This window comes from Agrobacterium larrymoorei (genome assembly GCF_013322225.1).
Classification (GTDB): Bacteria; Pseudomonadota; Alphaproteobacteria; order Rhizobiales; family Rhizobiaceae; genus Agrobacterium; species Agrobacterium larrymoorei_A.
On record NZ_JAAMFB010000028.1, the window covers coordinates 1 to 57,671 of the forward strand.

At 57.2% G+C, this 57,671-nt stretch carries 45 protein-coding genes and 1 riboswitch (1 of these 46 running past the window's edge); of the genes, 18 read left to right on the top strand and 27 right to left on the bottom strand.

Going from position 1 to position 57,671, the window contains the following annotated elements; genetic code table 11:
* Nucleotides 1–69 precede the first annotated feature (69 nt).
* The 11 genes from G6L28_RS17955 to G6L28_RS18005 form a co-directional block, all read right to left on the bottom strand.
* Entirely contained in the window at nucleotides 70–774 is a 705-nt protein-coding gene (locus tag G6L28_RS17955) for an RNA-directed DNA polymerase (protein ID WP_174065197.1), read from the bottom strand.
* The gene (locus tag G6L28_RS17960) at nucleotides 761–1,594 is read right to left on the bottom strand and encodes an IS5 family transposase (RefSeq protein WP_174065198.1); all 834 of its coding nucleotides are present in this window, start codon (nucleotides 1,592–1,594) and stop codon (nucleotides 761–763) included. Before G6L28_RS17960 ends, G6L28_RS17955 begins: the two co-directional genes overlap by 14 nt.
* Complete coding sequence (locus tag G6L28_RS17965; protein WP_174065199.1) at nucleotides 1,521–1,898, bottom strand: hypothetical protein; 378 nt, start codon at nucleotides 1,896–1,898, stop codon at nucleotides 1,521–1,523. Before G6L28_RS17965 ends, G6L28_RS17960 begins: the two co-directional genes overlap by 74 nt.
* Before the next feature lie 519 nt (nucleotides 1,899–2,417).
* On the bottom strand, nucleotides 2,418–5,075 hold the full coding sequence (locus G6L28_RS17970) for a nitrate reductase (protein ID WP_174065200.1): 2,658 nt from the start codon (nucleotides 5,073–5,075) through the stop codon (nucleotides 2,418–2,420).
* Nucleotides 5,076–5,077: 2 nt separating this feature from the next.
* A complete protein-coding gene (nirD, locus tag G6L28_RS17975; protein ID WP_174065201.1) occupies nucleotides 5,078–5,407 on the bottom strand; it encodes a nitrite reductase small subunit NirD in 330 nt (109 codons plus the stop codon).
* 99 nt (nucleotides 5,408–5,506) lie between these two features.
* The gene (nirB, locus tag G6L28_RS17980; RefSeq protein WP_174065202.1) at nucleotides 5,507–7,957 is read right to left on the bottom strand and encodes a nitrite reductase large subunit NirB; all 2,451 of its coding nucleotides are present in this window, start codon (nucleotides 7,955–7,957) and stop codon (nucleotides 5,507–5,509) included.
* A gap of 4 nt (nucleotides 7,958–7,961) precedes the next feature.
* On the bottom strand, nucleotides 7,962–8,759 hold the full coding sequence (locus G6L28_RS17985; RefSeq protein WP_174065203.1) for an ABC transporter ATP-binding protein: 798 nt from the start codon (nucleotides 8,757–8,759) through the stop codon (nucleotides 7,962–7,964).
* Nucleotides 8,760–8,769: 10 nt separating this feature from the next.
* Nucleotides 8,770–9,669: a nitrate ABC transporter permease gene (ntrB, locus tag G6L28_RS17990; RefSeq protein WP_174065204.1), complete on the bottom strand. Its 900-nt coding sequence runs from the start codon at nucleotides 9,667–9,669 to the stop codon at nucleotides 8,770–8,772.
* Nucleotides 9,670–9,745: 76 nt separating this feature from the next.
* Nucleotides 9,746–11,044 (bottom strand): CmpA/NrtA family ABC transporter substrate-binding protein, encoded by a 1,299-nt coding sequence (locus tag G6L28_RS17995; RefSeq protein WP_174065205.1) that lies wholly within the window; start codon nucleotides 11,042–11,044, stop codon nucleotides 9,746–9,748.
* 364 nt (nucleotides 11,045–11,408) lie between these two features.
* Entirely contained in the window at nucleotides 11,409–12,671 is a 1,263-nt protein-coding gene (locus tag G6L28_RS18000; protein ID WP_174065206.1) for a CmpA/NrtA family ABC transporter substrate-binding protein, read from the bottom strand.
* Nucleotides 12,672–12,701: 30 nt separating this feature from the next.
* Entirely contained in the window at nucleotides 12,702–13,289 is a 588-nt protein-coding gene (locus G6L28_RS18005) for an ANTAR domain-containing response regulator (RefSeq protein WP_174065245.1), read from the bottom strand.
* 155 nt (nucleotides 13,290–13,444) lie between these two features.
* Here G6L28_RS18005 and G6L28_RS18010 point away from each other — a divergent pair, with 155 nt between their 5' ends.
* Nucleotides 13,445–14,158, top strand: coding sequence for a FadR/GntR family transcriptional regulator (locus G6L28_RS18010; protein WP_425292689.1), 714 nt, complete (start codon nucleotides 13,445–13,447; stop codon nucleotides 14,156–14,158).
* A 70-nt stretch (nucleotides 14,159–14,228) separates the two neighbouring features.
* On the opposite strand, the gene G6L28_RS18015 is transcribed toward G6L28_RS18010, so the two are convergent.
* Entirely contained in the window at nucleotides 14,229–15,674 is a 1,446-nt protein-coding gene (locus tag G6L28_RS18015) for an aspartate ammonia-lyase (protein WP_174065208.1), read from the bottom strand.
* A 283-nt stretch (nucleotides 15,675–15,957) separates the two neighbouring features.
* Between G6L28_RS18015 and G6L28_RS18020 the strand changes: the two genes are divergently transcribed.
* From G6L28_RS18020 to G6L28_RS18055, 8 genes are all read left to right on the top strand, one after another.
* Nucleotides 15,958–17,427 (top strand): amino acid permease, encoded by a 1,470-nt coding sequence (locus G6L28_RS18020; RefSeq protein ID WP_174065209.1) that lies wholly within the window; start codon nucleotides 15,958–15,960, stop codon nucleotides 17,425–17,427.
* A gap of 8 nt (nucleotides 17,428–17,435) precedes the next feature.
* Nucleotides 17,436–18,380, top strand: a complete 945-nt coding sequence (locus G6L28_RS18025; protein ID WP_337795776.1) for an asparaginase domain-containing protein — start codon at nucleotides 17,436–17,438, stop codon at nucleotides 18,378–18,380.
* 365 nt (nucleotides 18,381–18,745) lie between these two features.
* On the top strand, nucleotides 18,746–21,082 hold the full coding sequence (locus G6L28_RS18030) for a glucose/quinate/shikimate family membrane-bound PQQ-dependent dehydrogenase (protein ID WP_174065211.1): 2,337 nt from the start codon (nucleotides 18,746–18,748) through the stop codon (nucleotides 21,080–21,082).
* A 125-nt stretch (nucleotides 21,083–21,207) separates the two neighbouring features.
* Nucleotides 21,208–21,430, top strand: a riboswitch (cobalamin riboswitch).
* Nucleotides 21,431–21,665: 235 nt separating this feature from the next.
* Nucleotides 21,666–22,652 carry an ABC transporter substrate-binding protein gene (locus tag G6L28_RS18035; protein ID WP_425292690.1) on the top strand — a complete coding sequence of 329 codons (987 nt, stop codon included), beginning with the start codon at nucleotides 21,666–21,668 and terminating at the stop codon, nucleotides 22,650–22,652.
* Nucleotides 22,653–22,656: 4 nt separating this feature from the next.
* Entirely contained in the window at nucleotides 22,657–23,676 is a 1,020-nt protein-coding gene (locus G6L28_RS18040) for a FecCD family ABC transporter permease (protein WP_174065213.1), read from the top strand.
* Nucleotides 23,673–24,470: an ABC transporter ATP-binding protein gene (locus G6L28_RS18045; RefSeq protein ID WP_174065246.1), complete on the top strand. Its 798-nt coding sequence runs from the start codon at nucleotides 23,673–23,675 to the stop codon at nucleotides 24,468–24,470. Before G6L28_RS18040 ends, G6L28_RS18045 begins: the two co-directional genes overlap by 4 nt.
* An 8-nt stretch (nucleotides 24,471–24,478) precedes the next feature.
* Nucleotides 24,479–24,907 carry a pseudoazurin gene (locus G6L28_RS18050; protein WP_337795777.1) on the top strand — a complete coding sequence of 143 codons (429 nt, stop codon included), beginning with the start codon at nucleotides 24,479–24,481 and terminating at the stop codon, nucleotides 24,905–24,907.
* Between the two features lie 152 nt (nucleotides 24,908–25,059).
* Nucleotides 25,060–25,371, top strand: a complete 312-nt coding sequence (locus G6L28_RS18055; protein ID WP_174065215.1) for a hypothetical protein — start codon at nucleotides 25,060–25,062, stop codon at nucleotides 25,369–25,371.
* 12 nt (nucleotides 25,372–25,383) lie between these two features.
* On the opposite strand, the gene G6L28_RS18060 is transcribed toward G6L28_RS18055, so the two are convergent.
* Both G6L28_RS18060 and G6L28_RS18065 read right to left on the bottom strand, forming a co-directional pair.
* Nucleotides 25,384–26,397, bottom strand: a complete 1,014-nt coding sequence (locus G6L28_RS18060; RefSeq protein WP_174065216.1) for an NAD-dependent epimerase — start codon at nucleotides 26,395–26,397, stop codon at nucleotides 25,384–25,386.
* Between the two features lie 21 nt (nucleotides 26,398–26,418).
* Nucleotides 26,419–27,726 carry a UDP-glucose dehydrogenase family protein gene (locus G6L28_RS18065; protein ID WP_174065217.1) on the bottom strand — a complete coding sequence of 436 codons (1,308 nt, stop codon included), beginning with the start codon at nucleotides 27,724–27,726 and terminating at the stop codon, nucleotides 26,419–26,421.
* Between the two features lie 225 nt (nucleotides 27,727–27,951).
* Between G6L28_RS18065 and G6L28_RS18070 the strand changes: the two genes are divergently transcribed.
* From G6L28_RS18070 to G6L28_RS18080, 3 genes are all read left to right on the top strand, one after another.
* Nucleotides 27,952–29,166, top strand: coding sequence for an adenylate/guanylate cyclase domain-containing protein (locus G6L28_RS18070; protein ID WP_202033721.1), 1,215 nt, complete (start codon nucleotides 27,952–27,954; stop codon nucleotides 29,164–29,166).
* Nucleotides 29,167–29,346: 180 nt separating this feature from the next.
* Nucleotides 29,347–30,234 carry a DMT family transporter gene (locus G6L28_RS18075; RefSeq protein WP_174065218.1) on the top strand — a complete coding sequence of 296 codons (888 nt, stop codon included), beginning with the start codon at nucleotides 29,347–29,349 and terminating at the stop codon, nucleotides 30,232–30,234.
* 101 nt (nucleotides 30,235–30,335) lie between these two features.
* Entirely contained in the window at nucleotides 30,336–31,292 is a 957-nt protein-coding gene (locus G6L28_RS18080) for a glutathione S-transferase family protein (RefSeq protein WP_174065219.1), read from the top strand.
* A 27-nt stretch (nucleotides 31,293–31,319) separates the two neighbouring features.
* On the opposite strand, the gene G6L28_RS18085 is transcribed toward G6L28_RS18080, so the two are convergent.
* Nucleotides 31,320–32,222 carry a LysR family transcriptional regulator gene (locus tag G6L28_RS18085; protein ID WP_174065220.1) on the bottom strand — a complete coding sequence of 301 codons (903 nt, stop codon included), beginning with the start codon at nucleotides 32,220–32,222 and terminating at the stop codon, nucleotides 31,320–31,322.
* A 104-nt stretch (nucleotides 32,223–32,326) separates the two neighbouring features.
* On the opposite strand from G6L28_RS18085, the gene G6L28_RS18090 reads away from it, so the two are divergent.
* Complete coding sequence (locus G6L28_RS18090; RefSeq protein ID WP_174065221.1) at nucleotides 32,327–33,859, top strand: L-piperidine-6-carboxylate dehydrogenase; 1,533 nt, start codon at nucleotides 32,327–32,329, stop codon at nucleotides 33,857–33,859.
* 63 nt (nucleotides 33,860–33,922) lie between these two features.
* On the opposite strand, the gene putA is transcribed toward G6L28_RS18090, so the two are convergent.
* On the bottom strand, nucleotides 33,923–37,606 hold the full coding sequence (gene putA, locus G6L28_RS18095; protein ID WP_174065222.1) for a trifunctional transcriptional regulator/proline dehydrogenase/L-glutamate gamma-semialdehyde dehydrogenase: 3,684 nt from the start codon (nucleotides 37,604–37,606) through the stop codon (nucleotides 33,923–33,925).
* 164 nt (nucleotides 37,607–37,770) lie between these two features.
* Between putA and G6L28_RS18100 the strand changes: the two genes are divergently transcribed.
* Complete coding sequence (locus tag G6L28_RS18100; RefSeq protein ID WP_174065223.1) at nucleotides 37,771–38,241, top strand: Lrp/AsnC family transcriptional regulator; 471 nt, start codon at nucleotides 37,771–37,773, stop codon at nucleotides 38,239–38,241.
* 10 nt (nucleotides 38,242–38,251) lie between these two features.
* Here the strand turns inward: G6L28_RS18100 and G6L28_RS18105 are convergent, their stop codons facing one another.
* The 6 genes from G6L28_RS18105 to G6L28_RS18130 all read right to left on the bottom strand — a co-directional run bounded on the left by G6L28_RS18105 (nucleotide 38,252) and on the right by G6L28_RS18130 (nucleotide 44,388).
* Nucleotides 38,252–38,986 (bottom strand): FadR/GntR family transcriptional regulator, encoded by a 735-nt coding sequence (locus G6L28_RS18105; protein ID WP_174065224.1) that lies wholly within the window; start codon nucleotides 38,984–38,986, stop codon nucleotides 38,252–38,254.
* Nucleotides 38,987–38,999: 13 nt separating this feature from the next.
* Entirely contained in the window at nucleotides 39,000–40,022 is a 1,023-nt protein-coding gene (locus G6L28_RS18110) for a four-carbon acid sugar kinase family protein (RefSeq protein WP_174065225.1), read from the bottom strand.
* 194 nt (nucleotides 40,023–40,216) lie between these two features.
* Nucleotides 40,217–41,341, bottom strand: a complete 1,125-nt coding sequence (locus G6L28_RS18115; RefSeq protein WP_174065226.1) for an iron-containing alcohol dehydrogenase — start codon at nucleotides 41,339–41,341, stop codon at nucleotides 40,217–40,219.
* 11 nt (nucleotides 41,342–41,352) lie between these two features.
* Nucleotides 41,353–42,267 carry a dihydrodipicolinate synthase family protein gene (locus tag G6L28_RS18120; RefSeq protein ID WP_174065227.1) on the bottom strand — a complete coding sequence of 305 codons (915 nt, stop codon included), beginning with the start codon at nucleotides 42,265–42,267 and terminating at the stop codon, nucleotides 41,353–41,355.
* Nucleotides 42,260–43,219 (bottom strand): 4-hydroxythreonine-4-phosphate dehydrogenase PdxA, encoded by a 960-nt coding sequence (pdxA, locus tag G6L28_RS18125; protein WP_174065228.1) that lies wholly within the window; start codon nucleotides 43,217–43,219, stop codon nucleotides 42,260–42,262. The genes G6L28_RS18120 and pdxA overlap by 8 nt, the downstream gene beginning before the upstream one ends.
* Nucleotides 43,216–44,388 (bottom strand): sialidase family protein, encoded by a 1,173-nt coding sequence (locus tag G6L28_RS18130; protein WP_174065229.1) that lies wholly within the window; start codon nucleotides 44,386–44,388, stop codon nucleotides 43,216–43,218. The genes pdxA and G6L28_RS18130 overlap by 4 nt, the downstream gene beginning before the upstream one ends.
* A 290-nt stretch (nucleotides 44,389–44,678) precedes the next feature.
* On the opposite strand from G6L28_RS18130, the gene G6L28_RS18135 reads away from it, so the two are divergent.
* The 4 genes from G6L28_RS18135 to G6L28_RS18150 all read left to right on the top strand — a co-directional run bounded on the left by G6L28_RS18135 (nucleotide 44,679) and on the right by G6L28_RS18150 (nucleotide 49,707).
* Nucleotides 44,679–46,187 (top strand): ABC transporter substrate-binding protein, encoded by a 1,509-nt coding sequence (locus G6L28_RS18135; RefSeq protein ID WP_174065230.1) that lies wholly within the window; start codon nucleotides 44,679–44,681, stop codon nucleotides 46,185–46,187.
* Nucleotides 46,188–46,255: 68 nt separating this feature from the next.
* On the top strand, nucleotides 46,256–47,170 hold the full coding sequence (locus G6L28_RS18140; RefSeq protein WP_027675206.1) for an ABC transporter permease: 915 nt from the start codon (nucleotides 46,256–46,258) through the stop codon (nucleotides 47,168–47,170).
* 4 nt (nucleotides 47,171–47,174) lie between these two features.
* Entirely contained in the window at nucleotides 47,175–48,110 is a 936-nt protein-coding gene (locus G6L28_RS18145; protein ID WP_234902632.1) for an ABC transporter permease, read from the top strand.
* Nucleotides 48,103–49,707, top strand: coding sequence for an ABC transporter ATP-binding protein (locus G6L28_RS18150; protein WP_174065232.1), 1,605 nt, complete (start codon nucleotides 48,103–48,105; stop codon nucleotides 49,705–49,707). The genes G6L28_RS18145 and G6L28_RS18150 overlap by 8 nt, the downstream gene beginning before the upstream one ends.
* Nucleotides 49,708–49,953: 246 nt before the next feature.
* On the opposite strand, the gene G6L28_RS18155 is transcribed toward G6L28_RS18150, so the two are convergent.
* The 5 genes from G6L28_RS18155 to G6L28_RS18175 all read right to left on the bottom strand — a co-directional run.
* The gene (locus G6L28_RS18155) at nucleotides 49,954–51,288 is read right to left on the bottom strand and encodes a telomere resolvase (protein WP_174065233.1); all 1,335 of its coding nucleotides are present in this window, start codon (nucleotides 51,286–51,288) and stop codon (nucleotides 49,954–49,956) included.
* Between the two features lie 78 nt (nucleotides 51,289–51,366).
* Complete coding sequence (locus G6L28_RS18160; protein WP_174065234.1) at nucleotides 51,367–52,506, bottom strand: M24 family metallopeptidase; 1,140 nt, start codon at nucleotides 52,504–52,506, stop codon at nucleotides 51,367–51,369.
* A 74-nt stretch (nucleotides 52,507–52,580) separates the two neighbouring features.
* Nucleotides 52,581–53,948 (bottom strand): virulence factor family protein, encoded by a 1,368-nt coding sequence (locus G6L28_RS18165; RefSeq protein ID WP_174065235.1) that lies wholly within the window; start codon nucleotides 53,946–53,948, stop codon nucleotides 52,581–52,583.
* The gene (mprF, locus tag G6L28_RS18170; protein WP_174065236.1) at nucleotides 53,945–56,545 is read right to left on the bottom strand and encodes a bifunctional lysylphosphatidylglycerol flippase/synthetase MprF; all 2,601 of its coding nucleotides are present in this window, start codon (nucleotides 56,543–56,545) and stop codon (nucleotides 53,945–53,947) included. Before mprF ends, G6L28_RS18165 begins: the two co-directional genes overlap by 4 nt.
* 222 nt (nucleotides 56,546–56,767) lie before the next feature.
* Nucleotides 56,768–57,671: the 3' portion of a dipeptidase gene (locus G6L28_RS18175; RefSeq protein WP_174065237.1), read on the bottom strand. It continues 134 nt past the right edge of the window; the window shows 904 of its 1,038 coding nt (coding positions 135–1,038); its start codon lies beyond the right edge, outside the window; it ends in the stop codon at nucleotides 56,768–56,770.

Below are 57,671 nucleotides of genomic sequence, written 5' to 3' on the forward strand. Positions count from 1 at the left end.
AAGCCGGGCTATGGTTCCGGCGCGGTCGTCTCGTCATGGTATCTCCTGTTCTCAGCATTTAAGCTGAAGTCAGGCAGAAATTCCACTTATCCTAGCTGTGCAGATTTTCCGAGCCACCTCTGTCTTTCCGCCGTTCACGAACTGTCCAAGTGGACGCAGTACCAAGATTAGTTCTTTCAAGGCGAGCTTGGCGGCACCCTCAGATGGACAAACGATCTTTATGTCGTCCATATACCGAAAATAGGTATATCCTTTTTCCAGCATAACTTGATCAACGGATCGCATATAAACATTTGCGAGAAATGACGATGCGTCACGGTTCTGCGGTAGCCCCCTTTCGACATTAAACGACCAAGATGACAGACAACTAAATAACTGCTCGATATATTGGCGAAGCTGAGATTTTTGCCCGGCGTCGGCATCCAATGACGGAACCGACTCCAACATAATGTCTTTTAACTTTTTGAGGTTGATGTTCTCGAAGTAATTTGCAAGATCGGTAGAAAGAAGGACTGTTCCGGGCTTGATTGCTGACTGAACGCAGCCAAGAAAGTCATTCCACGCCTGTATTCCGTTTCTAAACACGTACTTTGAGTCGCTTCGATCACCAACTGCACTTCCATTTGCTCTATGGCTGAAAACCCATTGGGATATCGTTCGATCGTAAAATGGAAGGAGATGCATTGCCAAGGAATGATAGATTGCGCGATCGGTAAAACTTGTTTCCAAGGCATATCTAAGAGTCTGACTCGAAAAGTCTTCAACGATATCCATACCTTGCCAGCCGCCTGGTGATGAGGCGAATGTGGGCGATCATGATCCAGGCCTCTGATGAGGCGATGGACTTTTCGACGTCCTTGGCCAATCGGCGACATCTGCCGAGCCAGGCGAAGGTGCGCTCGACGACCCAGCGCCGTGGCAGGACCTCAAAGCCTTTCGCCTTGTCCGAGCGCTTGATGATTTCAATCGTCCAGCGCCCGATCTTCTTGAGCCACCGCTTCAGCTTGTCGCCCGCGTAACCACCATCGGCGAAGACGTGCAGCAGCCACGGCCACCTGTAGCGAATGGAATTCAGGAGATCGGGAGCACCATCGCGATCCTGGACATCCGCGCTGTGCACCATGAGGCCGACCATCAGACCAAGTGTATCAACGATGATATGACGCTTGCGGCCTTTGGTTTTCTTTCCCGCGTCATAGCCCCGGATACCACCGCTTTCCGTGGTTTTGACGCTCTGGCTGTCGATGACACCGGCCGTCGGTGAGGCCTCTCTGCCCTCCAGTTCGCGGGCCTCCATTACCAGATGATGGTTGATGCGGGACCACAGCCCCAATGCCCGCCATTGATAGAAATAGCGCTGCACTGTCGAGCAGGGCGGAAAATCCTTCGGCAGCATTCGCCATTGGCAACCGGTCGTGGCGATGTAAAGCAGGGCGTTGACGACCTCACGCAAATCCGTGGTCCGCGGGCGACCCAGGCGGCGGGGCATGGGCAGAAAAGGCTCAACCAGTGCCCATTCCTCATCTGTCATATCGCTTGCGTATCGTGCCGTTCGCCGGGCATATTGCCGACGGGTGATTTCGCTCCAGGCCATTCTGAACTCCATCGAATCTCGCAAATCCGAAGGAATCATAACCTGTTGAAATCACACACCTCTTTTTGAGGCAGCCTCTAAGCGTAAAATTGCTCTTTGGGACGTTCAGCAACAGCGCCTGCGCGGGGGTATATGTACCGTGGTTCTTTTGGAAGTTTTCCAAAATTATATTCGGCAGCAGACCCCCTGAAATAAAATCGTTATATCCGATGGGATCAGGAAACCAATCGTCCCTGAAATCGGTTTTCATCTGCCTAATTACAACTGTCTCATCAAAAGAAATGCTACCAAGCTGAATCGCCATCGAAGCCCCCAATTGCCACCTACGCTAACACGCAAAAGTTGATTTGAGGAGAGTGGTCTGAAAATTGTCCACCCTCTGTCGACGCGTACAGACGGCGGCTCCATTCTCTCGTGTGGGCACGTTTTTGAACGACCCTCACATGCCACGCAAATTGCTACAAAACTTGACGTCGGGCACGAGGTCTAGCGGAAGCCGTGTTTCCGACGACTAATACCACCGTGACAAAAAAGATCCATTTACGCACCGAGGAACTCGGCATCGAGACCTTGTGAGCACCTTCTGGAATGCAAGTCTAAATCCGGTGCAGCATTGCTTCAATTAGCGGCGAATTGCTAATGAAATTGCTAATGAGCTGCTTTATAAAAAGGCTGAGAAATCAATTAAAACAGTAGCGATCGTCACCCGGATCAGGTTCAAGGGTCCGGCTCAGCGCCATCTCAGCATCGTTCGATGCTCCCCTCGGAAGTGCGCAAAGTGATATGCGCGCGGCGTCCTTCTGTCAATTGGACGGTGTGGCGTTTACTCGGCGGCTGTTTTCATGCAGCCGTCGATGATGCCGCGTATCTCTGCACGGCAGGAGCCGCAATTGGTGCCAGCGTTCAGGCATTTGCCGATGGCTTCAACCGTGTGAGCGCCATCGCGAATGGCGGCCGTTATTTGGTTCACCCCGACACTAAAGCAGGAGCAGACCGTCGCGCCAGGATCCGGCTTATCCGCGCCGGGACGACCGGCGACAAGTGAAAAGCGTGTTCTCAAGTCCTGATGTGGGGTCGAGAGCTGAGAGACTGCCCAGTTGCGTGCAACTGCAACCGGTTTATTTGCGATGAACAGTGCCGCCAGCAGCCTGTCGCCATCGAAGAAGGCGAGGCGAACATCGCCGGATCGACTATCGGCATAGCCCAGCGGTTCAATATGCGGGTCGATGCCGAAAAGACCGCGCGACCAAACTATCCAGTCTTCCGGCGTGTTTTCGAAGGCAAGTTCCAAACGATAGCCACCATCCGCCTTCGCCAAGGCCCAATATGCACAATCCGGCGCTTGCGGGCGTTCGCTCATAACTGCAAAGGCATAGGCTTTCGCTTTGAAACGGCGTGCCACGACCGCCACATTTTTCGATGCTGGCTGGCCGGAAAATGGATCGGTCAGAGATGGCACGAGCTTATCTATGCGGGCGTTGGCTGCAAACTGATCATTCCAGTGCATTGGCACGAAAATGTTGCCCCGCGCCTGCCGCTGCGTCACCAGCGCGCGGACGATCACCTTGCCAAGCGAGCTCTCCACCTCCACCAGATCTGCACTCTCGATACCGGCATCCATTGCATCGCGGGGATGGATTTCGGCAAAAGGTTCGGCCAGATGGGAAGAGAGGCGTGCGCTCTTTCCGGTGCGCGTCATGGTATGCCACTGGTCGCGAATGCGGCCCGTATTCAGGGTCAGCGGAAAATTCGGGTCGGTGCGCTGCGTCTGCGGGAAAGCAGGAGCGATGAAACGTGCCTTTCCATCTTCATGGTAGAATTTGCCATCGGCAAAAAAGCGTGTGGTCTGGTGCTGGCCGGATGCTGGCTGTGGCCAATTGACGGGAGAGATTTCGTCGTATGCCGTTGCCGATACATCAGCAAAAGCTCCGATATCGAAATCACGCGAACCGTTGTTTTCAAATGCGGAGAGAGCGGCATGTTCGGCAAATATTTCCGATGGACCAGAGTAAGTGAAAGCGTCCACATGGCCCATCCGCTTGGCAACTTCCGCAAGCTGCCACCAATCGGCGGTCGCCTCCCCGGGGGCATCGAGGTAGCCACGCTGGCGCGAAATGCGACGTTCGGAGTTCGTGACGGTACCGTCTTTTTCACCCCAGCCAAGCGAAGGGAGAAGCACATGCGCGTAACGGGCGGTGTCCGTTGTGCCAAACATATCTGAGACGACGACGAAGGGGCAGGTTTTAAGTGCCGCCTCTACGGCGCCTGCATCCGGCATGGACACGACGGGGTTAGTTGCCATGATCCAGAGTGCCTTGATCTTGCCATCCGCGACCGTTTTGAAGAGATCGACGGCTTTTAATCCGGGTTTTCTGGCAATCGTGGGCGCTTTCCAGAAACGCTGCACGCGTTCCCGGTCGTCGGCGTTTTCGATTGCCATATGCGAAGCCAGCATGTTGGCCAAGCCACCCACTTCGCGCCCACCCATGGCATTGGGCTGACCGGTTAGCGAGAACGGCCCCATGCCCGGCTTGCCGATGCGGCCTGTTGCCAGATGGCAGTTGATGATGGCGTTGACCTTGTCCGTACCGCTTGCAGACTGGTTGACGCCCTGGCTGTAGCAGGTGACGACCTTTTCCGTTCGTTCGAAAAGCTCGTAAAACTGAATGAGTTCGGCAGTCGTCAGACCCGTCGCCTCTGCAATTTCGCCAAGGCTGAATTCCATTGCGGATTGCACCGCGCCGTCAAAACCGTTCGTGAAGTTTTCGATGTAGACGCCGTTAATTGCGGAACCGTCTGCAAGATGTGCGAGCAGTCCCGTAAACAGTGCCACGTCGCCATCCGGGCGGATAGCCAGATGCATATCGGCAATGTCGCAAGTCATGGTGCGGCGCGGGTCGATCACCACGACCTTTAAGTCGGGTCGCTCAGCTTTCGCCGCTGCAAGCCTTTGATAGATCACGGGATGACACCATGCGAGATTGGAGCCGGTCAAGATGACGAGATCGGCGGTAAACAGGTCTTCATATAGCCCCGGTACGGTGTCCGAACCGAAAGCACGGCGGTGGCCTGCGACCGAAGACGACATGCACAGCCGCGAATTCGTATCGATATTGGCCGAGCCGATGAAGCCCTTCATCAGCTTGTTTGCGACATAATAATCTTCCGTCAACAACTGGCCCGAGACGTAAAAGGCAACGGAATCTGGGCCATGTTCGGCAACGGCCTTGGAAAATTTGGAAGCGACGAGGTCGAGCGCATTGTCCCACGGTACGCGCTGGCCATACACCTGCGGGTAAAGCAGACGCCCATCCAGATCGATAGTTTCCGCCAGTGCAGAGCCTTTGGAACAGAGCCGTCCAAAATTGGCGGGGTGGTCAGGATCACCCTTTACGGAGACATCGCCGGTATCATCGATGCTGGCGATGACGCCGCAGCCGACGCCGCAATAGGGACAGGTGGTCTTGACCTCTTTTGCCATGGTTACTCCGCTGCGATCATGAGGCTTTCGATGGCAATCGATAGTTGCCCGTCGATGTTGCGAACCGGAATCGTGCGCACAGCACCCTCATCGGCGCCAAGCGCCTTGCCCGTCTCCAGCGAAATGACCCAGTTGTGCAGCGGGCAGGTGACCGATGCGCCATGCACGATGCCTTGGCTCAGCGGACCGCCCTTGTGTGGGCAATGGTCTTCGATGGCGTAGACCTCGTTTTCTGCCGTGCGGAAGACGGCGATCTTGCCGGATGGTGTCTTTACACAGCGCGCGCCGCGCAGCGGAATGTCGGAAATATTGCCGATTTCGACCCAATTCATTGTCGTCATCCTGTGTCCGGTTGAAATGTGGGGTGGGGCGAAATCTCCTCCATCTCGCCCCACCCAGCGCTCTGCGCCGTTGGCCTTTCGGCCAAGCGGTCACTCTGCGGCTTGATTGAAACCGATGGTCGCCATGGGCTTGAACTCGTGCTTGTGCTCGCCAGACACACGCTCCGACCACGGGTCGACCTGCGCGAATTTCTGGCTGAAGACAAAGCGCTCGTAATAGCCCTTGCGTTTTTCGGCATCGTCCATGATCTGGCGGCGAACCTCGTCGTAACCGATGCGCTTGGCCCATTTGTAGATGCGCTCAAGATAGCGGGCCTGCTCGCGATACATCTGCGTCAGCGCCACGATATGCTCCAGCGCCTCGTCCTCGGTTTTGACGAGGCCCAGAACTTCCGTGCCCTTGATGTCCAGACCGGCGGCACCGGCGAAGTGGATTTCGAAGCCGGAGTCGACGCAGATCACGCCGATATCCTTGCAGGTCGCTTCGGCGCAGTTGCGCGGACAGCCGGAAACGGCAAGCTTCAGCTTCGCCGGTGTCCAGGAACCCCACATGAACTTTTCGACGCGAATACCGAAGCCGGTCGAATCCTGCGTGCCGAAGCGGCACCATTGCTGGCCGACGCAGGTTTTGACGGTGCGCAGACCCTTGGCATAGGCCTGACCGGAGATGAACCCGGCCTTGCCGAGATCGGCCCAGACGGCGGGCAGGTCTTCCTTTTCGATGCCGAGAAGATCGATGCGCTGGCCGCCGGTGACTTTCACGAGAGGTATCTCGAACTTGTCGACCACATCGGCAATTGCGCGCAACTCGCCTGCATTGGTCACGCCGCCCCACATGCGCGGCACGACGGAATAGGTGCCATCCTTCTGAATGTTGGCGTGGACGCGCTCATTGATGTAGCGGGACTGGTAATCGTCGGCATATTCATCCGGCCAGTCACAGACGAGGTAATAGTTCAGCGCCGGGCGACATTTGGCGCAGCCGCAGGACGTCTTCCATTCCAGTTCCTGCATGACAGCAGGGATGGTTTTCAGGCCCTTGGCCTTGATCAGACGGCGAACATCGTCATGGCCGAGATCGGTACATTTGCACATCGGCTGAACGGCGGTTGGATTGTAGCTGTCGCCCAGCGTCAGCGTCATCAGCTGCTCCACAAGGCCGGTGCAGTTGCCGCAGGAGGCGGAGGCCTTGGTGTGGGCGCGCACATCATCCAGAGAGGTCAGGCCTTTGCCGGTGATGGTGGAGGTGATTTTTCCCTTGCAAACGCCGTTGCAGCCGCAGATTTCCGCATCATCCGGCAAGGCTGCAACGGCCGCCATAGGGTCCAGCGGAGACCCTCCCTGATAGGCTTGGCCGAAAATAAGGGTGTCACGCATTTCCGAAATATCGGTCGATTTTTTCTTCAGGTCGTTGAACCACGCGCCATCCGCGGTTTCACCGTAAAGGACCGCTCCGATGATGCGGTTGTCCTTGAGAATAACGCGCTTGTAGATGCCTGCGGTGGCATCGCGCAGCACGATTTCCTCACGGTCATCGCCATCGGCAAAGTCACCGATGGAGAGGAGGTTGATGCCGGTGACCTTGAGCTTGGTCGGCGTATCCGCATGGACGAAGGCAGGCGAAGTATCGCCTGCCAGATGCGAAGCGGCGATGCGGGCCATTTCGTAAAGCGGCGCGACGAGGCCATAGACCATTCCGTCCACCTCGGCGCATTCACCGACGGAGAGAATATCGCCGTCCGATGTCTGCATCCCCGCATCCACGACGATACCGCGGTTGACGGCAAGACCAGCCTCTTTCGCCAGACCGGCACTTGGACGAATACCGACAGCCATGACCACCAGCGTTGCCGGAATGATGCGGCCATCATCCAGCTCGATGCCTTCCACCTTATCGGTGCCAACGATCTGCTTGGTGTTGGCCTTGGTGATGACCTTGATGCCACGATCTTCCATTGCCTTTTGCAGCAGATAACCCGCAGCCGGATCGAGCTGGCGCTCCATCAGCGTGGGCATTACATGCAGAACGGTCACATCCATACCGCGCATGGCAAGACCGGCTGCTGCTTCCAGCCCCAGCAGACCGCCGCCGATGACGATGGCCTTTTCGCGCGATTGCGCTGCCAGCAGCATTGCATCCACATCATCCAGATCGCGGTAGGTGATGACGCCGGGGAGGTCTTTTCCCGGAACCGGAATGATGAACGGCACGGAACCGGTGGCGATGACCAGCTTGTCATAGCTTTCCGTCACGCCCTGATCGGACGTTACCGTCTTGGCATCGCGGTCGATGTTGACGATGCGGTGGCCCTTGTAGAGCGTAATGCCGTGGTTGATGTACCAGCCATCGCCATGAATGATGATGTCTTCATAGGTCTTCTCCCCGGAGAGAACCGGCGAGAGCATGATGCGGTCGTAATTGACGCGCGGTTCGGCGTTGAAAATGGTGACGTCGAACTGGCCGGGTGCCTTTTCGAACAGTTCTTCCAGCATGCGGCCCGGAGCCATGCCATTACCGATAATAACAAGTTTTTGTGCCATGGTATTACTCCGCAGCTTCGACGAAGCGGTGACGTTCGTAGAGGAACTTCAACACGGCTTCGCGGCATTTGAGATAGGTTCGGTCGGAGGCTAGCTCGATGCGGTTGCGCGGGCGCGTGAGCGGAACATCGAGAATTTCGCCGATATGGGCGGCGGGACCATTGGTCATCATGACGATGCGGTCGGAAAGCAGAACGGCCTCGTCCACATCATGCGTGATCATGATCATGGTGTTGCCGAGCCGCGCGTGGATTTCCATCACCGCATCCTGCAGATGGGCGCGGGTCAGTGCATCCAGCGCGCCGAAGGGCTCGTCCAGCAGCAGGATTTTCGGCTCCATGGCGAGCGCCCGGGCAATGCCGACACGCTGCTTCATGCCGCCGGAAATTTCGGACGGCTTCTTGTCCTTGGCATGCGCCATCTGCACGAGATCGAGATTGCGCATCACCCAGTCATGGCGCTCGGCCTTGGACTTGGTGTAGCGAAAGACCTTCTCTACGCCGATATTGACGTTTTCATAGACCGTCAGCCACGGAAGCAGGCTGTGGTTTTGGAAGACGACGGCGCGCTCCGGGCCGGGTTCGTTCACCTCACGGTTTTCTAGCAGCACGACGCCGGAGGAAACCTTGGTCAAACCTGCGACGAGGTTCAGCATGGTGGATTTGCCACAGCCGGAATGTCCGATGACGGAGACGAATTCACCCTTGTCGATGGTGAGGTTTATGCCCTTCAGTACCTCGGCGCGGCTGCCGCCCTTGTCGAAATATTTGTCGACATGATCGAGTTTGAGATAGGCGTTCATGGGTTCCTCCTCAGTTGGTCGCTGCGCCGCGAGTGATGATCTTGCCGAGTGCCGCAACCAGCTTGTCCAGCACGAAGCCGACGACGCCGATGTAGGCGAGCGCGACGATGATGTCGGGCAGGCGCGACGAATTCCACGCATCCCAGATGAAGAAGCCGATGCCCACACCACCCGTCAACATCTCAGCCGCAACGATGGCGAGCCACGACAGGCCGACGCCGATGCGAAGGCCGGTGAAGATGTAGGGTGCGGCGGACGGCAGCATGATTTTGTAGAAGAATTCCAGCTGATTCAGTCGCAGCACCTGCGCCACGTTGCGGTAATCCTGTGGGATGTTACGCACGCCGACGGCGGTGTTGATGATGACCGGCCAGATGGAGGTGATGAAGATCACGAAGATGGCGGATGGATTGCTATCCTGAAAAGCGGCCAGCGAAAGCGGAAGCCATGCCAGCGGCGGCACGGTTCGCAGCACCTGAAAGATCGGGTCGAGACCGCGCATGGCCCAGACGGACTGGCCGATGATCGCACCCATGATGACACCGGCAACCGCAGCAAGGCCAAAGCCGTATGCCACACGCTCCAGCGAAACCAGAACGCGCCAGCCAAGGCCGATATCCTGCGAACCGTAAACGAAGAACGGATAGGCGATCAGGTCATAGCTTTCCTGAAACACCTGGCTTGGCGGCGGCAGCGTTGCGCCGGGGCTGGAACAGAGCAGCTGCCAGATGCCCAGCATCGCCACCAGTACGACCAGCGGGGGCACGACATTGCGGGCCACCGCAAGGCCGATCTTTTTCAAGGGCAAAGCCGGGGCAGGGCGGCGTTGAATGGCAATGACGGTACCGCCGCCTTTCGGGAGGGCGGCGGTCATGGCCGTACTGTCTGTCTTGCGGGCTGTTGCGGTCATGGTTTCAGTCCTGTTTCCGGTCATTTGTTTTTCTCAAGCGCTTTTGAGGCTCCTCTCATCGAGGGGCCAAAGCGGCTTAGGAGGCGGCCTTGATGCTGAGGCTTTCGAGATAGGCGGATGGGTTTTCCGGGTCGAAAACCTTTCCGTCAAAGAAGGTTTCCTTGCCGCGCGATGAGGAGGCGGGAATATCCGCAGCCGATACGCCGAGGTCTTTTGCCGCTGCGCGCCACAGATCTTCGCGGTTCACCTGCGAAACCAGCGCCTTGATGTCGGTGTCAGGCGCAAACTTGCCCCAGCGGATGTTTTCGGCAACAAACCAGCTGTCATGGCTCTGGAACGGATAGGATGCGCCGTCCTTCCAGAACTTCATCTGGAGATCGGTGCCGTGGGCAACGCGGCCATTGCCGTAATTGATGTCGCCCTTCAGGCGGCCCAGCACATCCTTTGGCGGAACGTTGAACCATTGGCGCTTGCCGAGGATTGCGGACATTTCCTCCTTGTTGTCCATGCTGTCGCACCATTGTTGGGCTTCCATCACGGCCATGAGGATTGCCTTGACGGCATTCGGGTTCTTCTCGATCCAGTCGGCGCGCATGCCGAGCGCCTTTTCCGGGTGGCCCTTCCAAAGCTCGCCGGTGGTACAGGCGGTGAAGCCGATGCCCTGATTGACGAGCTGCTCGTTCCACGGCTCGCCCACACAGAACACATCCATGTTGCCGACCTTCATGTTGGCAACCATCTGCGGAGGCGGAACGACGATGGTGGAGACATCCTTGTCCGGGTCGATGCCGCCAGCGGCCAGCCAGTAGCGGATCCACAGATCATGCGTGCCGCCGGGGAAGGTCATGGCCGCTTTGATTTCCTTGCCTTCTGCCTTCTTCTTTTCAAACGCGGCCTTCAGCTCGGAGGCATCCAGCTGAACGCCGGTGTCGGCGTATTCCTTGGCAACGGAAATGCCCTGGCTGTCGAGGTTCAGACGCGCAAGGATTGCCATCGGAACCGGTACATTGTTCTGTGTCACCTTGCCGGTGTGGATGAGGTAGGGCATCGGCGTCAGAATATGCGCGCCATCGATACCGTTGGCAGCGCCGCCGAGAACGAGATTGTCTCGCGTTGCGCCCCAGGATGCCTGTTTGAGAACTTCGACATCCGGCATGCCATGCTTGGCGAAGAGGCCTTTTTCAGAAGCGACGATCAACGGAGCCGCGTCGGTGAGGGCGATAAAGCCGAGCTTCGCGCCTTTGACTTCCGGCTCGGATGTCGCAGCAAAGGCGCCGGATGGGAACGCGGTGCGAACGGCGGTGATGAGCGCCGCAGTGGCAGACGTCTTCAGGATCGCGCGGCGGCTGATCGAACTGGAAAGCATTTTTTTCATTCGCTTGTTCCCCTTTTTTGGCCGCCTCTTGGGTGGCGTGTCCTTTGCGAAGGCAGAAAATAAAAAAACGCCGCTCGGTGTTGCTGCCATCGGAACGGGAGGAGAGTTCCGGGCTGCAAACCTTGCGACGTCTGTGTCGTATGAAGGCGCTTATCGCGCGCCCTGCTGCTCCGATCGCCGTTGACCGGAGCGAATTATGAGATGCAAGCACCGTGCCAGTTTTTGATTTTTGGCGATAAGGTGCTGTAATTACGCGGAAATTAATGATGGTAAGAATGAAGCTTATTTTTTGAGCCGAAGAATTTTGGATTATAATTTAAGCTCTGGATTTATGGCTGCGCTTTAATTTTGCGCAGCCTGCGTATCAGCTGTCGCCGTTTTCCACACCTTCGAACGGTAGGTTCCTGACGGGAAAGCGTTCGACATAGGCTTCGATATTGGCTGGATCGAAGGAGATTCCGTCCATGAACGGCTCGCTTGCGCTCTCCATATCCGGCGCAGATGCCGCGCCAAGGGCGGTGCGATAGATATCGGGCCGGTAGGCGGATGAAGCTGCTGTCATGCCTTCCTGCGAAAAGGTGGTCTGCCCCCAGCGGATCATCTGGCTGTAGATCCACAGCGCCTGACCGGGGCGAGGGTAGTTGGCGTTTCCATCGTGGAACTGGAAATAGTTGTCTATGACCCGGCGGTTGCCGAGGCTGTCGATGCTGAATTCACCGCCGAGAACGCGGCGGATAATATCCTGGGGAGCGCCGATATATCTGACATCGGCGAGTGCTGCGCTCAGCTCGTCACGGTTTTCTGGCCTGTCGCACCAGCGGGCGGCGGCATCCAGTGCCACCAGCAATCTTGCGACGCTTTCCGGCTGCGCATCCGCCCAATCCGGCCGCATGCCGATGACTTTTTCCGGTGCGGAGGGCCAGATATCCTGCTTTGCCGCCACGATCTTCCCCACGCCGCGTTCGCAGGCAATCATGTTCCACGGTGCGCCAACGCAAAAGCCATCGATAGCGCCTGCGGCCAGTGCATCGGAAGTCAAGGGCGGAGGCACGACGACCAGCTTCACATCCTTGTCCGGGTGAATACCGCCAGCGGCTAGCCAGTAGCGGAACTCGTAATTGTGGGAGGAGAAGGGGTAGGTCATGCCAAGCGTCGGCGCGGCTTCGCCTTTTGCCCGCATGTCGTCCAGCACACGCTTAAAGCTCTGCGCATTTTCGAGCGCGCCAGCCGTGGCAGAAAGGCCTGTCAGCGTCTGCATTCGCTCGAACAGGCGCGTGGAAAGCGTGATGGCATTGCCGCCACGACCAAGCGAAAAGGGTGTGATCGTAGGGGATGGATTGGAGCCGAGGCCGAGCATGGAGGCGACAGGCATTGGAGACAGCATGTGGGCGATATCGAACTGGCGGAAGGCAAGCCGGTCACGGACATTGGCCCAAGAAACATCCTTTACCAGATCGAGCTTCAGCCCTTCCTTCTCTGCAAAGCCGAATTCAGCGGCGGCGATCAGGACGGATGCATCCACCAGCGGAATGAAGCCTGCACGCAGCGTCCGCTGCCGGTCATTGCCGGTCAAGGCTGGCGCGGCGAGGCCGGATTGTCTGGCCTTGAGATCATCAATTACCGTCATGGCATTCACTCCTTGTCCGGTGTCTGCCGGTCACATCAGCAATCCGGCAGCCGTGACCACGCTTTGCGCGATCTCGGACAGCTTCTTCTTCTCGTTCATTGCGGTTTGGCGCAGCAGGGCAAAGGCTTCCTCTTCGGAAAGGCCTCGCATCTTCATCAAAATTCCTTTGGCGCGCTCGATCACCTTGCGCTCCTCAAGTGCGGATTTTGCCTCCGCCAGTTCCCTTTGCAGGCGGCTGAAGGCGTTGAAGCGGCTGACGGCCATGTCTAGGATGGGTTTGACGCGCTCTTTCTTCAGGCCATCGACGATATATGCCGACACCCCTGCTTCGACCGCCGCCTCGATAGAGGCGGTATCGGAGCGATCTACGAACATTGCAATCGGTCGGCTTACAGTACGCGTCAGCTGGAACAGGTGCTCCATCATGTCACGGTTGGGGTTTTCAAGGTCGATGACGATCACATCGGGAGACAGCGTCTCGATGATTCGCGCCACGCCGTGAACTTCATGAATAACCGTGACGCGATCATGGCCAGCCTCCCGCAGTCCCTCCTCGATAATCGAGGCGCGGATAGCATTTTCATCGATCACGAGTATGGTCAGATCACGAAGCGTCATAGCCGCATCAATGACGCAACGGGCGTCGATTAGCAACATTTTTCATCGTGATTAAAAATTAGACAAATTGTTTATTTTTCTATCTTTCGTACTGCGAGCTCACTACTCCTGTCCGACGACTTGACAACCTCTCCCTGTTTATAAAAGTTACTATGATGAGCTTAAGTATGGATTGGTTATCTGAAACAAATCCGATCAATCGCAAGAGTGCGGCAGAGGCGGTATTTGAAGATCTGAGGCTGGCAATCGTGTCCGGACGATTGGCTATTGGCACGCGCTTTCCCTCTGAAACACATCTTGCGGGACATTACGGTGTTAGCAGGCCCATCGTGCGCGAAGCGCTTCGCTCCTTGCAGACATTGGGCATGACGCAGACGCGAACTGGCAGCGGCACTTTTGTGTTGACCGATTCGCCGTCGCCCGAATTGCGTTACGGCGGTTATTCCGCCCGTGACTTGATCGAAGCGCGACCATTCATCGAAGTTCCGGCCGCTGGCTGGGCTGCCGTGCGTCGCAGTGAGGCGCAACTTAGCGGAATACTGAGACTATGCGATGCAATGGACGTCCAGGAGGATCTTCATAAATGGGTTCGTCTGGACTCTGAATTTCATAGCGCCATAGCGGAAGCGTCTGGAAACTCCCTGTTCGTCAAGGTGATTGCGGATGCGCGCGAGTCGGTCAGCAAACAGTCCGAGCTTCTCAACCTGATGGCTCACCGACGTACTGCTTCTAATGTCGAACACAGGAAAATTGCTGAAGCGATAGCGTCTGGATCGGATGAGGCTGCACGTAACGCGATGGAAGCCCACCTCGGAAAAGTCAAACAGGTGGTCACGGCAATCATGGGTGACGAATCCAAGGCCGGCTGAGGTTCGATCCTGCATGATCGCTTGCCCAGACGCGATGTCACTGGTCCGGGCAAGCATCAATCAATAATATTCATGCCGCTGGAAGGGTCGCCAACTTCTCATTGGAGGCATCATCAAGTGTCGCAGCGATGTTCGCAAGAAGCTCCGGTTTCAGTGCGGCAACCAGCTCCTCTGCACTCATGTAGCCCTTTTCCAGAACGACCTGTGGTACGGTTCTCCCGGTTGCCAGCGCTTCTTGCGCAACTTCTGTTGCCGCATAATAGCCGATCAGGGGGTTAAGGGCGGTGGCGAGGCCGATGGATTCTTCCAGACGCCGTGCCATGATGTCGATGTTGGCAGTAATGCCGTCGACGCACCGCTCTGCCAGTGTGCGGCACGCCGCGCTCAGTTGAGAAATGCTTTCTGAAAGCGACCGGACGATGATTGGCTCGAAAGCATTCAGCTGAAGCTGCCCGCCCTCGGCGGCCATCGTAACCGTGATGTCGTTGCCGATCACCGCAAAGGCGACCTGATTGACGACTTCGGGAATGACCGGGTTAACTTTACCCGGCATGATGCTGGAGCCAGCTTGCACAGGCGGCAGGTTGATTTCGCCAATCCCGGCCCGGGGGCCGGAGGAGAGCAGGCGCAGATCGTTGCAGGTCTTGGAAAGCTTGACTGCAACCCGTTTGAGGACGCCTGACAGGTGGACGAAAGCACCGGGGTCCTGTGTCGCCTCGATGAGATCGGCAGCTGTAACGAGAGGCCTGCCTGTCAGTTGCACAAGATACTGGCAAGCCAGTTGCGCATAGCCTGCCGGCGCGTTCAACCCGGTGCCTATGGCCGTCGCGCCCAGATTGATTTCATGGAGAAGAGCCGCTGATTCGATCAGTCTCGCGCGGTCCTCGCCAATCATTACCGCGAACGTGCGGAACTCTTGCCCCAATGTCATGGGCACAGCGTCCTGCAGTTGTGTGCGTCCGACTTTCAGAACGCCATCGAATTGCTTGGCCTTTCGCTCGAATGAGTCCTGAAGAACAAGCATGGATGCCGCGAGTTCATCTATGGATTCAATCAAAGCGATGTTGATGGCGGTAGGGTAGGCGTCGTTGGTGGACTGGCTAAGGTTAACATGGTCGTTGGGATGCAGCCTTCCGTAATCGCCTTTCGAATGCCCGAGGATTTCCAGAGCGCGGTTGGCGATGACTTCATTGGCGTTCATGTTGGTAGAGGTACCCGCGCCACCCTGGATCACATCTACTATGAACTGTTCGTGCAGAGCCCCGTCCCTGATCTCACGGCAGGCTTGTATGATGGCATTCAGCCGCTCTAGATCCAGCAGCCCGAGTTCGTGATTTGCCTTGGCGGCCGCTTCCTTCACGAAGGTCAGTCCCCGAATGAGGTAAGGATAGCGGCCGATGGTCGTCCCGCTGATCTGGAAATTTTCCGCCGCGCGCGCCGTGTGGACGCCCCAATATGCCTCTGCGGGAATGCCCTTTATGCCTAAAAGATCTTTTTCATTGCGCAAATCGTCCATTCTATCCTCCCGATGGTCTAATCGTCATATCTGTAAAGCTGCTTGACAGATTTAATCAGTTGTCTATCTCTGCTTCGGATTGTCGTCAATGGCTGGTTGCGCTTGACGAGTTCGGGGAGGATCGATAATGAAGCGACCGAATCTGTCATGCAGCATTACAGGAAGCGTCTTGCTTCCCGAATTTATTGAATATTGAATTTTAAGGCTGAGCTCAGTCGCGGAACATCAGAATTGGTTGTTCTGGTGCTGAGCGAGACACGTCTCTCAGGGAGGAGCAAAAGTAGTGAGTGATTTAACGCAGGCGAAGCGCGAACGCCAGATCGAAGCTCAGGAAGAGCTTGGATATCACAAGGCCCTCAAGCCACGTCAGGTTCAGATGATCGCCATCGGTGGCGCAATCGGTACGGGACTTTTCCTCGGCGCTGGTGGGCGTCTGGCCACTGCCGGTCCCGCTCTCATATTCGTTTACGCCGTTTGCGGGTTTTTCGCGTTTCTGGTGCTTCGTGCGCTTGGCGAGCTTATCATGCATCGCCCGACCTCCGGTTCTTTCGTGTCTTACGCGCGGGAGTTCTACGGAGAGAAGATGGCCTTTGCCGTCGGCTGGATGTACTGGCTCAACTGGGCAATGACGTCTGTCGCTGACGTGACTGCGGTTGCGATCTACATGAACTTCTTCAAGCAATATGTGCCGTGGATGCAGGGTATCGATCAATGGGTCTTTGCCTTGACCGCGTTGGTCATCGTCCTTGGCATGAACATGCTTTCGGTCAAGGTGTTCGGCGAGCTTGAGTTCTGGTTCAGCCTCATCAAGGTCGTCGCTCTGTTCACGTTCCTGATCGTAGGTGTCTACTTCGTTATTTTCGGAACGCCTATCGACGGTCATGTAACAGGCTTCAGTCTCATCACCGATAATGGCGGCTTCTTCCCGAATGGCATCCTGCCCGCCTTCATTATCATACAGGGTGTCGTCTTCGCTTACGCTTCCATCGAGTTGATCGGCACGACGGCAGGCGAGACGGAAGATCCACGCAAGATTATTCCAAAGGCCATTCGCACCGTCGTCTTCCGCCTGCTGGTATTTTATGTCGGTTCCGTACTGCTGCTGACGCTGCTTCTGCCTTATACCGCTTACAAGGCTGGCGAGAGCCCGTTCGTGACATTCTTCGGGTCGATTGGTGTGCAGGGCGCAGATATCGTCATGAACCTCGTCGTGCTGACGGCTGTTCTTTCTTCGCTGAATGCAGGTCTCTATTCGACTGGCCGTATTCTTCATTCTATGGCGCTTTCCGGCTCTGCACCGGCTGCTCTGGCAAAGATGAACAAGGCTGGCGTCCCTTATGGAGGCATTGCCGTTACCGCAGTCGTCACCGTTATCGGTGTCATCCTCAACGCCGTGGTCCCGGCTGCCGCATTTGAAATTGCGCTTAATGTTGCAGCACTTGGCATCATTTGCGCCTGGGGTGTCATCGTGCTATGCCAGCTCAAGCTGTGGTATCTTGCCCGGCAGGGGAAGATGAAACGTCCAGATTTCAGCATGATCGGCGCGCCGTACACCGGCATCCTGACGCTTGTCTTCCTCTTCAGCGTTCTGGTGCTGATGGCGCTTGATTATCCCGCGGGCACTTGGACTGTCGGGTCTCTCATCGTCATCGTTCCAGTCCTAGTAGGGGGGTGGTATCTGTTGAGAAGTCGTATTCACGAATTGTCGAAAGCTCAGGCGTTAAATGCCGATGCTACGCAGGCTCAACAGTGAGTCGGATGGTGAGCGTAATCGATGAAGCGCTGGTGGCTGTCATAGCCACCGGCGGCACCATTGCCAGCAAGCGCGACGAAACCGGCGCGGCAAAGCCCTCCCTTTCGGGGGAGGCGCTTCTTTCGGGGCTCCGCGCAGACGTACACCTGCGTCTTGTGGACCTGATGGCGAAGGACTCGTCCAGCCTGACCATTTCCGATATGCAGGACATCAGCGATGCCGTGGCGGTTCAGCTGGCAGACCCTGCGGTCTCGGGTGTCGTCGTGCTTCATGGTACCGATGCCATGGAAGAAAGCGCCCTGCTTGTTCACCTTCAGCATAAGCTCTCGAAGCCTGTCATCTTTACCGGTGCTCAGTTTACCGCAGATCATCCACAGCCCGACGGTCCGGAAAATCTTGCCGCAGCCATAGAGGCCGCCGCCGATATCGTTAATAGCGATAAGGGCGTTCTGCTCTGCTTCGGTGGAAAGCTGCTGCCAGCGTGGGGGCTTTATAAAAAGTCGTCGGATGAACGTGATGCATTTGGGCTGGCTGGCGCTGAACTCTGTCCCCAAAGCCCTGCGTTTTCGGGTTCGGTCAGGGATGTCCGGGTCGATGTCGTGGCAATCCATCCCGGATGTGAGGCGACGCATATTGACGCAAGCTTGATGGCAGGAGCAAACGGCATAGTTCTCGCTGGACTGGGTTCTGGCAACGCCAATCCGAAAGTTGTCGAGGCGGTCAAACGTTGTGGTGACGCAGGCGTACCGGTCGTGGTCTCGAGCCGCGTTCCCGTTGGCGCTCTCGTTGCCGGTTATGGCGGCGGCGGCGGCGGTTACGATATGGCGGCTGTGGGCGCGATCCATTCAAGAACGCTACGTCCCGGCCAGGCTCGAATACTGCTGGCTGCTCTAATCGCTTCGCAGGTCGGCAAAGAGGGGTCGGTCTCAGCTTTCAACGATTTCAGTTTGTGATCGCTGTCTCGTAGGAAAGCTGCACCCTACCGACCATTTCAGCTCATACTTGAATCGGCTGTAGCGTTTGATGCGCTTGGCCTTGACCACTCCGTTGTACGTGTTCTTTCCATCGAACCGATGGTCGTGAACGGTGTTTTTATTCCGCCGGACGAAATGACGAGCCGCTATTCGAGACTCTGCGCTATATCTCCGGAGTCGCATGTCAAAAGGCCGATTTTTGCGTGAGGGTCTCGCGATCGGGCCTTTGTATTTCGTCTTCCTAAGATAAGTTCCCTACAAAAAGACAGAAAAATGCATTTGCCGGGAACTTTTTTCGGCCCATGGCTGTTTGTCCGCTTGGGTACCATAGGGGGCATCTTTCCATGGCAGTTACGTTCACTGCGGTCGTTCTGGCGCTGATTGGCCTGGCAATTTGTGGCTTCGGCTCACAACTCGTCATGCTGGGTGGTAGTGTTTATTACTTGCTTGCCGGTTTGGCATTCGTGTTGACTGCCGTCCTTTTGTTCAGGCGGGACAAGACCGCTTTGCACTTCTATGCCCTTTTCGTACTCGTTACGCTACTCTGGGCGATCTGGGAGGTCGGGTTCGATTGGTGGCAGCTAGGCCCGCGCGGAGGATTCATAATCCTCGTGGGGGTCTGGATGTTGATGCCATGGATCAGAAAGCCTCTTGGCTTCGTCAGTCCGACGGGCATTCGTTATGGCGCCAATGCCGTTCCGCTTCTTGCCGTCGTCATCGCGTCCATCGGAGTTGCTGCATTCGCGATGACGCAGGACCCGCACGACCTCGAAGGTGAGCTTTCGACAGAGGTGATGTCCAACTCTCCCTCATACGGAAACCCGGTGCCTGATGACGAATGGCACCAGTATGGCCGCACCAATTACGGCCAGCGTTACTCGCCCCTGGCACAGATCACGACCGAGAATGTCGGCGATCTCAAGGAGGTTTGGCGTTATCAGACCGGAGACGTGAAGCTGCCTGAAGACGTAGGTGAAACAACCTATCAGGTCACGCCCCTCAAAATCGGCAACACCCTTTATCTTTGCACACCACATAATTGGGCCATTGCAGTCGATGCTGCGACGGGCAAAGAAAAGTGGAAGTACGATCCCAATGCTGGTCTTAATCCCGACCGCCAGCATCAAACGTGCCGAGGCGTCAGCTATTATGCGGAGCCGAACGCGCAAGCTGGAGCTCAATGCTCCCAGCGGGTTTACCTGCCAACCTCTGATGCAAGGCTGATCGCGCTGGATGCGGCAACGGGTCAGGTCTGCACGTCGTTTGCTGATCAAGGAACGCTGCGTCTGGAAGCGGGAATGCAATACAATCCCGCCGGATACTATTATTCAACCTCACCGCCAGCTGTGGTTGGAAACAAGATCATCATCGGCGGTGCCGTAAACGATAACTACTCGACGCATTCGCAATCCGGCGTCATCCGCGCTTTCGATGTCAACAGCGGAGAACTGATCTGGAATTGGGATTCCGGAAACCCGACACAGACACGGCCGCTCCCCGCAGGTCAAACCTACACAACCAACTCCCCGAATAGCTGGTCGGTATTCAGCGTCGATGAAGCGCTTGGACTGGTCTACATACCGCTCGGCAATCAGGTGCCGGATCAGCTCGGGATGGGTCGCAGCGAAAGTGTTGAGAAATACTCCTCATCAATCGTGGCTCTGGATGTGAATACCGGGCAGGATCGATGGGTTCGGCAGACCGTTCATCACGACCTCTGGGACATGGACGTTCCTGCCCAGCCTGTACTTCTGGATATCACAAAGCAAGACGGACAGACTGTTCCCGCGCTTGTTGGCCCTACGAAGCAGGGTGACATCTACGTGCTTGATCGCAGAACCGGTGAACCTATTCTTGCCGTCACCGAAGAACCAGCGCCAGGCGGCGCTATCCCGGAAGACTTTACAGCGCCGACCCAGCCAACATCTGCCCTGAGCTTTAAGCCGGATCCTCTGCAGGAAAAGAACATGTGGGGTGTCTCCATGTTCGACCAGTTGGCATGCCGTATCAAATTCCACCAGTTGAACTATGAGGGTAGATATACGCCACCGTCCTTGAATGGCACGATCGTCTATCCCGGTAATTTCGGGACATTCAATTGGGGCAGCGTTGCGGTAGACCCCGAACGTCAGGTCATGTTTGGAATGCCGACCTATCTGGCATTCACCTCTCAACTCGTTCCCCGCGCTCAAATCCCGCCGAAAGGTCAGGATGAAAAGGGCAGCGAACAGGGCCTAAACCGAAATGACGGAGCTCCCTACGGTGTGTTTATGGGTCCGTTTCTTGGACCTCTCGGTATCCCATGCCAGGCACCACCGTGGGGTTACGTCGCTGGCGCCAATCTCAGAACCGGCGACATTGCCTACAAGCACAAGAACGGTACCGTCTATGATATGACCCCGCTTCCATTGCCTTTCAAAGTCGGCGTTCCCGGCATCGGTGGTCCGATGATTACCAAGGGAGGCGTTGCATTCCTTGGTGCCGCCGTGGATGACTATTTACGCGCTTATGATTTGACGACTGGAAAACAATTATGGGAGGCGCGTCTACCGGCAGGCGGTCAAGCTACACCTATGAGCTACGCTCTGAACGGTAAGCAATATGTCGTTATCGTCGCTGGCGGGCATGGTTCTGTAGGAACGAAGCCAGGAGATTACGTCATCGCCTACGCCTTGCCGTAGTCGATTTCCAGTCTGGTATGATCTGCTCAGTGTGCTGACTGGTATGACCGGTCAGCACATTTTTATGGCTTGCAATTGATATGTAATAACATTACAAAATCATGCTTGACGGAGGGTTGGGAATAGTTCTATCTGGTTGCGACGGTTCCAAGCGAGTGATCGTTAGGAATAATAGGGAACGCGGTGCGATCTTTCGGGATCAATGCCGTGGCTGCCCCCGCAACTGTAAGCGGATTGTCGAACCCTTGTGGCGCATGCCAATGCGTCAGGCCACTGCGAATTTTCGTGGGAAGGCAGGTGAGACGATTATCTGCGAGCCAGGAGACCTGCCGTCGCGAGTTCATTCCAATGTCACGGGCGGGGATGCCCTGAACAGGAGACGTCATGATCGATTTTCGCGCTGCGAAGCGCAACACTCAATCTGCCTTTTTCCCGGTTTCGAAACCTGTCCCTGCGCGCGTCTGCGGCGTGAGTGTTTATTCATATAACAGCTCAGCGCATTGACTGCGCTGCTGACGATTTCGGGGACTATCGGGAAATGAGATTTAATTTGAAGAAGGTATTGTTGGCCGCTGCTTTTGCCATGGCGTCCATGGCAGGGTTTCCCTCAACGGGACAAGCAGCGGAAACGCAGTATCCGTTGACACTCAAAAATTGCGGCAGGGACGTTGTCTTCAAGCATGCTCCACAACGCACCGCGTCTCTCGGGCAGAGCACGACGGAAATTCTGTATCTGCTTGGTCTCGCAGACAAAGTTGTCGGCACCGCTGTCTGGATTGGCCCGGTTTTAAAGGGGTATGAAGATGCAGATGCCAAGGTCGAGCGTCTGGCGGATAACGATCCAAGCTTCGAAAGCGTCCTTACCAAAAAGCCCGATCTGGTAACGGCACAGTTCCAGTGGCATGTCGGACCGGAAGGCATCGTTGCAAAGCCGGAGCAGTTCGAAGAACTCGGCATTCCCGTTTACACGTCTCCGGCCGATTGCACTGGCAAGGACAATAGCGGCGGTGGTGATGGCGTACGCCATTCCGTTTTCACCATGGACCTGATCTATCAGGAAATCTCCGAGCTTGCCGAGATATTCAACGTGCAGGATCGTGGTGAAAAGCTGGTGGTCGATCTGAAGGCCCGTGAAGACGTTGCCCGTAAGAAGATAGCTTCTGTCGATGGCAAGCTTTCCGCCGTCTTCTGGTTCTCCAGTGCCGAACTCGATATCGACCCGTATGTTGCTGGCAAGAACGGCGCGCCGGGCTACATCATGTCCGCACTTGGCATCAAGAACGTCATTGATAGCGATGAAGAATGGCCGACAGTTGGTTGGGAAACAATTGCTAAGTCTGAGCCGACGATCATCGTTGCCGGTAAGATGGATCGCCGTCGCTTTCCAGCCGACGACGTCGCCGTGAAGCAGAAGTTTCTGAAGGAAGACCCGGTCACGAGCCTTATGCCGGCAGTCAAGCAGAACCATGTCGTGGTGATGGATGCGCAGGCGATGAACCCGACGATCCGCACCATCGACGGCATCGAAGTGCTGGCTGACCAGATCGTTCAGCTCGGCCTTTCGAAGTGATCCGATGAAGATTCCCTTATTTTACATCCGTGCCGCGCTTGTTGCGGCCGGGTGCCTCATCTTCGCGCTCTGGCTCGGGGCATCTATCGGGGAGACTTCGATCCCTATGGATGTGGTGGCCAAGACCGTCGCCAACCGGCTCTGGAACGCGGGTTATCCGCTGGATGCCATCGATGAAGGTATTATCTGGAACTACCGGCTCAGCCGCGCGGTGGTGGCCGCCTGTTGCGGTGCGGCCCTGGCGCTCTCGGGCGTCGTGCTGCAATCGCTACTGCGCAATCCTCTGGCCGACCCTTATATCCTCGGCATTTCGGCAGGTGCATCCACCGGTGCGGTCGGTGTCGCCATTCTCGGCTTCGGGGCAGGCATGCTGACTATGCCAATAGGTGCATTTCTTGGCGCGCTCGTCGCTTTCGCGCTGGTCAGCCTGCTTGCGCTCAGGGCCGGGCGCGGAAACAGCGCCATCATTTTGGCAGGCGTTGCAGGCTCGCAGCTGTTCAACGCGCTGACCTCTTTCATCGTTACCAAAGCCGCGAATGCGGAACAGGCGCGTGGCATCATGTTCTGGCTGCTCGGCAACCTGTCAGGTGTTCGCTGGCCGGATGTTTCGCTGGCGCTGCCGGTGGCGTTATTCGGCCTCGTTGTCTGCCTGTGGCACGCCCGGGCCTTGGATGCCTTCACTTTCGGGTCCGAATCCGCTGCGTCTCTCGGCATTCCTGTGCGTCGCGTCTATATCGTTCTCACCGGTGTTTCAGCGCTGATGACGGCTGTCATGGTCAGCATCGTCGGCTCCATCGGTTTCATCGGGCTTGTCATTCCCCATGCTGCCCGCATGGTCGTCGGCGTGCGTCACGGACGTCTTTTGCCTGCATCCGCATTGATTGGAGCGATCTTCATGATCGCAGCCGATATTCTGTCGCGGACCATCATCGCAGGGCAAGTCCTGCCTATCGGTGTCATTACCGCACTCTTTGGCGCTCCCGCATTCGCGCTCATTCTTTCCCAGCGCAGGAGGACCGTCTGATGTTGTCAGCACGAAATCTCTATTGGACTGCTGGCGGTGTCGATATCGTCAAAGATGTAAGCCTCGATATCGTCGAGGGCGAATTTCTCGGAATTGTCGGTCCAAACGGGTCAGGCAAGACGAGCCTCATGGCATTGCTTTCTGGCTTGCGGAAACCAAAATCCGGCGATGTGACGCTGGACGGAAAAGCGATGGATACGCTGGAACGACGCGATATCGCCCGCCGTATCGCTCTTGTGGAACAGCAGGCCGAAACGCAGGAGCGCATAAATGCCCGGCAGGCTGTCGAGCTTGGTCGCACGCCCCATCTCGGTGCGTTTTCGCCGTGGTCCAAAATCGGTGACGCCATCGTGGATCAGGCTCTGGTGGATGTGGACATGGCAGGCTTCGGCAAGCGCATGTGGCATACGCTTTCGGGCGGGGAGAGGCAGCGCCTGCACATTGCCCGTGCCCTTGCGCAGCAGCCGAAAATCCTCCTGTTGGACGAGCCGACGAACCATCTCGACATCGGCCACCAGATTTCGCTTCTTCATCTGGTGCGCAAACAGCGCCTGACGGTCGCCGCAGCGCTTCACGATCTCAACCATGCGGCGATGTTCTGCGACCGCATCGCGGTCATGAAGGCTGGGCAGCTTGTTGCGCTCGGCAAGCCATGCAGCGTTTTTACACCGGAGCTCATAAGCGATGTTTTCGGCGTGGATGTGGACGTCGAACGAAGCGGGCCGGACAGATGTCATATCCGCTATCGACTTCCCACGCTCAACGATATTCCGTCCTTAAAGGTGATAAAGTGAAAACTGTCGTGCATGTCGTCGCGACCCTATTCGTTCTGGTTGCAACGTCCTACTCTGTTCTGGCCGAAACACTTGAAGTCAAAATGCTCAATCGGGGTGAAAAAGGTTCTATGGTTTTCGAACCGGACTTTCTCGTCGTAAAGCCCGGCGACACGGTGAAATTCATCGCCACCAACAAGAGCCACAATGCCGCGACCATCGACGGCATGGTGCCGGATGGCGCGGAAGGCTTCAAAGGCAAGATCAACGAAGAGGTCGAAATCACCTTCGATACTCAGGGCTTTTACGGCATCAAATGCTCGCCGCATTACGGCATGGGCATGGTAATGCTGATCAAGGTCGGAGAAGCAACGTTGCCTCAAAGCTATCGCGACATCGATTTTCCATCACGGGCCAGATCTAGATTCGAAGAACTGTTTGCCACGGCTGAGCAGTGAGCAGAAAATTTCATCACGCCCATCTTGAAGAAGAAAGGCGCGATCCCACATCTGCCCTGACCCGCTGGTCCGGGCCCCTCTGGTGAAAGTCCCGGCGCTTTCACGATGTCGGACCTCTTCCGACATTACGCCGTGTGTGCAGAGGTTTTTCTATGTTTGCAGATATTGTTGCCTGGTTTGTTACTCTTTTCGTGGTCGATCCGCTTCAGGCGGAAGTTCGCGAGCGTCTCGACCGTGCGAATGCCTCTACCCAGCTTATCCAGCAGTCACAGCAATGCGTTTCGGCGCAGGCACCCAAGCTTTTGAACCGGGCTGGGGAAGATCCGGCCTGGGCAATCGCCACCATCGCAGGTTTCAGCTTCGGCCTGACATCGCCGGTATCACTTCTCGACACCAGCGATCCGAACTGCGCAGCAATCGCAGGTCTGTTGCAGAATGGCGAAAATGGCGAGGCCGAAGGCTAACGGTCCGGAAGCTTATGCTTCCGCTTTCAAGCCACGATACCATTCGACAAATTTCTCGACGCCCGTTTCGACGGGCGTTTCCGGCGCGTAGTCAGTCAGAGCACGCAACAGATCCGGCGAAGCATAGGTGCGCGGCACATCCCCTTGCTGCATAGGCAGCATATTGCGTATTGCCTTTTCGCCAAGGACATTCTCGACCGTCTCAACGAAACGCATCAATTCGACTGGCTGTCCGCCGCCGATATTCACCACGCGGAAGGGCGCGTGCTTCGACAGCGTGTCCGTGACGCCATCTTCGGTAACGCGATTGTCCTCCGAGGGCGTGATGTGACTGAGGCGGATGATGCCTTCGACCAGATCATCGATATAGGTGAAATCGCGACTCATCCGACCTTCGCCGTAGATATCGATGGGTTGGCCCTTCAAAATCGCATCCACGAACTTGAACAGCGCCATGTCCGGACGACCCCACGGACCATAGACCGTAAAGAAGCGAAACGCGGTCGTCGGAACCTTGTGGAGATGGGCATAGCTGTGAGCCATCAGTTCCATGGACTTCTTCGTCGCCGCATAAATGGTCATAGGCTCGTCGGCGCGGTCGCTTTCGGCAAACGGAACCTTTTCGTTCGAACCGTAGATCGACGATGTCGACGCCAGCATCAGATGCTTCGGCTTAAGGTTCTTGGCAAGCTCCAGAATGTTCCAGGAACCTATGAGATTGGAGTTTACGTAATCCTTGGGGCATTCGATGCTGTAACGAACGCCCGCCTGCGCCGCGAGATGGATGATCACCTCCGGCTCTGCAAGATCGGCGGCACGGTTCAGCGCGTCGGCGTCCTCGAGCATGCCTATGGATGCCTTGAAGCCGTTGGAGCGGGAGAGGATCGCGTGGCGTTTTTCCTTCAGAGCAACATCGTAATATTGCGTCATGCCATCGAAGCCCACGACGAAATGGCCGTCGTCCAGAAGGCGTTTTGCAAGGTGAAAGCCGATGAAACCCGCAGTGCCAGTGATGAGATAACGCATGTCAGATGTGCCTTCCTACGCTTATTCCGCGCGACCGATGCTGGAATAGGTGAAGCCGTGCGCCGTTACCTCCTCCGGTCGATAGATATTGCGCAGGTCTACAAGTACCGGGCTCTTCATGCTCGTTCTTAGGCGGTCGAGATCGAGCGCGCGGAACTGGTTCCACTCGGTGACGATCACCAGCGCATCCGCATCCTGCGCTGCCTCGTACGGTCCCTGGGCATATTCGATGTTCTCAATCAAATGCTTGGCGTTGGCCATGCCTTCTGGATCATAGCCCGTGATTTTGGCACCCGCATCCTGAAGCGTCTGAATGACGGCGATTGCAGGGCTGTCGCGCATGTCGTCCGTATTCGGCTTGAAGGTGAGGCCGAGAACCGCAATCTTCTTGCCGCGAATATCGCCGCCTACGGCTGCGATGACCTTGCGGCCCATGGCGCGCTTGCGGCTGTCGTTGACAGCAATTGTCGTCTCGATCAGGCGAACAGGGCTGTCGTGGTCCTGTGCCGTCTTCGCGAGAGCCAGCGTATCCTTGGGGAAGCAGGAGCCACCATAGCCGGGACCGGCATGAAGGAATTTTGCACCGATACGGCCATCGAGGCCGATACCACGCGAAACATCCTGAATATCGCCGCCAACCTTTTCGCACAGGTCCGCCATTTCGTTGATGAAGGTGATCTTCATGGCAAGGAAGGCGTTCCCGGCGTATTTGATCAGCTCGGACGTGCGACGGGTGGTAAACAACAGCGGTGACTGGTTGAGGTAGAGCGGACGATAGACTTCCGTCATCACCGGGCGAGCGCGCTCATCGGAAAGACCGATGACGATACGATCCGGGCGCTTGAAATCATCGATGGCTGCACCTTCCCGCAGAAACTCCGGGTTGGACACAACCGCGAAGTCAGCCGCCGGATTTTCCTCGCGGATGATGCGCTCCACCTCATCGCCGGTGCCAACCGGCACGGTGGATTTGGTGACGATGACGGTAAAGCCGGTAATGGATGCGGCGATCTCGCGTGCTGCTGCGTAGACATAGCCGAGGTCGGCATGACCATCGCCGCGACGAGATGGTGTGCCGACGGCGATGAAGACCACGTCTGCATCGGCAACGGCGCTTTTCAGTTCAGTCGTGAAGCTCAGGCGACCCGCCTTGGCATTGCTGGCGACGATGGCATCGAGGCCAGGCTCGAAAATCGGAATCTGACCGTTTTTCAGTGCCTCGATTTTCTCCGGCATCTTGTCGACGCAGACCACGTCATGTCCAAAATCGGCAAAACACGCGCCAGACACCAAGCCGACATAACCAGACCCGATCATTACAATGCGCATTTGTGTGCCTTTCGGAATAAGAGCAAGCGGAGTGACCCAAGTTGCTTCAGGATCGTCATTTCGGATAGCTGTTTAGCCGCGTTCGCCGTCATGTCCAAGCGTGCAGGTGGTTTTCAACGACGATTCCGAGAAATTGTTGTAGATGACGCGAACCAAAATGCTTTTCCGACGATTCTGTTTGTTGAACGAACCCGCCTTTGGGCCACGCGTATCCAGGAAACCCTCATGATAGAGCAATCTCGCCTTCAGGATATTTCGCTGTGGCTTTCCCAGCAGGGCTATGAGGGCACTGCTGAAGACGTTTTGCTCTCAGGTTTTTGTGAGAGATGTAATGCGGCGGGAATATCGATTTCATCGGCTTTGATATTGATGGACACGCTCCATCCGGATTTCGAAGGGCATGCCTTTCAGTGGGATAGCCGTGACGAATTCAAGTCCTCCAGCGTTTATGATTTTACGGATGAGGGATCGGCCAAAGAAGATTGGGAGAACTCGGTTTTCTTTCATTTGATCAAGGAAAACGGGCACGAAGTCCGGCGTCGTCTGTATCTCGATGAGGAGGCCAATTTCTACAAGCTTGCCGAGCTTAAGGCTGCAGGCCACACGGACTATATCGCTGCCATTCATCGTTTCACCGAACGCGGCAGCATAGGTGAGATGAGTGCATTTTACTCCCGCTGGCTAACGCGGCACGCCGAGGGTTTCCACGACGACGAGCTTGCGGCATTGAGAATACTGCTGCCGACCCTTGCGCTGGCGGTGAAGACGGCATGTTGCATGCGCATCATCGGCACGATTACCGACGTCTATCTGGGGCGCGACGCAGGGCGAAAGGTAATGAGCGGCACCATTTCTCGCGGTGAGGTGGAGAGGATCGATGCCGTATTGTGGTTCTCTGACCTGCGCGACTTTACCGGCATATCCGACCGCGCAGAGCCGGACCAGATTATTCCGTTTCTCAACGATTACGCGGGTCTCGTCATCGATTCCATTCACGCGCACGGTGGTAGTGTTTTGAAATTGATTGGGGACGGTGTTCTGGCGATCTTCCGCAGCGGCGATCAGCGCGACGATTGCGCTGCCGCCCTGGCCGCCGAAATGACGATGCGAACCAATCTCGCCGTTCTCAACAACCGGCGACGGCTCGAGGGGCTTCCCACCACAGACATCTATCTGGGTCTCCATGTCGGAGAAGTGTTTTACGGAAATATCGGCAGTCGCACACGGCTCGACTTCACTGTGGTCGGTCCCGCAGTCAATATGGTCAGCCGCATAGAGGGCCTATGCGGCTCGGTGGACCGAGATACGGTCATGTCAAAGGAATTTGCCGCCAAATGTCCGGAAGAAATGAGAAAGCTCATGGTCTCCATTGGCCGATATGCCTTGCGCGGTTTTGCACGTGCGCATGAGCTTTACACCATCGACCCGGAATTCGTTTAGCGTTGTCAGAAATACGGGACGCTTTTTGCGTTTTCTAGCCTTGTGACTTCAGCCTTCCAGGCGTAACCCTTTCCGTGAGGAAGTCCTCATCCCTTTTGATTTGCTTTGCCGGTATCGTTGCCGGTGGAGAACTGTGCCCGCGTCTCTCGCCCGCCAGTTTCCCGTTCGGATCGGTTCGTCATGCACAAAGGTTTTCTGCTAGGATTGCTTGCTTACGCCAGCTTTTCCTGGGGAGACGCGACGATCAAGTCGCTCGGCCATCAGGTCAGCGTTTTCGAGATCGGCTTCTTCAGCATATTGTCGTCAGCGGCGGTCATATTCTTTACGAAGCCGAAACACGAACGCTGGCGCGAGTTTTGGCGCATGGACAGGCCGTTGGCGGTCCATGGCCGCGCCATTTCAGGGCTTTTTGCGGGTATCCTCGGTATCTATGCCTTTACGACCCTGCCTCTGGCGGAAGCGTATGCGCTGATTTTTCTCTCGCCGCTTTTCGTGACGATCTTGTCTGCGTTGCTTCTCAAGGAGGATATCGGTCTCTGGAGATGGTCGGCGGTGCTGGCAGGCATCGTCGGTGTTTTTCTGGTCGTCCGTCCCGGTTTTAAGACATTGGAGCTTGGCCATCTCGCTGCGATCGGTGTCGCTCTGCTCGCGGCAATGACAATCGTTATTCTCCGATCTCTGGCCGGTAGGGAAAAGCGAACCTCCATCATGGGGGTCTTGTTGATCTATGGTTTGACCTTCAACGGAATTGCGGCGATCCCCACCTTTCAGACCCCGAACGTGCACCAGATCGGTGCGTTCATCTTCATTGGTATATGCACGGCTCTCGGCCAGCTCACACTTCTGACGGCTACGAAAATCGCTCCTGCCAGCCAGATTGCACCGTCTCATTATTCGCAAATACTTTGGGCAGTCGGCATCGGCGCTTTCTTCTTCGGTGAATATCCTGACAAACTCGCGATATTTGGACTGGTGGTTATTGCCGGTGCTGGCTTGTTGACCATGGTGCGGGAGAAGATTCGGCTGGGTCTTGTCAGATGGAATCCATTTTTCCGTAACCGGCTGTGATCATCCGAACATCAAACACTGTGTCAACAAAACGCTCGCTTGTTCACCCGCCCTTGAAGGCATCATAAGTCGATCGACTTAAGATGTTTCTGGAGATAGCGATGCTGGTGGATGGCAAGTGGACGGCGGATTGGCAGCCCGTACAGGCGACTGACGAAAAGGGCGGCTTCGTTCGGCAGATATCCGGTTTTCGAAACTGGGTCACGCCCGATGGTTCTGCGGGTCCGACGGGCGAGGGCGGGTTCGAAGCAGAAAGCGGCCGCTACCATCTCTATGTCGCGCTCATCTGCCCATGGGCATCGCGAACCCTTGTCGGGCGCAAGCTGAAGGGCTTGGAAGATGCAATATCGGTTTCGATTGTTGAGCCGGCGCTATCTGATCAGGGCTGGCGGTTCGGAGATTATCCGGGTGCCGACCGCGATACGCTCAACGGTGCCACATACATGCACGAAATCTACACATCGGTCGCTCCAAATTACACGGGAAGGGCAACCGTGCCGGTTCTTTGGGACAAGAAGAGGCAGACCATCGTCAACAATGAGTCAGCCGACATTTTGCGAATGCTCAATTCCGGTTTCGGAGACTTGGCAGATAATACCTACGATCTCTATCCCGCCGATCTCGCTGCCGAAATCGATGAACTGAACGACCGCATTTATCCTCGGCTCAACAACGGCGTTTACCGCTCAGGTTTCGCGACGACGCAGGCTGCCTATGAAGAGGCCTTCGCTGACGTATTCCAGACGCTGGACGAACTGGAGGCGCGCCTTGCTGCAAAGGGGCCATATCTCTTTGGCGAACGGTTGACGGAAACGGACATACGTCTCTTCGTGACGCTTGTGCGCTTCGATGCGGCGTATCATGGCCTGTTCAAATGCAATCTTCGACGCATTGCAGATTACCCCGCGCTTTACGCGCACATGATGCGGCTACTGGAAATTGAAGGCGTGCGTGAAACGGTCAATATCGACCACATAAAGCGTGGATATTATTCCATAAAAGCACTCAACCCGACGCAAATTGTGCCTGTCGGACCTAAACTTCCAGGATTGAGCTAAGACTGAAAACCGAGTGGAGCAGGTGTTTCAGACTGGGTTTCCTACCTGATCCAGCAGCCATGTCTGAAACGCCTGCGCCAGCACGTTATCCCGCCGTCCTTCCGGCATGGCGATGTAATAGCTCTTGTCTGTTTGCAGGGGCACATCGAAAACGACGACCAATTGTCCCGATTTCAGCTCTGCTTCGATCAGATACTTGGGTAGAAGTGCAAATCCCAGACCGCTGACGGCAGCCTCGATCAGCATCGAGAACTGATCGAATCGATTGCCCCGGTAGGCTTCATCGGAAGCAATGCCATTCATCTCGAACCATTCCGTCCAAAGCTTGGGTCGTGTAGTGACATGCAGCAGCGGATGCTTGAGCAGATCGACGTGGCTTTCTGGTCGATGCATCTCTATTGCCGCGGGACAGGCGACTGGCACGATAATTTCATTGCACAGAAACGTGCAAGTACCGTGCGCCCATACTGGCTGGCCATAGTGGATGGCAATATCGAAGCCCTCTTCATCGAAATCGAACGGATGCGAGCGCGAACCCACTGTTAAAACCGTATCGGGATGTGTCGCCATGAATTTGTGAAGGCGAGGGGTCAGCCACCGGCTTCCGAAGGTTGGAAGTGTCGCGACGGATAGCGATGCGCTGGAGGTGCCAGCGGTCACGGCGCGCACCATCAGTTGTTCGGATTGCTGGAGAAGCTTCTGCACACCCGGCAGGAACTTGCGGCCCGCTTCGGACAGCACAACGCGGCGGCGAATGCGCTCAAAGAGCAGCATTCCGGTCTGCGCTTCCAGATCACTGATCTGGCGGCTGATGGCGCTCTGGGTAAGGTTGAGTTCTTCTGCTGCCCGCGTGAAATTGCCGTGCCTTGCAGCGCACTCGAAAGCCTGCAAGGTTATGATATCCGGAACCAGTCGTCTGCGCGTATCCATTCCCGCCTCGCATCAACTCACCCGCTTTCGTCATTGGAAATGGGCTATTGCAGACGTATATGATCTTGAACAAGAATGAAATGGCCGTCCAAGGAGACAATCAGATGACTGCAACAGCCGCCAAAGTGGATGTCGTGAAAGAAGCCGCAGCCCTGCTCGAAAAGATGGGCGTTCCGTCCGCACTCTATCAGGGCGGCGATATGGCATCGTTCAGCCCCGTTACGGGTGAACAGGTCGCGAGCCTTAAGACTGTTTCGGCAGGCGATGTTGCTGCCATCGTCGATAAGGCGGATGTTGCGTTTCGCGAATGGCGTCTGGTGCCCGCGCCACGCCGTGGCGAGCTGATCCGGCTTCTCTGCGAAGAACTGCGCGCCTTCAAGACCGATCTTGGTCGTCTCGTCTCGCTCGAAGCAGGCAAAATCCCGTCTGAAGGTCTCGGCGAAGTTCAGGAAATGATCGACATCTGCGATTTCGCGGTCGGTCTGTCACGCCAGCTTTACGGCCTGACGATTGCAACGGAACGCCCCGGCCATCGCATGATGGAAACCTGGCATCCGCTCGGCGTCGTCGGTGTCATTTCCGCCTTCAACTTCCCTGTTGCCGTCTGGTCGTGGAATGCGGCGCTCGCCATCGTCTGCGGCAACTCTGTCGTCTGGAAGCCATCGGAAAAGACACCGCTGACGGCGCTTGCCGTGCAGGGTATCTTCGAGCGCGCCGTTGCCCGCTTCGGCGATGCCCCGGAGAACCTCAGCCAGATCATCATCGGTGATCGAACCGTGGGTGAAGCGCTTGTCGATCACCCCAAGGTGCCGCTTGTTTCCGCAACCGGCTCCACCCGCATGGGCCGCGATGTCGGTCCGCGTCTGGCAAAGCGTTTCGCCCGCGCCATTCTGGAACTCGGCGGCAACAACGCCGGTATCGTATGCCCATCCGCTGACCTCGACATGGCTCTGCGCGCCATCGCCTTCGGTGCCATGGGCACGGCTGGCCAGCGCTGCACCACCCTGCGTCGGCTCTTCGTTCACGACAGCGTTTACGATCAACTCGTGCCGCGTTTGAAGAAGGCCTATGCCTCGGTATCCGTCGGCAATCCACTGGAAAGCTCCGCACTCGTCGGCCCGTTGGTCGATAAGGTTGCATTCGACGGCATGCAGAAGGCTCTTGCCGAGGCAAAGGCGCATGGCGGCGTGGTTGCCGGTGGCGAGCGTGTCGATACCGGTGCTGCCAATGGCTATTATGTGAAGCCTGCGCTGGTGGAAATGCCGAAGCAGGTAGGGCCGGTTCTTGACGAAACCTTCGCACCGATCCTCTATGTGATGAAATACTCTGATCTCGATCAGGCGATTGACGAGCACAATGCCGTTGCGGCAGGCCTGTCATCCTCTATCTTCACCAAGGACCTACAGGAGGCCGAGCGTTTCCTGGCAGCTGACGGCTCGGATTGTGGCATCGCCAACGTCAATATCGGTACGTCCGGCGCCGAAATCGGCGGTGCCTTCGGTGGCGAAAAGGAAACCGGCGGCGGCCGTGAGTCGGGCTCTGACTCTTGGAAGGCGTACATGCGCCGCGCTACCAATACGGTAAACTACTCCAAGGCGCTTCCCTTGGCGCAGGGCGTTTCTTTCGACATCGAGTAAACACCACCGATTTAAAGTGATCGTTGAGGGCTGGCAGGAAGATTTCTGCCAGCCCTTTGTCGTTCAGCCGATGGACATCAGGCTGGCATTGCCGCCCGCAGCCGTGGTGTTGACGCTGACGGAGACTTCTTCCAGCAGCCAGTTGAGATTATAAGGCTGCATGACGCCCTGCATTTCTTCCGATGATGCGGCCTGAACCAGAACCAGCGGGCCGTTCAGCGCTGCGATCCGGCTGTTGACTGTTCGCACACGCTCGGCATCACCTTCGATCAACGCACCGGCAAACGGGCCGGACCTCTCCCAATCGCTCGACCATTGAATGCGGCCCGCAACAGAGGCTGGCACGCCGGAAAGCGCTTGCTCCAAACCGCATTCCTTGTCGATGACGACGTCGTTGCCGGTGGCAAGGGCGGCGGCAAGCTGGCGGTACAGGCCTTGAACCGCATCTGGCACCAGCAGGACTCGCCCTCGCGAATGCAACGCGTAAAGGTTACGCTCGCCGACAGGCCCGGCAAATTCGGTTTCAAAGCCCAGACCGGAAACATACGCAGATGTGCGAACCACCTCCGCCGCCTGCGTTTCATCCTTGCCATCCAGCCAGTGTGCGAAATCGGCGGAAGCCGGGTGTTGTTGCTGGCCGGTGCGCTCAACCACCGGCGCAATCCGCGTCAGGCGACCAAGATAAAGTGGTCCGCCTGCCTTGGGGCCGGTGCCGGAAAGGCCGCGCCCGCCAAACGGCTGGACGCCCACGACCGCGCCGATGATGTTGCGGTTGACGTAGAGATTGCCTGCCTTCACGCGTGACAATACATGCGCAATCGTCGCATCGAGGCGCGTATGCAGGCCGAAGGTCAGGCCGTAACCGGTGGCGTTGATATCGTCGATCAGTTGATCGAGCTTCTCGCGCTTGAAGCGGATGACGTGCAGCACTGGCCCAAAGACCTCGCGCTTCAGGTCGGACAGTGACTTCAACTCGATGATGGTCGGGGGAACGAAAGTGCCCTTGTCCGTCCCGCCCGAGAGCGCAATCTGTTCGATCCTGTTGCCAAGCCCGCGCATCGTCTCGATATGCTTTTCGATGTTCTCTTTTGCTTCCGCGGTGATGACAGGGCCGACATCGACGGAAAGCCGGTCCGTCCTGCCGATGCGTAACTCATGCAGCGCACCTTTCAGCATCGTCAGCGTTCTGTCGGCCACATCGTCCTGAAGGCAGAGAACGCGTAGCGCCGAGCAACGCTGACCGGCACTGTCGAAGGCAGACGCGATCACATCCGCCACCACCTGCTCGGCGAGCGCAGACGAGTCGACGATCATTGCATTCTGGCCGCCGGTTTCCGCAATCAGCGGAATGGTCCGGCCATCGCTCGTAATGCGTTGCGATAGCTGCTTCTGGATCAGGCGCGCTACCTCGGTCGATCCGGTGAACATCACGCCTGCGGTCTGCGACGCGGCAACCAGTTGCGCCCCGGTCTGTCCGGCGCCCGGCAGGAGTTGCACCGCATCGGCGGGAACACCCGCTTCATGCAGTAGACGCACGCCTTCTGCCGCAATCAACGGCGTTTCTTCCGCAGGCTTGGCCAGCACAGGGTTGCCCGCCACCAGCGCTGCCGCCACCTGGCCGATGAAAATGGCGAGCGGGAAGTTCCAGGGGCTGATGCAGACGATGGGGCCGAGCGGCTGTTGCAGAAGGCCGAATGTGTTACGGGCTTCCGCTGCATAATACCGCAGGAAATCGATGGCCTCACGCACTTCCGCGATGGCGTTCGGCGCGGATTTTCCGGCTTCGCGCATGATGAGGCCGAGAAGGATCGGCATCCTCTCCTGCATCAGATCGGCCGCTTTCTCAAGGCAATAGGCGCGCGTCTCGACGCTGGTCTGCGGCCACGGGGAGCTGGCTGCGATCTCGAGTGCCTTCGCTACATCCTGCTCGGTCGGCTGGGTAACAAAGCCCACGATATCGTCGCGATCTGCGGGATTGGTGACAGGCCGCACTTCGCCTGAGGCATAATCCGTCGCCGCCTTCCAGTCGATCCGGGTGCTTTCCTTCAGCGCTTTGCTCAGTGCTGAAAGCGCATCCTCGTTCGCGAGATCTGTGCCATCCGAGTTGCGGCGAGTGCCATAAAGCGCATCCGGCTTGCCGATCTTGTCGTGCTGTGCGCCGGGAACAGGCATGGCCTTCACCACGGCAACTGGATCGTCCAGCAGGGTTTCGACCGGCACGTTCGGATCGGCGATGCGGTTGACGAAGGACGAGTTCGCGCCGTTTTCCAGCAGGCGACGAACGAGATAAGCAAGCAGCGTCTCATGTGTGCCGACCGGCGCATAGAAACGGCACGGTCGGTCGAGGTTCTTTTTGCCGACCACTTCGCTGTAAAGCGGCTCTCCCATGCCATGCAGGCACTGGAACTCGTAGTCGCCGAGTTTGAAGTCCGGCCCGGCAAGATGATAGATCGTCGCCATCGATTGCGCGTTATGGGTGGCAAACTGCGGGAAAATCACGTCGCGGGCAGCCAGCAGCTTGCGGGCGCAGGCGATGTAGGACACGTCGGTATGTACCTTGCGCGTAAAGACCGGGAAGTCTTCCAGACCTTCAAGCTGCGCGCGCTTGATTTCCGCATCCCAATAGGCCCCCTTCACCAGCCGGATCATGATGCGACGATTGGCCCGGCGGGCGAGGTCGATGATGTAATCCAGCACAAAGGGGCAGCGGCGGCCGTAGGCCTGAACCACAAAGCCCAAACCTTCCCATTTGCCGAGATCCGGGTCCATCGCCAGAGATTCGAGGAGATCGAGCGAAAGCTCCAGCCGGTCGGCCTCTTCCGCATCGATGTTGAGGCCGATGTCGTAGCCCTTGGCCAGAACCATCAGCGATTTCACGCGTGGCAGCAGTTCCGCCATCACCCGCTCGGCCTGAGCGCGCGAATAACGCGGGTGGAGGGCGGAGAGCTTGATGGAAATGCCCGGGCCACCATAAACGCCGCGCCCGGCGGAAGCCTTGCCGATGGCATGGATCGCCTGCTCGTAATCGCGGTAGTAACGCTCCGCATCCTTCTCGGTCGTCGCGGCTTCGCCCAGCATGTCGTAGGAATATTGGAAGCCCTGCGCCTCCATCGGTTTCGAACGGCTGATCGCTTCCTGGATCGTCTGACCAGTCACGAACTGCTCGCCCATCATCCGCATCGCCATATCTACGCCCCGGCGAATGACAGGTTCGCCAGCGCGGGAGATGAGCTTGGTCAGCGCTGCCGAAAGCCCCTTGTCGTTGACGGTCGAGGTCAGCCTGCCGGTAATCACCAATCCCCAGGTCGCGGCATTGACGAAGAGCGACTTTCCGCCGCCGAGATGTGATTTCCAGTCGCCGGTGGCGATCTTGTCGCGGATCAGCGCGTCACGTGTGGCTGTATCTGGAATGCGCAGCAGCGCCTCGGCAAGGCACATTAGCGCCACGCCTTCCTGGCTGGAAAGCGAATATTCCTGCACCAGTCCCTCGACGCCTGTTCCCTTGGCCTTGGCGCGCAAGGCTTCGATCAGCTTTTTCGCCGTGGCGCGGATGCTGTCGGATTGCTCTTGGCTAACCGTTGCCTCATCCAGCAGCGGCGCAAGGCATTCCGGCTCGGAGCGGCGGTAAGCGGCGGTAATGGCCTTCCGCAGCGCGCTCGGTTCGCGAACAGGCGGAGCGAAACGTTCGAAAATTCCAGTAAGCGCGTTTGGCTGTGTAACTGCAACAGTGGATACATTATCCGCCATCGGGTCGATCCTTCGATATGTCTGAAACGGGGTTCGGGAATGCGCATCTCAGCCCTCCCGATCTGTGCATCAGAATATCATCGCTTCCGGAATTGATATGGTCTTATTTATAAATTAAATCAGTCCATATAGACTTTTATTTTGCGATATATTGGGAATAAGCGATGGTAAAAGCTGCTGATGCAGGCGATTTGGATCACTTCGATCTGAAAATTATGGAGGCATTGAGTGAGGATGGGCGGATGTCCGTACTGCAGCTTTCCAAGCGCGTCGGTCTTTCGAAAACACCGTGCCAGACGCGACTAAAGCGCCTTGTCGATGAAGGCTATATCCTCGGCTTCCGCGCTACACTCAATCCGGCGAAGCTCGGCCTTGAGCATATCGCCTTCACCGAAGTGAAGCTTTCTGACACGCGAGAAAAAGCGTTGGATGAGTTCAACGCTGCCGTTCGCAAGATCAAGGAAGTGGAAGAGTGCCACATGATCGCGGGCGCTTTCGATTACCTTCTGAAGGTTCGCACCACGGATATTCGCAAATACAGGCGCGTGCTTGGCGAGAAGATTTCGAGTCTACCATCGGTCTCCAACACATCTACCTTCGTGGTCATGCAGTCGGTGAAAGACGTCGGGATTTGATGTTCGCGAATTACTCGGCGTTTTCCTCGACGACAAGCTCCGGCTTGCGCGCTTCGAATAAGCGCGCCCTCGAGCCATGCAGATGCTGGCGCATCAACCGGCGGGCCAGTTCGGAATCGCGGGTGCGGATCGCCTCGTAGATCGCGGCGTGTTCGTCATAGACGTGCTGAAGGCCGAGAACGGAATTCTTCAAGGATAGGCCGTGAAACTGCATGCCGACGGCAATGTGGTCTTTCAACGCTTCCATGGCGGTCGAAAAATAGGTGTTACCGGATGCCTTGGCGATGGCGAGGTGAAACTGAAAATCCGCATCTTCGCGGTGGCGCTGGCGGCCCGTTGCCTCTTTCAGGCTGGCAAGCGCACGAGTGATCAGCGCAAGCTCGGCCTCACCATAGCGTTCCGCAGCGCAAGCCGCCGCCTCCGGCTCTACCGTCATGCGGAATTCATAACAGTTTTGCAGATCGGCAATGTTTTCCAACGGGCTGAAACCCAGCGCCTGTTTCACACCCACGCTGCGAACGAAGCTGCCTGCACCCTGCCGGGAATAAACCAGACCCTTGTCGCGCAGCTTTTTTAACGCGTCGCGTACGATGGGGCGAGAGACTTCAAATTCGGCGGCAAGGTCGTGCTCGGTGGGCAGCCGCTCGTCGTTTTTGTACGCGCCCGACTTGATGGCGTGCTGCAACCGGTCGAACACGACGTCGCCTAAACTCTTGCGATGAGAAACCTGCTCTATCGCCCGCATGTCTTAAGCCTCTCTAAGCCGTTACGGCATTTGCCAACCGAAGAAGTGTCTCTTCCGTCCCGAATCCACCAGATTTAGTAATGTAGAAGGTGCCGTTAAATTCAGCAACGGGCAGTCCTGGCATTGCCTCTCCCGCAAAGCGCAGGACATGAATTTCCTGTTTGTCGAAAAACGCTTCTGCCGTCGCACCGCCTGAAAGCAGAATGGTGTCGCCCTCCTGCGCAAGTTTCGCAAGCGAACTGGCAAGGGCACTCGCGGCCTGAACCGGGCTGATCTCCTTGTTCGAGGCAACGGCCTGAAGCAGGGTTATAGCCGCATCCGTTCTGGTAATGTCGCTCTCCAGGGCGCCATTGGGGGCCGGAATGTAGGCGAGGTCCGGCCTTTCCGCACGAAGCTTGCCGACTTGTGCGACGGTAATCGGATCACGAGAACCAATGACGAGCAGAATGCGCTTGCCCGGATAGGCAAGAGGCGGAGTGTCGTCTTTGCCAGCAATGGCCTTGGCAAGCGACAGCGCACCAACCATCATTTCATCTGGCAAGATTTCTTCTGCTACATCTCGCATATCCTGCGGCGTCAGCGTATCGGGATAGCGGCATCTATCCGCCAGCGCGCCCAGGCGCTCTGCAATGGAGATTGGGGCCGCCACCCCAAACCCTTCGATCATACCGTCTTTGACAACACGACCGAACTCGGGAATTCCGGGCAGCACCACCGCCCTTTCAAAATTCAGTGCCTGAAGTTCTTCTTCAAGATTTCCCTTCAGGCGGGAATCGACCTTCTTGAACAGTCGGATGCCGGGCGTCAGCGCGGCTTTCACGGCGGCAACGCGGTTCGCTGCTTCATCGGCAGGTATCTCGCGGCTGCGTGTCGTCACGGTTATGACATCCGCATCGCTTTCGATGGCTTCGGCGATAAAGCGCTGATCGGCAACGACTATGACTTTTTTTCCCGCAGCGGCGAATGGGGCGGCAGTGTCCAGCGCGCCCGTCAGGTCGTCCGCAACGATCAGAAGTCTGTCGAAATGCCTGCTCATTCCTGTTTCCATTCCTTGTATCGATGTCGCGACAGGGAGGTCCCGGCTCTCGCATTGACCTTCCCTCTTGCGTCATCCTCGGGCTCGACCCGAGGATCCATCCACGTTGCGGGTGGCGAGACGTCGGTGGATGCTCGGGTCAAGCCCGAGCATGACGGCGGTGGGCGGGAGCGCCACCCGCCAAACCGCGTCCCTCAATAAGCCGCCCGATAAACCTCCAGCACATCCTCCACCGACATATCCCGCGGGTTGTTGTTCATCAGCCGTCGTATCGCATGCGCCTCGGTCGCCCAGTCCGAAAGATCGGCTTTATTCGCCTTGTGAGCGGAAAGCCGCATCTCCACACCAAGCCCCTTGCAGAAACCATAGGCAGCATCGAGCACGCCTTCCGGGTATTTCGCCACAGCCAGACCAAGCGCCTCCAACACCTCAGCCGTCTTTTCCGCGCGCACCGGCACGTTGTAAGCCAGCACATGCGGGAAGATGACGGCATTCGCCAGCCCGTGCGGTAGCCCAAGCCGGGTGCCGAGCGGATAGGCCAGCGCGTGGCCAGCCGCCGTATTGACCGGGCCGAGGCAGATGCCGCCATAATAGGAGGCGAGCATCATGCCTGCGCGGGCTTCCGTATCCTTGCCGTTCTCTACAGCACGCGACAGATATTTGCCGACGAGGCGGATGCCCATGCGGGCGTAACCGTCGATCAGGTCGTGCGCATTGATGTTGGTGAAGGCCTCAACACAATGCGCCATGGCGTCGATACCCGTTGCAGCCGTCACCGCCGGTGGAACGGACCATGTCAGTTCCGGGTCAAGAATGGCAATATCGGCCAGCAGATGCGGGCTTTCCACCGCCTTCTTCGAATGGGTCACGCTATCGGTAATCAGGGCGCGGATACCCGCTTCGGAGCCCGTACCTGCCGTGGTCGCGATTTGCGCCAGCGCGGTGCGTCTGCCTGCCACCTTGTTGGGGCCGACGACATCATCCAGAGACTGGTTGCCATCCCACAAGCCTGCAACGAGCTTGGCCACATCCAGCACCGAGCCGCCGCCGAGACCGACGACGAGATCGGGCTTCAGCGCCCGCGCCGTTGCCAATGCGGCATCCAGCGCCTTGTCATCCGGCTCCGGCGGAATGTTCGAGAAGATTTCGATATCGCCGGAAAGCTTCAGCCGGTCAACGAAGCCCACCGTATGTTCGGTGGCAATCACCAGCACGCGCTTGGTGCCTGCGGCCCATTCTCCAAGCTTGGAGGATGCGCCCGCGCCGATTTCCAGTCGCTTCGGTTGATGCAGTGTTATTGGCCGTGCCATGGCATCCATGATCCTGCTCCTTACTGCTGTCCCAGCGCATCCATGCGCGCCCAGACGGTTTCGCGTTCCGCATCGGAAAGCTCCACCAGTGGCGGGTGCACGCGCAGCCAGCCATTATCGCCGCGACGCTTCGCCACCATGGCTTTCACGGTTGGAAGCTGCACATAGGAATTGGTCAGTTCGCGCCAGGCGACGATCCTGTCCTGAGCGGCCTTCACGATCTCTTCCTTGCCCGCGATGTTCCAGTTGTCGAAGACGATGCGAAGATCTGATGCAACGAGGTTGGAGCTGGCGGTGATGCAGCCAGCGCCGCCCACCTGCAACAGCGGCAGCAGCACGGGGTCGGCACCGGCCAGAACGCCAAAGCCGGGGAAGGCGGCAACCATGGCCTTCATATTGTCCAGATCGCCGGAGCTATCCTTGATGCCGACGACCACGCCGGGGAAATCCTTGCGCAGACGTGCAATCACATCATGCGGAATGGCAACGCCGGATACCTGCGGAATATGGTAGAGAATGACCTTGAGGCGATCATCTTTCACGCCCTCGATCACCTTGGCATAGGCGCGGTAAATGCCCTCGGCGCTCACGCCTTTGTAGTAGAAGGGCGGCAGCAGAACGACGGCGGGAACGCCTGCTTGCACCGCATGACGGGTCAGTTCGATGGTATCGGAGACGGCCGTCTGTGCGGTGCCGGGCAGAAGCTTTGCTGCGGGAACACCGCCCGCAATCGCTTTTTCCAGAATGTCCATGCGCTGCTTGAGGCCGAAGGAATTGGCCTCGCCCGTGGTGCCGAGAAGCGCCACGCCATCGCAGCCTTCTTCGATCAGCGCTTTGCAATGGGCGGTAAACAGGCGGAAATCCGGCGTGCCGTCTTCAGCGATCGCGGTTGTTGCGGCGCAGTAGACGCCGCTGATATCGAATGCATTAGCCATTGTTCTTCTTCTTTCCTGCAATCAACTTGCGGGCATAAGCGATGGCCGCATTCATGTTGACGTGGTTGGCCTTGCCGGTTCCGGCAATGTCGAAGGCGGTGCCGTGATCGACCGAGGTGCGGTCGATGGGCAGGCCAACGGACACGTTGACGGCGGTGTCGAAGGCGACGAGCTTGATAGGGATATGGCCCTGATCGTGGTACTGCGCGATGACGAGGTCGAACCCGCCCTGATAGGCGCGGTGGTAGACCGTATCGGCAGAAATCGGGCCGTAAACATCGATGCCCTCGGCGCGTGCTTGCGCAACGGCGGGCGCAACGAATTCATCATCCTCAGTGCCGAACAGACCGTTCTCGCCGCAATGCGGGTTGATGCCTGCAACGGCAATCTTCGGCTTGTCGTAACCGATGCGTTTCAGGTGATCGTTACCAGCGCGAATGGTTGCCAGAATACGCTCCGGCTTGGCGCGGGTGATCGCATCCTTCAATGCTACGTGGGTCGAGACATGGATGACCTTGAGGCGATCCGAAGCCAGCAGCATGAAGGCGGATTTGGAGCCGGTCAGCGAGGTCAGCATGCCGGTATGGCCATCATAATGGTGGCCAGCGGAGTTCAGCGCTTCCTTGTTGATCGGAGCCGTTACGATGCAGCCGATCTTGCCTGCGCTTGCCGCTTTCACGGCGCTGTCGATAAAGCGGAAGGAAGCGTCGCCCGAGACCGAGCTGAGCTTGCCCCATGCAACCGGCGCACCTTCGATCTCGATGTCTTCGACAAGACCCGTCAGGTCGAGGTCGGAACCGAGTGCCGTCTTGGCGGCCTCAAGCTGCTTGAGGTTGCCGAAAACGCGGGTGTTGGCCCGGTCCTCGGCGCTCATTTCGGTCAGGGCCTTGATGGTGATTTCCGGGCCGACGCCAGCCGGGTCGCCCATGGTTATGCCAACGATATCGCTCATGCGTTTTCTCCGTCGATCCAGCCTTTTTCAAGCTGCACGTATTTGATGGCGCGTCGGTAATAGGTGTAGGCAAGGTGCAGCGTGCCGTCCTTGCCTTCCAAAAGCGCCGGGTAAGACATTTCCTTGTTGCGGCCATCGACCGAATTGTTCGAAAGGCAGGTGCCGGGACCGTCTTCCACGATGCGCCGCTGCGGGAAGCTCTTGCCGCCATCTGAGGAAACGCACAGCGTCACCGGCGCGCGCGGCACGCCCCAGATTGGAGTGATGCCACCTTCCGCATTCGGGCGATGGTCGTCCTCGCCAAGCTCGTCGTAGAGAGACTCGCGGCGCGCATCGGATGTGGCGGCAGAAACCGGATTGCACAGCAGCGCCACGCGGCCATCGGCTAGGCGAATGGCGGCAATCGAGGAATTGTTGTTCGGCACATCCGTCGCCTGCGGTACGGACCAACTGCGTCCGCCGTCGCGGCTTTCGGTTCGATAGACGAAATCCGACTGGCGGCGGCGGAAGAAGGCGGCCATGTCCTGTCCGCCCAGGGACACGATGGTCATGTGCACACAGCCGAAACTGTCCGGCACATCGGTCACCGCCCAAGTCTTGCCTTCGTCGGTGCTGACGGCGACAGCCGCCGTATCATGCGTGCCGGTCCATTTCGCGCCGGGGCGCGGATTGCAGAGGAAGAGCGGCAGCATCCACGCGCCATCATCGCGGCGTACGATGGTGGCGCGGATGAAGGTTCCGTTGGCCAGACCGATATCGCGGGCCGGGCCGGATGTGATTTCACCGTTCGTCGCGGAAAGATCGTGCATCATCACGCGGCTCTCATCCTGATTGCCGGAAGGCTGCGCGGTGTGGAAAAGCAGGATGTGTCCATCCGGCTTCACATAGATCATCGGATTCTGTTCGGAACGTTCCTCGTCATGGCTGGCAAGGTGAGCCTTCGACCATGTGTCTGCGCCATCCGCCAGCATCGAGATATGAATGGAAATATCGGACTTGCCTTCCAGCGTTCCACCGAACCATGCGCAAGCCAATTCGCCGCCGGGCAGAAAGCTTAGAAACGCCGCATGATTCTGGATTTTGGGGGAGGGAAGAAAGGCTTCCTTACGTCCCTGGCCTGCCGCAAAAAGATGCCCATCCATCTTTGCAGCTATCTCGTCCGGCGTCATGAATTTCCTCCCATCGCGTGCCTTGTTGGTGGAGATAATCCGCTTGTAAACAAATGTTGTCAAGTTGGATTGATGCATATTGCCTTAGTGTTTTGGCGTATGAAATCAAAATAAAACAATAAAAACAATATATTATATAATTAAAACGATAAGAAATTTCTGTAAAGAAGATATTAAGTTGACAAATTGATGATGCCGGTTCAAGTTTATGTCCAGTCAATGTGAGGAGCATCGGCAGCGCAATCCCGGGCCTGGAAAAGGTCCGGGCGCTGTTCATCAGGGAGGAAGTCATGAAGGGTACAAGACTGCTCATCGGCGCGCTGCTGGCTGCGTCTGCGGTAACGCCAAGCTACGCGCAAAGCGCAGGCAAGGACGTCACCATCGTTCTGGATGAAGAAGTGGACCTCGTGGAGCCATGCATGGCCACGCGCTCCAACATCGGACGCATCATTCTTCAGAATGTGTCGGAAACGCTGACCGAGCTCGACGTTCGCAACAACAAGGGCCTTCAGCCACGCCTCGCTGAAAAGTGGGAAGAGTCCAAGCCCGGCACCTGGCGCTTCCATCTGCGCAAGGGCGCAAAGTTCTCCGATGGTTCGGCTTTCGATGCGGGCGATGTGAAGCATTCCATCGAACGTGCCATGAGCAGCAAGCTCTCCTGCGAAACGCCACGCTATTTCGGCGATACCAAGATTTCCGCCAATGTGGTGGATGATAACACCATCGACATTACCGCAGACCCGGCACAGCCGATCCTGCCGCTTCTGATGACGCTCGTCACCATCGTTCCCTCGGAAACGCCGCTGGAATTCACCCGCAACCCAATCGGCACCGGCCCTTATAAGCTGACCGAATGGAAGGCTGGCCAGAACATCACGCTGGAGCGCCGTGACGATTACTGGGGCAAGGCTCCCGATGTCACCAAGGCAACCTATGTCTTCCGTGCCGATCCAGCCGTTCGTGCGGCCATGGTCAAGGCAGGCGAGGCGGATCTTGCGCCGAATATTTCCGAACTGGATGCGACGGATGCGAAGATCGATTTCAGCTATCTGAATTCCGAAACCTTCTACATGCGCGTCGATACCTCCATCAAGCCGCTGGATGACGTGCGCGTTCGCAAGGCACTGAACATGGCGCTGGACCGCGATGCCTTCATCGGCACGCTTTTGCCGAAGGGCGCGGTGAAGGCCGTTGCCATGGTTCCGCCCAGCACGCTTGGCTGGAACCCGGATGTGAAGCCGATGCCTTTCGATCCTGAAGGCGCAAAGAAGCTGCTTGAGGAAGCCAAGGCCGATGGCGTGCCGGTGGATACGCCGATCACCATCGTCGGACGCACCAACAACTTCCCGAATGTCGTCGAAGTTCTGGAAGCCGCCCAGCAGATGTTCGAAGCCGTCGGTTTCAAGACCAAGCTTCAGATGTATGAAGTGGCGGAATTCGAGAAGCAGTATTCCAAGCCATATCCGGAAAATCGTGGTCCGCAGCTCGTTGCTGCCCAGCACGATAACTCCCGCGGCGATCCTGTGTTCTCCATGTACTTCAAATATGACAGCAAGGGCCGTCAGTCCGGTATCGCCAACCCGGAAGTGGACAAGATGATTGCGGATGCAAGTGCTGCCACCGGCGAGCAGCGCACCAAGGACTGGCAGAAGCTCATCGCCTATCTCTACAATGACGAGGTTGCGGATGTCCTGATGTTCCACATGGTTGGTTTTGCCCGCGTCAACCCACGCATCGAGTTCAAGCCCACCATTGCCACGAACTCTTCCTTGCAGCTGTCTGAAATCAGCTTCAAGTAATCCAACCCAACGCCAATCGGAAAAGGCGGGCTCAGTTCCGCCTTTTCTCCATCACCGGAGAAAGTTCGATGGGAAAGAAGATTTACAAGCGGATCATATCGAGCCTGTTCTCGCTGGTTGCGCTTATCGTTATCGTGTTCTTCCTCTCAAGGCTCACCGGCGATCCGGCGGCTCTGTTCCTGCCGATCGACGCCAGCCAGGAGATGCTGGACAAGTTCCGCGAACTTCACGGTCTGAATGACCCGCTGATCGAGCAATTCGGTCGTTACGTCTGGGATGTGCTGCATCTGGACTTCGGTGATAGTCTGCGCAAGGCGCGTCCCGCCATCGACGTCGTGTTGGAAGCCTTCACCTGGACGCTGCAACTGGCGCTGATCACCATCTCGCTCGTCACTGTCGCCGCTATCGTCATCGGTTCGCTCGCAGCCTTCCGCCCCGGCGGCCTGTTCGATCGCTTCGTGTCGCTGGTATCGCTGATTGGCGCATCCGCCCCGGATTTCTGGATCGCCATCGTCGGCATTGTCGTGTTCTCCGTCACGCTCGGCTGGGTTCCAACCTCTGGCACAGGCACCATCTGGCACTGGATTTTGCCGATTGCGGTTCTCTTCATCCGCCCCTTCGGCCTTATTCTGCAGATCGTTCGCGGCTCCATGCTCACCGCCTTCGGCTCGGCCTATGTGAAGACGGCGCGCGCCAAGGGTGTCGGCAACCGCGCCATCATCTTCGTACACACGCTACGCAATGCCATGCTGCCGGTCATCACGGTTATTGGCGATCAGGCCGCTGCCATGCTCAATGGTGCTGTGGTGGTGGAAACCATTTTCGGCTTCCCCGGCGTCGGCAAGCTCATGATCGATTCCATTCTCCAGCGAGATTTCAATGTCATTCTCGCGGCGATCATGGTCACTGCCATCGCCATCTTCATCATGAACCTGCTGATCGACCTTGCCTATGCGGCGCTCGATCCTCGCCTGCGGACGTGAGGCCATGACCATGACCAGTACAATTCCACAGATTGAGACCACTGAGGCCAAAGAACGCAGCCGCTTTGCCGTTGTTCTCGGCATGTTGTGGCGGGACAAGTTCGCCTTCGTCGCCACGCTGTTTCTGATCTTTGCCGTGTTCTGCGCACTCTTCGGGCCGATGCTCCTGAACGATTCAGCGACCGCCATGAACCTGCGCGCCCGCAACATGGCGCCGTTCAGCCTCGCCAATGGCTGGATGTTCGTGCTTGGTGCGGATGCGTTGGGCCGTTCGCTTCTTGCCCGCATCGTGGTCGCGGCCCAGAATACGATGATGATTGCCGCCGGTGCCGTTGTCTGCTCGGCCATCATGGGTTCGCTTCTGGGGCTGGTGGCCGGTTATGCCTCGCAGCGCGTGTCTAATATCATCATGCGTCTGGCCGACGTCATCATGTCCTTTCCGTCGCTGCTGCTCGCCGTCATCGTGCTCTACATGCTGGCGCCATCGGTCGGGAACATCATCATCGTTCTCGCCATCACCCGCATCCCGATCTACTTGCGCACCACGCGTGCCGAAGTGCTGGAAATCCGTCAACGCATGTTCGTGCAGGCGGCGGAAGTCATGGGCGCATCGTCCATGCGCATCGTCTTCCGCCACATCCTGCCGATGGTCATTCCGACGCTGGTGACGATTGCGACGCTCGATTTCGCCTTCGTCATGCTGGCGGAATCCTCCCTGTCCTTCCTCGGCATCGGCATTCAGCCGCCGGAAATCACCTGGGGTCTGATGGTCGCGCAGGGCAAGCAGTACCTGACGAATGCCTGGTGGCTGGCTTTCTGGCCGGGTCTCGCCATCATTCTCACCACGCTCTCGCTCAACCTTCTGTCCAACTGGATGCGTATCGCGCTCGATCCTGTTCAGCGCTGGAGACTGGAAATCGGAGGAAAGAAGAATGGCTGATCATCTGCTGGAAGTCCGCGATCTTTCCGTCCAGTTCCACACCGCAGGCGGCATCGTCAAAGCGGTCAAAGACATCAGCTGGCATCTGGATCGCGGCGAAACGCTTGCGATCCTTGGTGAAAGCGGTTCAGGCAAGTCGGTTTCAGCTTCCGCCATCATGAACCTCATCGATATGCCGCCCGGTGAAATCACCAGCGGGCAGGTGCTGTTCTCCGGCCAGAACCTGTTGAGCATGAATGATGAGCAGCGCCGGGAGATCAACGGCAAGCGGATTGCCATGATCTTTCAGGATCCGCTGAGCCACCTCAACCCGGTCTACACCGTTGGTTGGCAGATCATCGAGGTCATGAAGGTGCATGGTCTTCAGGCAGACGCGGCGCGCAGACGCGCTATCGAACTGTTCACTCGCGTCGGTCTGCCATCGCCAGAAGCGGCTATGGAGAAGTATCCTCACCAGTTCTCCGGCGGCCAGCGTCAGCGCATCATGATTGCCATGGCGCTTGCCATGAAGCCGGACATCGTCATCGCAGACGAACCGACGACCGCGCTCGACGTGACCGTTCAGGCGGAAGTACTGAAGCTTCTGGGCGAATTGCAAAAAGAAACCGGTATGGGCCTTCTGCTGATTACTCACGACCTCGGCGTGGTTGCTGAAATCGCAGATCGTGTCGTTGTCATGAATTCCGGTGAGATTGTTGAGTCCGGAACGCCGGAGGATGTCTATCACAATCCCAAACATCCCTACACGCTCAAGCTCATTTCAGCAGCGCCCGGCAAGGGAGAGATGCACGAGCCGGATGCCAAGGGTGAGCCTCTGCTGCGTGTCGAGTATCTGGAAAAATCCTACGGTGCATTCAAGGCTTTAAAGGGTGTGTCCTTCAACCTTATGCCGGGCGAGACGCTTGCTGTCGTCGGCGAAAGCGGGTCGGGGAAATCTACTCTTGCACGTGCGTTGTTGCGGCTTGAGCCCTCCGACAGTGGTCATGCCTACTGGAAAGGACGTGACCTCCTGACAATGCCGCCGAAGGAACTTTACGGCCTTCGTCGCCAGATGCAGATGGTTTTTCAGGATCCAACACAATCGCTCAATCCGCGAATGTCGGTCTATCAACTCATTTCCGAGGCTTGGGTCATTCACCCGGAAATTCTGCCCAAGGCGAAGTGGCGCGCTCGGGTAGCAGAGTTGCTCGCGCAAGTGGGTCTGTCACCTGCACATGCGTCACGTTATCCGCACCAGTTTTCCGGCGGTCAGCGCCAGCGCATCGCCATTGCCCGCGCTCTTGCACTGGAGCCCGAACTTATCGTTTGCGACGAGGCGGTGTCGGCGCTCGACGTCTCTATCCAGGCGCAGGTCATTGCCCTTCTCGACAAACTGCGCCGTGAACTCGGTATCGCTTTCATTTTCATTGCGCACGATCTGCCAGTGGTTCGAGATTTCGCTGACCACGTCATGGTCATGCAGAACGGCAATATCGTTGAAATGGGAACAGTGCGGCAGATTTTCGAAACGCCGGTTAAGGAGTATACGCAGAAGTTGCTTGCGGCTGGGCTTGATCCGGATCCGCGGGTACAGGCTGCGAAAGCGAGGGCTTCTTGAAGCCGTCACACCATTGACTGTATTGCCTGCGTCTGCACGCCTCACCTGAAAAATCTATGACTTAGCTTGCGCTAAGATCATGATTTTTCTTCCTCTCTCACAGGGGTAGAGGTAGGGAGCTTATCGCAACGGTGAGGCGAATTTATCTCTCTCCCTGTGGGAGATAAAGCAATTTCAACACCTTAGCTTCAGCTGAGTGTTAGAAATTGCAAGTGAGGGGTCGCGCTCTTCTACGCTACGTCTACCTCACTCCCCAAAACCCGGCATCTGGTTCACACTAATCATCTGCCGTATCGTTCTATCAGCCACCCGCTCGGCCCGCGCTTTCGAGTCCACCTCATCCTCGGGGAACGTATAAGACATATAGGACAATGACGTCTCAAGGTCGTTGTTGTTGTGGCCGAGAATAGCGGCGAAATAGCTGTTCTTAGTGACGCTGGAAGGCGCGAAATTGCGATATGCGATCTCGGCGTAGAGGTGGCGTAGGCCATAGGGCTTTGGCGGCTCTTCCTTTGGCCAGACATCCTCGAATTTTGCGATCATCGCGTCGCGCAACGGCAACCGAGCGTCGGATGAAAAGTCATCCACGCTCATGCCGAGCCAAAGTTTGCCGTCACTGCTTTCCCGCAGACGGCGATAGGCATCGAGAACGATCCGGGATTGTTCCAACACCGGAATTTCGTAGGTCACGCCGAATTTCGTGCCCTCGCCCTGTTTGGTTTTCGCCTGTCCGTTGAAAAGCACGCTCCATTTGGAGACGCCCTTACCATAGGGGGCGGGTGACAATTCTGCCTGCGTGAAAACCTCGAAAGGCCGCCGTCCGGTCGTGCCAATCAGCCCAATGCCGATGGTCATGGGGTCGGAGGACAGCAGGAAGCGGCGACAACGCCGCATCACTTCGCCATAGTTTTCGAAGGTGACGAGCGAACCATGCTTGACGGCGATCTTCGCCATCTTGGCCTTGCGCGCTTCGTCGTAAAGCTGCGGCGTGCCGGCAGCGATGCGCAACATCGGGTGCTGATCGCCAAATGCTTCGCGGATCGCGTTGCGATATTTGGTGATGTAGGAAATGACCGTCGCCTGCGCCTTGTCGCCCATCGAAGCCATCTCGGCATCCCACAGGGCCTGCATCTCTTCCTTTTTCGTCATGCCGTTGATGGCGGAGATGAAGTCGGAAACACGCAACAGGAAGCGCGGTTTGCGCCCAACGCTGTTGAGTTCGGCCCGCTCCAGCTTGTCCGCTATTGAGCTTGCGACGCCCTGCTGCGGGTAATCCCCGCGGCTGATAAAGGTATCGAGCCGCTCGCGCAGCTTCTTCATGTTGCAGATGGCAAGCGGCGTCGTCTTCGGACCGAACGCATCCTTCAGCGCATATCTATATTTGACGATGTAGAGTTCGAGCGTTTTCGCTGTGCGGCCATTGTCGAAATGAAAGCGAACTTCCTGGTCCCAGAGTTGGCCGATCTTTTTGGTGTCGTAAGTCCCGTCTTTCTTGACCGTCGACTTAATCTTCTCCACGAATTCGGCGATGCGATCTACAAGTATGGGTGTTTTTGTTTTTCTTTTTTCGACCACGGACATCGCTCGCTCCCTCAGTATGCCTTGGGATAGAAAATCTATATTTGCTGCGCAAGCGCAAAATCGCTCGGTGTCGATAAGTTATGCAAAAGGTTCGGTCGGAGAGTTGGCGGGTTGCGTGAACCAGCGTGCGCCTTCTGCGCTCATATAGATGTGGTCTTCCAAGCGAATACCGAAGCGATCCGGGTAGACCAGCATGGGTTCGTTGGAAAAACACATGCCCTCAGCAAGTGTTTGCCCGTTGCCGCGCACAATATATGGCTCCTCGTGAATTTCGAGACCCAGTCCGTGTCCGGCACGGTGGGGCAGACCGGGTAGCGCGTAACCCGGCCCCAGCCCATGTCTCGCCAGAACTTCGCGGGCGGCGTCATCCAGCGTACTACAGGCGGCACCGAGCTTGGCCGCATCGAACACGGCCTGTTGTGCTTCCCGCTCGATTGTCCAGGCCTTCGCGAAATCGGCGCCCAGCTCATCCAGCACATAGGTGCGGGTCAGATCGGAGTGATAGCCATCGATGCGCGTCCCGGTATCGACCAGAATGACGTCGCGATCCTTCAGTATCTGGTCGCCCTCGGCCCCATGCGGAAGTGAAGTGGCCGCACCGAAGGAAACGATGCAGAATGTCGAGCCGCTTTCGCCAAGCTCGCGGTGCTGCTCATCGATGAAGCGCACGACGTCCGAGGCGCGAGTGCCGGGCTTCATGATAGAATGCGCCCGCTTCTGAACTTCGAGCGTCAGGCCCATGGCATATTTGATGATGGCGATTTCAGACGCCGACTTGCGGCAGCGGAGATCACGGATCAGACGGCTGCCGTCGATAAGGCGATACTGTCCCAGCTTTTGCGCCAGAGCGTGATAGGTGAACAGTGGCAGCGCATCATCCAGCGCAACGCGCCCGTGCTCGCCGACCAGAGAGGCCACAAGCGTCGCAGGGCTTTCTTCTTCCTGCCAGAGATGAACCTCGCCACCGATGTGCGGCAGCGTATCGACGCGGCTCTTCTCGAAGCCCGGGACGATATAGTGCAGGTCGGTCGCGGTGATAACTGCACCCAGCAGGCGCTCACTTTGATGCCAGATAAGACCGGTGAAATAGCGAAGGCTTTCGGTCGAGCCAAGCAGAACCGCACCGACATTATGTTCGGTCATCTTGTGCCGCAGCAGGGCAATCCGTTGAATTCTCTCGGCATCGAAGATGGGGGAGGGCTTGTTTGCTGTTAGCATAGTTGGCGGCCTTTCAGTACGTGCCGCCAAGCTTTACAAAGATGCGCCCTTGTATTCAATATGTCGACAAGCGCTTATTTTAGCAGCCGGTTCTTCAGCGAAGCGACGATACGCTTGGTAAGCGCCTCGTAATCCTCATCGAAATGGTGCCCACCATCGATGCCGATGATTTCGACGCCCTTGTCCTTCAAAGCGGGGCAGGCCGCATCCTCATCGTCCGTTCCATAAACACACTGAACAATCTTGGGGTCGATCTTAGCCAGATCATTGACCGGGTCTTCCGCGCCATCGGCGGAAACGCCAAGCCATCCGCCGACAGAAATTTCGTAAGAGACTTCGTGCGAGAGGGACAACAGGCTCATTTGGACCACTCTGGCTTTGTCTTTATCGGCGAGATTATTAAACGCGACCGGCAAAATGTCTGCACCGAATGAGTAGCCAATCAGCAGAACCTTGTCGACCTTGAACTCCTTACGGTAAGTCTCGATGATCCGCGAAAGATCGCTTGAGATCTCCTCTGGTTTCTTTTCGGACCAGAAGTAACGAAGGGAGTCCACGCCGATGGTCGGAACCCCGTCCTTCTGTAGAAAGTCGCCGACATCCTTGTCCAGGTCGCGCCAGCCGCCGTCGCCGGAGTAGATGATCGCCATCGTGTCCATCGTCGGCTTGGCCTCCAGCACCGTCAGCGGCAAGCCGAGTGGATTGTCCGAATTCGCGGCGGCCTCAATCCGGTCCTGCAGGATCTGAATCAGTGCCGCCTGCGCGTCGTCCTTCACGTCGCTGACGTCGATATCGGGATGCGATTGCACCAGCGTGTTGACGTGGTCTCGGCCCTTTTGGTCGGCCTTGCTCGTAAACAGCACGTTGACCGGCGCAGGCAGTGGACCATCCGTCAGGCCGTAAATGGTGCGGCCATTGTCCTTCTGCTTGGTCGCTGGCGTGCACAAAACCTTTTCCAGCGGAATACCGGCAACCGGATCGACGGCCACGGCTTCGCCAACCGTTGCAGCCGGGCTCTGCGCTATCATCGCCAGCGCCAGCGTGCCGCCTTCGCCGATACCGGCGATTAGCGGTGGGCTATAGTTGGAAACTCCGGCCTTGCGTTGGATTTCCTGCGCGAGTTCCTCGATGTCGGAAATCATGTAGATGCAGTCGTCGTCATCGGCTTTCAGCGCTTCCAGATATTTCGGAAGATCGATACCGACGACGGCGGCGCCTTTTTCGAGAAGCGCATCGGCCTGCGCCTGCTCTTCCGGACCCCAGCCGTTTTCATCCGAAATCAGGAATACGCTGGAGGTCAGTTCTCCATCCGGCAGCATGATGTGATCGGCGGGGATCATGCCGGTCTGGTAATCCGCCTTGTTGTCCTGCGCGGAGGCGGCTACGGGAAAAAGGAATGCCGCTGCAAGCAGCGCAGCCTTGAGATGTTTCAAACCCGTCATTTGCCGATCACTCCTCTGACGCCGCCGCTGATCAGAACGGTTGCATCCATCAATGCCAGTGCTGCACTCGTACCGTTCGACACGGCAACGTAACGTGGTTCCCATTTGGGGTGGAATTTGGATTTGAACGCTCGCAGTCCCTTGAAATTGTAAAAACGTTCACCGTGCTCGAATAGGGTTCCTCCGATGCGATCCCATACCGGAGCCGCATCACGCTTGGACATGCCTGAGAGCGGCGCCATGCCTAGGTTGAAATAAGAATATCCCTGCTCACGCATATATTCAATAATGCTTACGAACAGAAAGTCCATTGAGCCGCGTGGTGCGTCCGGCGAAAAACGCATCAGATCGACGGTCACTTCCTTCTTGGTTTCCGTCACCATCAGGTTGGCGAATGCGGTAATCTCGCCGTCCTTGTGCAGCACGGCCACAGGCTGCGACAGGATGTAATCCCGTTCGAAGGCGCCGAGCGAGAAGGTCTTTTCGCGGGTGTTATGATGCTCCAGCCAGGAGTCCGAGACACCCTTCAGGTCGTCGTAGATATCCGCGACCCCAGGCCTGTCGATAACCGAGAACGTAAGCCCGTCCCGTGCACCGCGGCTCAACGACTGCCGCAGGTTGGCAAGCTTTCCGCCCTTCAGCTCGAAGCGGGTGAGGTCGATCATCGCCAGTTCGCCCAGTTTGAAGGAGCGAAGCCCGGCATCTGTGCAATATGGCAGAACGGCGGACGAAATCTGATAGAATACGGCACGTCCGCCGGAAGCGCGCGCACTCTCCACGAACTGCCAGACCAGATCGGCAAAATCCCGCTCATCACCCACCGGATCGGCCAGTGCAATCCATGAACGCCCGCGAATGCCATACATGATGAAGGCGTTACCGTTTTCCGAAAACATCACATGCTTGTCGCCCATACGCACCAGATTAGCGTCGGCAACATCCTGCTTCTGGACGATGGCGGTCGCTTTTTCGATGTCATCGGAATGTATTTCCTCGGGTCGATAGATCACCGGACGCAAAAGGCTGAAGATTGCTACGGTAGAGGAGGCGAGCACCAGTCCTAACAGCGCGCGCAGTCCGCGCGGCGCTTCTTCTGAAAATTCGAACTGCCACCAGAGGGTCTGGCTGTAATCCGTATCGCGATACACGAAAAAGAGTATGGTCGCCGCGCCTGCCACAATGACGGCCATTGCGGCAATCCAAGCGGGGCCAAGCGCTTGACGCAGCAGTGAAGCGTGGCGGTTAAAGGCGCGAATGTTGAAAAACAGCGCCACGATGAAAATGGCGAGGAAGATGGCCTCGAAAACGGCGATGGCCTTGATCAGTGACAGGAACAAACCGCCCGCGGCTGCAACCAGCGCCACCCACCACGCGCCGTCCAGCCGCTGGCTGAGGCCACGGGACGCGACGACCAGCACGAGACCGAGAATACTAGAGAGAAAGTGAGCGGCTTCGATGATCGGCAGCGGCACGAAGGTGGAAAGGAAATCGAGATTACTGTCCGGTGTCGGGGTAACGCTCGAAAAGATCAGCATCGTGCCGAGGATCAGCGCGTAGGCAGAAAGCAACGATGGCGCGAGCCGTCCCGCCAGATTGCCGATATCGGTCATCACAGGCTTTGCGGCAAATTGCTTCATTTCGGTAACGAGCATCAGGATGATCGCGACCAGCAGTGGCAGCACATGGTAGACCATGCGGTAAAGAACAAGACCACCGAGAAGTTGATCGAGGCTGATTGCGTTGCCGAGACCGGCAACCATCACCGTTTCGAAAACGCCAAGACCCGCAGGAACGTGGCTGAGAACACCGAGGCCGACAGCGGTGGCGTAGATCGCGAAGAAGGAGGGCCAGCCAACATTCGTTTCCGGCAATAGCACGTAGAGAACGGAAGCAGACGCAGCGATATCCAAGGCCGAAACAAGGAACTGGCGCGACGACGTGCGGCTATCCGGCAGGCGAAGCTTGAGCTGCCATATCTGGATCACCTTGCCGTTGCGGCCCAAGAACATCAACGTTGCCAGTATGGCGATGACGACCAGCGCAATGCCGCGCAGCCATCCGGCTTCCACACCAATGATGCTTGCAACGCGTGGCGCGACGATGAGGGTGGATAATGCGCTGACCGCAAGCAGGCCAAGACCGAAAGAAAGAGTGACGAAAGCGATGATGCGGGCAATATCGCTCGGTGTCAGTCCCAGGCGCGAATATGCACGGAAGCGTATCGCGCCGCCGCTCAAGGGGCCGAAACCAGCCGTGTTGCCCACCGCATAAGCGATGAAAGCAGTTGCGATGACTGATGGCGTCGGCAGCTTCTTGCCGATATATTCGATGGCATTCGCATCGTAGCAAATCAGCGCTGCGAAACTGAGGGCCGTGAACAGCACCGCCAGAAAAGCGGATTTCCAGCTGGTGTCGGCGAGCGCCATGACAATATCGTCATATCTGACTTCCGACGTCAGCTTGTAGATCGTAACCGTCATCAGAGCGAAGACGATCGTTACGGCAAGCGAGGTGAGATAGGGCCTGTATCGTTCGAAGAACCCGGTCAAGCCAGCTTCGGCCTCTTCGATTTCCGCGACGTCGCTTTTTTCAGTCATATGCTTTTCCACGAAACCTGATCGCTTGGGAACGAACCATAGAATCACAATGCTAACCGTTTGTGCTTTCAAAAATACGAAGAACTTCCTTTCGTTCCTGTATTTATTAGGCGACGCGCAGTAACAGCCAGATACGGCAAAGGGTTCTGATCCTTTGTCGCATGGAAAGCAACTATCCAATAATTAATATTGCCGGAGAGGGGATCGGCTGGAAGTGCCGTCTTAACCGCCCCAGGTTTTTTCCAGCACGCGTAGCCAGTTCCCATGGCAAATCTTTTCCAGCGAAGACTGATCGTAACCTGCTGCTTTCAGTGCGTCGACCAGACGTGGCAAATCGGAAGCATCTTTCATTGAGGCTGGAATGGTTGTGCCATCGAAGTCCGAGCCCATAGCAACGTGGTCGATGCCGATGCGATTGACGATGTAGTCCACGTGGCGCACCAGTTCATGCAAGTCCGTATCAGGGTTCTTGATGCCGTCCTGCCGCAGGAAAAGAACGCCGAAATTAATGCCGACAAGTCCACCGGTGTCACGAATGGCGTCCAGTTGCCGGTCGGTCAGGTTGCGGCTGTGATTGCAAAGCGCATGGGCATTGGAATGGGACGCAACCAGCGGCGCATCCGTAATCTCTGCGATATCCCAGAAGCCCTGCTCGTTCATGTGTGAAAGATCGACCATGATCTTCAGTTCGTTGCAAGCCTTGACCAGACGTTTGCCGGCATCCTTCAGGCCGGGGCCGATATCCGGCGTCGAAGGAAAGCGGAAGGGAACGCCATAGGCAAATATATTGGGTCTACTCCAAACTGGACCGAGCGTACGGAGCCCCGCCTGGTGCAGAACGTAAAGCGCATCGAGATCAGGATCGATGGCCTCTACACCCTCGATGTGGAAAACAGAGGCAAAAGCACCTTTAGCCATGGCTCCACGGATGTCGGCAGCGCTACGGCAAACCTGAACATTGCCTTCCGACGCCGCTTCGATGTTGAAAAGCAGCCGTGCCATACCAAGCGTTGCAGAAAGCGCTGACTGCTGGGTTGGAGCAAGAAAATCGCCGTTGGCATCTGTCCCACGCGGGGAGGGAACGTAGATCGCGCAAAGTCCACCCACCAGGCCGCCCTTGCGGGCC

Coding starts and splice junctions, on each gene's coding strand:
- G6L28_RS17955 (WP_174065197.1), bottom strand. CDS start 774: ATGGATATCGTTGAAGACTTTTCGAGTCAGACTCTTAGATATGCCTTG.
- G6L28_RS17960 (WP_174065198.1), bottom strand. CDS start 1,594: ATGGCCTGGAGCGAAATCACCCGTCGGCAATATGCCCGGCGAACGGCA.
- G6L28_RS17965 (WP_174065199.1), bottom strand. CDS start 1,898: ATGGCGATTCAGCTTGGTAGCATTTCTTTTGATGAGACAGTTGTAATT.
- G6L28_RS17970 (WP_174065200.1), bottom strand. CDS start 5,075: ATGGCAAAAGAGGTCAAGACCACCTGTCCCTATTGCGGCGTCGGCTGC.
- nirD (WP_174065201.1), bottom strand. CDS start 5,407: ATGAATTGGGTCGAAATCGGCAATATTTCCGACATTCCGCTGCGCGGC.
- nirB (WP_174065202.1), bottom strand. CDS start 7,957: ATGGCACAAAAACTTGTTATTATCGGTAATGGCATGGCTCCGGGCCGC.
- G6L28_RS17985 (WP_174065203.1), bottom strand. CDS start 8,759: ATGAACGCCTATCTCAAACTCGATCATGTCGACAAATATTTCGACAAG.
- ntrB (WP_174065204.1), bottom strand. CDS start 9,669: ATGACCGCAACAGCCCGCAAGACAGACAGTACGGCCATGACCGCCGCC.
- G6L28_RS17995 (WP_174065205.1), bottom strand. CDS start 11,044: ATGAAAAAAATGCTTTCCAGTTCGATCAGCCGCCGCGCGATCCTGAAG.
- G6L28_RS18000 (WP_174065206.1), bottom strand. CDS start 12,671: ATGACGGTAATTGATGATCTCAAGGCCAGACAATCCGGCCTCGCCGCG.
- G6L28_RS18005 (WP_174065245.1), bottom strand. CDS start 13,289: ATGACGCTTCGTGATCTGACCATACTCGTGATCGATGAAAATGCTATC.
- G6L28_RS18010 (WP_425292689.1), top strand. CDS start 13,445: ATGAGCTTAAGTATGGATTGGTTATCTGAAACAAATCCGATCAATCGC.
- G6L28_RS18015 (WP_174065208.1), bottom strand. CDS start 15,674: ATGGACGATTTGCGCAATGAAAAAGATCTTTTAGGCATAAAGGGCATT.
- G6L28_RS18030 (WP_174065211.1), top strand. CDS start 18,746: ATGGCAGTTACGTTCACTGCGGTCGTTCTGGCGCTGATTGGCCTGGCA.
- G6L28_RS18035 (WP_425292690.1), top strand. CDS start 21,666: ATGGCGTCCATGGCAGGGTTTCCCTCAACGGGACAAGCAGCGGAAACG.
- G6L28_RS18040 (WP_174065213.1), top strand. CDS start 22,657: ATGAAGATTCCCTTATTTTACATCCGTGCCGCGCTTGTTGCGGCCGGG.
- G6L28_RS18055 (WP_174065215.1), top strand. CDS start 25,060: ATGTTTGCAGATATTGTTGCCTGGTTTGTTACTCTTTTCGTGGTCGAT.
- G6L28_RS18060 (WP_174065216.1), bottom strand. CDS start 26,397: ATGCGTTATCTCATCACTGGCACTGCGGGTTTCATCGGCTTTCACCTT.
- G6L28_RS18065 (WP_174065217.1), bottom strand. CDS start 27,726: ATGCGCATTGTAATGATCGGGTCTGGTTATGTCGGCTTGGTGTCTGGC.
- G6L28_RS18070 (WP_202033721.1), top strand. CDS start 27,952: ATGATAGAGCAATCTCGCCTTCAGGATATTTCGCTGTGGCTTTCCCAG.
- G6L28_RS18075 (WP_174065218.1), top strand. CDS start 29,347: ATGCACAAAGGTTTTCTGCTAGGATTGCTTGCTTACGCCAGCTTTTCC.
- G6L28_RS18080 (WP_174065219.1), top strand. CDS start 30,336: ATGCTGGTGGATGGCAAGTGGACGGCGGATTGGCAGCCCGTACAGGCG.
- G6L28_RS18085 (WP_174065220.1), bottom strand. CDS start 32,222: ATGGATACGCGCAGACGACTGGTTCCGGATATCATAACCTTGCAGGCT.
- G6L28_RS18090 (WP_174065221.1), top strand. CDS start 32,327: ATGACTGCAACAGCCGCCAAAGTGGATGTCGTGAAAGAAGCCGCAGCC.
- putA (WP_174065222.1), bottom strand. CDS start 37,606: ATGGCGGATAATGTATCCACTGTTGCAGTTACACAGCCAAACGCGCTT.
- G6L28_RS18100 (WP_174065223.1), top strand. CDS start 37,771: ATGGTAAAAGCTGCTGATGCAGGCGATTTGGATCACTTCGATCTGAAA.
- G6L28_RS18105 (WP_174065224.1), bottom strand. CDS start 38,986: ATGCGGGCGATAGAGCAGGTTTCTCATCGCAAGAGTTTAGGCGACGTC.
- G6L28_RS18110 (WP_174065225.1), bottom strand. CDS start 40,022: ATGAGCAGGCATTTCGACAGACTTCTGATCGTTGCGGACGACCTGACG.
- G6L28_RS18115 (WP_174065226.1), bottom strand. CDS start 41,341: ATGGATGCCATGGCACGGCCAATAACACTGCATCAACCGAAGCGACTG.
- G6L28_RS18120 (WP_174065227.1), bottom strand. CDS start 42,267: ATGGCTAATGCATTCGATATCAGCGGCGTCTACTGCGCCGCAACAACC.
- pdxA (WP_174065228.1), bottom strand. CDS start 43,219: ATGAGCGATATCGTTGGCATAACCATGGGCGACCCGGCTGGCGTCGGC.
- G6L28_RS18130 (WP_174065229.1), bottom strand. CDS start 44,388: ATGACGCCGGACGAGATAGCTGCAAAGATGGATGGGCATCTTTTTGCG.
- G6L28_RS18135 (WP_174065230.1), top strand. CDS start 44,679: ATGAAGGGTACAAGACTGCTCATCGGCGCGCTGCTGGCTGCGTCTGCG.
- G6L28_RS18140 (WP_027675206.1), top strand. CDS start 46,256: ATGGGAAAGAAGATTTACAAGCGGATCATATCGAGCCTGTTCTCGCTG.
- G6L28_RS18145 (WP_234902632.1), top strand. CDS start 47,175: ATGACCATGACCAGTACAATTCCACAGATTGAGACCACTGAGGCCAAA.
- G6L28_RS18150 (WP_174065232.1), top strand. CDS start 48,103: ATGGCTGATCATCTGCTGGAAGTCCGCGATCTTTCCGTCCAGTTCCAC.
- G6L28_RS18155 (WP_174065233.1), bottom strand. CDS start 51,288: ATGTCCGTGGTCGAAAAAAGAAAAACAAAAACACCCATACTTGTAGAT.
- G6L28_RS18160 (WP_174065234.1), bottom strand. CDS start 52,506: ATGCTAACAGCAAACAAGCCCTCCCCCATCTTCGATGCCGAGAGAATT.
- G6L28_RS18165 (WP_174065235.1), bottom strand. CDS start 53,948: ATGACGGGTTTGAAACATCTCAAGGCTGCGCTGCTTGCAGCGGCATTC.
- mprF (WP_174065236.1), bottom strand. CDS start 56,545: ATGACTGAAAAAAGCGACGTCGCGGAAATCGAAGAGGCCGAAGCTGGC.